Raw genomic sequence first — 56908 nt, 5'->3', positions numbered from 1 at the left:
GATTCAGGAAGAGTGCGTCTACAATCTCCATAGCGCTCTTCTGGATGTACTCATGTGCCCGATGGACAGGATTACGTGTTTGAAAACCAACTACCGTCTTCCAACCCTTCTCCTGAAAAATCTTCCGGGTATCTGCAGGATCATAATAGAATTCTTCGAATTTCGTAGGTTTTGGACGGTTCAACACTTGGATTGGACCTCCTACGTATGTTGCAGGACGCTCCAACAGTTTTTTAACACCCGGGTGCTCGGGATCATCTGTTTTGAATACACGCCGAGCTTCTTCACCCTGATCGGCTTGGTATATACTTTGGACTTCGAGCAGTCCATACGTGACTCCATCTTGATCACCAACAAGTTTCACACGTTCACCAATCTGGAGGGATGCGGCTTGTTTATCGTCAACAGCAAGTGTGATTGGTATACTCCAGACTGTTCCATCGGCGAGACGCATGCGAGACACCACCGAAAGGTAATCTTCCTCATTCAAGAAACCTTCGAGTGGTGAGAACGCACCTACACCAATTAGATCCAAATCTGATATTGTCCAGGTATTAATACGCAAAGAGGATAAGTTTTTACTTTCTTGCAACAATTGCTCCCGTTCTTCTCCTTGTACGATACGTTGAACCAACGTACCTCCATGAGGCAGAATCGATGTCATCTTGTCAGCTCCTTGTATATTTATTATTTATGAAGGCCACATTCCGTTTTATCATTACCAGACCAGCGTCCAGCACGAGGGTCCTCACCAGGCATAACCTGACGTGTGCAATGCTCACAACCAATACTTGGGTAGTTCTGATCATGAAGAGGGTTATATACAACGTTATTGTCACGAATATATTGCCATACATCCTCAGTCGTCCAGTGAGCAATCGGATTAAATTTCATCAGGCCAAATTTGGAATCATATTCAACCTTCTTTGAGTTTGCACGAGTTGGTGCTTGATCTCTACGGATACCTGTAATCCATGCATCATACTGAGAAAGAATACGTGTTAACGGTTCGACTTTGCGAATGTTACAGCACCCATTGGGATCAGACTTCCACAACTCTTCACCGTGTTGAGCTGCCTGCTCTTCCGGAGTAATCTTAGGTGACACGCGTACAAATTCAAGGTTGTAGTTCTCCTGCATCTTATCACGTGTTTCGTATGTTTCTTTAAAGTGAAAATCTGTATCCAGATAAAAAATATCTGTGGATGGGCTAATCTTCTGCAACATATCTACAAGTACAACATCTTCTGCACCAAAGCTACATGCAAAAGTGATATTTGGGAATGTTTCAATAGCATACCGAATAATATCCTCTGGACTGGCATGTTCCAGTTCCTCTGCCTTCGTCCGTGCCAATTCTTCTTTCTCCAACAAGTTCATCTGTGAATTTCCCCCATTCTGCAATTCAATACATCCTAAAGCCGACTAATCTAATATGAATTATGTTTAGTATAAATCTTTCATTGGGGATGTCAATGCCTGCCATATGGTAAAATAAATCAGTTTTTGATCATTTTTTATCGTCGCTCTCACACAATATTTTGGTTCAATTTATCCATTCCTCTGTTAATGAGATAAAAACAATGATGTTGGCCCAGGTCATTAGGAAGGTGAAAATACATATCTTAGCCTGGGAAACCTTTGCTGCCGTTGGGTTTGGACAGTTCTTGTCGCCAAGAAGAGTATCCAAAAATCACTGGTCGATTGAAAGTGAAGGACGAAAAGCAGAAGATTTAATGGGAGCAGCACTGCGAATTTTAGCGGTTGATATGTAAGGGACTTTTATCGTTTCCATAAGAAATACTGATAAGGTTTGCAATAAAGAATTAAGTGCAAAAACAGTAAGCAAAGTGCATTCAAGAAATCTTGAGTGAGTTCTAACAGATGATTTTATAAGGAGTTGTTATAGAATGTGTGGTGAGCGATGGGTAAGAGAATAAGAACAAATCCAATGAGCTAAAACGATTGGAGAGGTTCAGTAAGATGAGATGTATTAACGTACATATTATAGGAACGTAGTGAGGGACATTATGAGGGCACAGAAAAGGCAATGAAGGAAAATTCACAAGCATGAGGAGAGACATCAGAGATAAGAGAGCTATTGCACAAACTAAAATAATTATTGCGGAATAGTCATGAATATATAAAAAAGCCTTTGACCGAGGCCAAAGGCTTTTAATATTAACGTTTGGAGAACTGAGGTGCGCGACGAGCCGCTTTAAGACCGTATTTTTTACGCTCTTTCATACGTGGGTCACGAGTCAGGAATCCTGCTTTTTTCAGGGATGCACGGTATTCCGGATCTGCTTTGAGCAGAGCGCGGGAGATACCATGACGGATTGCGCCGGCTTGACCGGAGATTCCGCCACCATGAGCAATAACAAGAACGTCATAGTTGTTGAGCGTTTCTGTCAAGTTCAGTGGTTGTTTTACGATCAGTTTGAGTGTTTCCAAACCGAAGTATTCATTAATATCACGTTTATTGATGACAATGCGTCCTTCACCCGGTACAAGGCGAACACGTGCTACCGAATGTTTACGACGACCTGTCCCATAGTATTGTACTTGTGCCATGAAACTGTCCTCCTTTTAATTAACCGCGAAGTTCGTAAACTTCTGGTTTTTGTGCTGCATGTGGATGCTCAGTGCCTCTGTACGCTTTAAGTCTCAACTTCATTTTCTCGCCCATGCGAGTTTTAGGAAGCATACCGCGAACAGCCAATTCCAACATACGCTCAGGTTTGTTTTTAACCATCTCTTCAGCTGTAGTTACTTTCAAACCACCTGGGTGCATTGAGTGACGGTAGTATTTTTTACCTTGCATTTTCTTACCAGTCAATACGATTTTCTCAGCATTGATGATAACAACGAAATCGCCAGTGTCCACATGTGGAGTGAATTGTGGCTTGTGTTTGCCGCGAATCAAAGCTGCTGCTTCGCTCGCCAAACGTCCGAGGGTTTTGCCTTCAGCATCAATGATGTGCCATTGGCGCTCAACTTCGTTAGGCTTCGCCATGTACGTAGTACGCATGAAAAGTTCCTCCTTAAAATGTTCAAAATCATCATTTTCATTTATCTTCGTTCGTTAAGTTATAACTTTAGGTGTTGATGGATTGTAAATTTGATGTGAACCTCTTAATTGGGGCTGTGGGAAAGCCATTAAGAAAACACAACTTTTATATTACATGATAGGCGGTTAAATCGCAAGTGTTAATTAAGCTTTTCACTCACCAAATTTAATCTTTTTTGTATTCAAGATCCCAGAGCATTAAACCGCAGCTAACTGCAGTAGGTCCTGCAGCAGATCGATTACATGCAGCAATCATATTTGGTACATCAGAGGCTTTCCGTTTGCCCTCTCCGATCTCCAGCAGTGTCCCTACAATGATACGAACCATATGCTGCAAAAAGCCGTTACCACTCACATAAATGTGAATGACACCCTGATCGCGCGGATGGTCTCTGCACATTGATCGGTCCACTTCCATCCATGCTTCGTATACCGAACGGACATGATTCTCTTTCTGAGACTTGCGTGAAGCAAAAGAGGTAAAATCATACGTCCCTATGAAATGTCGTAAGCCCTCCTGCATTGCCATAATATCAAGCTTCGCATGATGATGATACTGCAGTCTTCTGTTGAATACATCCGGAAATTGATTCGCATTGACTGTATAACGATACGTTTTCTTTTTCGCTGCATAGCGAGAATGAAAATCAGCCGAAACTTCAATCGCATCAATAACGACAATATCGGATGGCAGTCTGGAGTTGAGCGCAATACACCAACGTTCAATCGGGATCTGGGACTCCGTAGGAAAATTGAAGATCTGTCTGCGAGCGTGAACACCTGCATCTGTTCGGCCTGAACCTGTAATTTTAACCTTCTCACCGGTTAAAGCACGAATCGCATCTTCAAGATGATCCTGAATGGTATTCCCACCCGGCTGTACTTGGAAGCCGTAATAGGCAGTGCCATCATAAGTTAACGTCATACATAAGTTCCGCATTAATACCACACCTTTGTTCCATACTATACATATCCCTATCCCGAACAGCAAAAGAAGCCCCTTACGGAGCTTCTATTACAGCACGAATTCCGAAATGAAGAGAAAAAAAGGGTTAATCCAGAATCGTTGATTCTGTCCCCTTTCCTCATCTCATCTGTTTTACGCGCGGTCTACCAGTTCCAAGTAAACCATTGGCGCTGCGTCACCACGACGAGGTCCCAGTTTCAAGATACGAGTGTATCCACCTGGACGCTCAGCGTAACGACCGGACAATTCGCTAAACAGTTTTTGGATTGCATCTTGCTCACCATCGATAGTTTCGCGGCGAACATAAGCTGCCACTTGGCGACGGGCATGAAGATCTCCCTTTTTCGCTTTAGTGATCAGTTTTTCAGCAATAGAGCGAACCTCTTTTGCTTTCGCTTCAGTTGTCTGAATGCGTTCGTATAAGAACAGGTCGGTTACCAGGTCACGGAACAAAGCTTTACGTGCGCTGGAATTACGGCCCAACTTTTGGTATGCCATTGTTTTCCCTCCTTCACTTCAAGCACTCGGCTGTCTATTCTTCTGTACGGAGTCCCAAACCAAGTTCCTCAAGCTTCTCTTGAACTTCTTCCAAAGACTTGCGTCCGAGGTTACGGACTTTCATCATGTCTTCTTCCGTTTTCGTAGTCAGCTCTTGCACGGTATTAATACCGGCACGTTTGAGGCAGTTGTAGGAACGAACAGAGAGATCCAGCTCTTCGATCGTCATTTCGAGTACTTTTTCTTTTTTATCTTCTTCTTTTTCGACCATGATCTCTGCATCTTTCGCTTCGTCTGTAAGACCCACGAAGAGCATCAAATGCTCAGTCAAAATTTTAGCGCCGAGGCTTACAGCCTCTTCAGGACGAATACTTCCATCAGTCCAAACTTCCAACGTGAGCTTGTCATAGTTGGTCACTTGACCGACACGCGTATTTTCCACAGCGTAGTTAACGCGACTGATCGGGGTGAAGATGGAATCGACTGGGATGACGCCGATCGGCTGGTCATCGCGTTTATTCCGATCTGCCTGGACGTAGCCGCGACCGCGATTGGCAAAAATACGCATGTGAAGTCTCGAACCTGGTCCGAGCGTAGCAATGTGCAAATCCGGGTTAAGGATTTCCACATCGGAGTCAGCACGGATATCTCCAGCCGTAATTGCTCCTTCGCCTTCAGCATCAATCTCGAGCACTTTCTCCTCATCCGAATGAATCTTAAGCGACAAAGCTTTCAGGTTAAGAATAACCTCCGTTACATCTTCCATTACGCCAGGAACTGTAGCAAATTCATGCAGAACGCCATCGATTTGAACCGAAGACACTGCCGCACCCGGCAGTGACGAGAGCAAGATTCGGCGAAGCGAGTTTCCAAGCGTCGTACCGTATCCGCGCTCAAGCGGTTCTACTACGAATTTCCCATAGGTGCCATCATCGTTGACGTCTACCGTCTCAATTTTCGGCTTTTCGATTTCAATCACTGCAATACCCCTCCTTCAAAACGTCGGTCCTCTATGAAACATTTACCTTCTCTTGCGAAAACATGTAGTAGTATGCCTAAACAACCATTATTAGCAGATTGTGCCGGAAATATACCACACGCAGGGGCAAATCTCATTAGACACGACGACGTTTTGGAGGACGGCATCCGTTATGCGGGACTGGAGTTACGTCTTTGATCAGGTTAACTTCAAGACCAGCAGCTTGCAAAGAGCGGATCGCTGCTTCACGGCCTGCGCCTGGTCCTTTAACCATAACCTCAACGGCTTTCATCCCATGTTCCATTGCAGCTTTGGCAGCAGTCTCAGCAGCCATTTGTGCAGCAAACGGAGTCGATTTACGGGAACCTCTGAATCCGAGGCCGCCGGAGCTTGCCCACGAAATTGCATTTCCGTGAGGATCCGTAATAGTAACGATAGTGTTATTGAAAGTGGAACGGATATGCGCCACGCCAGATTCAATATTCTTACGGTCACGACGTTTAGTACGTACGACTTTTTTCGGTTTAGCCATTTTCTCTTATCCCCCCTTATTATTTCTTCTTGTTCGCTACTGTACGACGAGGACCTTTACGAGTACGAGCATTCGTTTTCGTACGTTGTCCACGAACAGGCAGACCACGACGATGACGAACTCCACGGTAACAACCGATCTCCGTCAAACGTTTAATATTCAAAGAGATTTCTCGACGCAGGTCACCTTCTACTTTGACCTCTTTATCGATACTTTCACGCAATTTGCTGACTTCATCTTCCGTCAAATCACGAACACGAGTGTCCGGATTGATGCCTGTTGTGCTCAGAATTTTCTGGGAAGTCGTTTTACCGATTCCGAAAATATAAGTCAAGGCGATCTCAACGCGCTTATCACGTGGCAAATCCACACCAGCTATACGTGCCATTTTACGCTACACCCCCTTCTTTAACCTTGTTTTTGTTTGTGTTTCGGATTTTCACAGATAACCATAACATTCCCTTTGCGGCGAATGACTTTGCATTTTTCGCAAATCGGCTTGACCGAAGGTCTTACCTTCATGTGAATTACCTCCTCAAAGTTTTGCTAAGCAAAACCCTCTTCGTAAGCATTGACCTTGTTCTACTATTGTAAAACCGGCTTCGAAGCTTTCGCAAGTTTTGCCGGGCAAAACCCGCTACATAAGCTTCACAGTTCATTGCAACTGTCTACTACTATTTACGGTAAGTTATGCGACCTTTTGTTAAATCATAAGGCGACAACTGAACAACTACTTTGTCTCCAGTCAGGATACGGATAAAGTGCATCCGCAGTTTTCCGGAAACGTGAGCGAGAATTTGATGACCGTTCTCAAGCTCAACCTTGAATGTTGCATTCGGTAGCGGTTCGAGAACCGTACCTTCCACTTCAATGACATCTTCCTTAGCCATTAGTCAGTCTCCTTTCTCTTCAGCTTGAATGTTGGTGGATTCCAGAAATGAATGAACCGCGTAACGGAGCTTTCCATTTGTCACCCGACCACTCTCGTTTAAACTGTTCACAACCTCGCTGCTAATCATGGGCTGGAGTTCAAGATGAAGAAGATTCTTCTTCTTTGGTTGATCAAACTTACGTTTGTCTCCATCCGCAATATATACGAACTTACTGTCCGCTATAGCAACAATTACTGCGGCTTGGTCCGCATTGCGGCCTTTACGGATCTTCACAAGTTGACCGAGCTGCGGATTAGACTGACTGTTCATGCCTCATCACCTACGCATTCAGTTTCGTGAAAATTTCCATACCATCTGGTGTAACTGCTACGGTGTGTTCAAAGTGGGCACATAACTTTCCATCAACCGTGACGACAGTCCAGTTATCTTCCAACGTTTTCACATACCGTCTACCTACGTTAACCATCGGCTCTATGGCCAGCACCATGCCCGCTTTAAGCCGTGGTCCCCGATTGGGAAGACCATAGTTCGGAATCTGTGGTTCTTCGTGCAGATCTGCTCCTATGCCGTGACCGACATATTCACGAACTACGGAGAACCCTTCATCTTCAATATATTTCTGAATCGCATGAGATATTGTAAACAAGCGAACGTCCGGTTTTACCAGCGCCAGACCTGCGTATAACGAAGCCTCGGTAACGTCCAGAAGACGACGGGCTTCTTCGGAAATACGGCCGACCGGATAAGTCCAGGCGGAATCTCCATGATACCCCTGGTACTGCGCGCCAATGTCAAACGTAACGATATCGCCCTCGTTCAACTTGCGTTTGCCGGGAAATCCATGTACCAACTCTTCATTGACTGAAGCGCACACACTGGCAGGGAAACCGTTATAACCTTTGAAAGACGGCACAGCTCCTTGACTGCGGATATATTGATCGGCCATATGGTCAAGTTCTCCAGTCGTAATACCGGGAGCGATATGCTCTGCCAAGAGACGATGCGTTTCCGCAACAATTCTCCCTGCTTCCCTCATCAAGCCCAGTTCCGTTTCGGACTTACCAATGATCATCAATTAACCTCTCAGTAAGGACACGATTTCTTGAGAAACTTGATCGATATCCTGTTCTCCGTTCATTTGACGAAGAAGACCTTTAGTCTCATAGAACGTGAGGAGTGGTGCTGTTTTGTTGATATACTCGTCCAGTCGTGTACCTACACTCTCTTCATTATCATCAGAGCGTTGATACAACTCACCAGCGCATTTATCACAAATACCTTCCTGCTTAGGCGGATTGAATACCACATGATAAGTGGAACCACAGTTTTTACAAATTCGACGACCCGTCAAACGAGCCAGCAATTTGTTGCGATCCACTTTCAGGTTGATTACATGATCGAGACCTGAGTTCAATCGATCCAGAATGCCATCGAGCGCTTCTGCTTGCGAAAGGGTTCTTGGAAATCCGTCCAAGAGGAAACCTTCTCTGCAGTCAGGCTGCTGCAAACGTTCTTCAACGATGCCAATGGTTACATCATCTGGTACAAGCAATCCTTGATCCATATATTCCTTGGCTTTCATGCCAATGGGAGTTCCCTGTTTGATCGCGAGACGAAATGCATCGCCTGTTGAAATATGGGGAATACCGAACTCTTTCACGATGACGTCTGCTTGCGTTCCTTTTCCTGCCCCCGGAGGGCCCATGAATAGGATGTTCACGTTATGTCACTCCCTCCAAGACTACCCTACATCAACAAACAGCACAATAGGTGCCGGCAAGTAAATCTTCACTCGACCGGTACCTATTGCCTATTTATTGATAAAACCTTTGTAGTGGCGTTTGATCAATTGGCTTTCGATTTGCTTCATCGTATCCAGCGCAACACCGATAACGATCAGGAGGGATGTTCCTCCAATTTGCGCAGATTGAGGCAAACCAGAAAGTGCCCCTAAGAATACAGGCAGAACGGAAATGACTGCCAAGAAGATGGCTCCGGCCATTGTCAAACGAGTCATGACACGGGTCAGATATTTCTCGGTTGCTTTACCCGGGCGAATGCCTGGGATGTAACCGCCGTTCTTTTTCATATTATCAGCCATCTGCTGTGGATTCATCTGTACGAAAGTATAGAAGAATGTGAAACCGAAGATCATCACGACATACAGCAGCATACCCAGAGGTTTGTGTGTAGTCAGGTTCTGTCCGATCCACTGTGCCCAGAGGCGATCTGCCCAGAAGTTGGCGATGATCGTTGGGAACATCAACAGCGATGATGCAAAGATGACAGGGATAACACCTGCTGCATTAATTTTCAGCGGGATATGTGTATTCTGTCCACCGTACATTTTGTTACCTACGACACGTTTAGCGTACTGTACCGGAATTTTCCGAATCGCCTGCTGAATATAAATGACCCCTATGATGATCAACACAATAACAATTGCGATGATAACACCTTTAAGAATATTCATAAACAGTTGGTCAGGTTGAATGAAGTCAGATTCGATCGTTTGTTTGATAATGTTAGGTACCGTAGATAGGATACCGGCAAAGATCAAGATCGAAATTCCGTTTCCTATGCCCTTCTCGGTGATCTGCTCACCAAGCCACATCAGGAATGAAGTACCGGCCGTAAGTACAATCGCGATCAAGATATAATCTGCAAATGTAGCATTAGGCACCATCTCTGTATTGTACAAGCGGTTGAATCCGATCGACGTACCAAACGCTTGAATCAATGCCAGCCCGATGGTTAAATAACGGGTCAACTGTGCAGATTTCTTCTTACCTTGTTCACCTTGCTTTGCCCACTCCGCTAATTTAGGAATAACGTCCATGGAAAGCAACTGTACTATGATAGACGCAGTGATGTAAGGCACGATCCCGAGCGCAAATATCGAGAACTGGAAGAGCGCTCCACCCGAGAACGTATTGAGAAGTCCAAAAACTTCTTTACCCGCAGAATTTGTCGCTTCGAACACATCTTTGTTAACTCCCGGCACGGGGACAAAGGAGCCGATGCGGTAAATGATCAGTACAAAAAGGGTAAATAATACCCTTTTGCGCAGATCTTCAACCCGCCAGATATTCTTTAGGGTCTTGAACATTAAATCACCTCAGTTGTACCGCCGGCAGCTTCAATTTTCTCAATAGCAGATTGAGAAAACTTGTTAGCTTTAACAGTCAGCTTCACAGTGACATCACCGTTACCCAGGATTTTGATTCCGGATTTAGCGTTTTTAACTACGCCGTTCGTCATCAAGAATTCTGGAGTTACTTCAGTACCCGCAGCAAAACTGTTCAGGTCTTCAGTATTCACAACTGCATATTCTTTGCGAGTTGGGTTTACAAAACCACGTTTTGGCAAGCGACGATACAATGGATTTTGTCCACCTTCGAAGCCTGGACGTACTCCACCGCCAGAACGAGAATTTTGTCCTTTGTGACCGCGACCTGATGTTTTACCTGTACCACTACTTGGACCGCGACCAACACGTTTGCGTTCTTTGCGGGATCCAGGAGATGGTGAAAGCTCATGTAACTTCATCGTTCGTTGCACCTCCTTAAAGATTTGTGGGATTAACCCGTTATTAAGCTTCTACTTCTTTAACAGCAACCAAGTGGCTTACTTTGTTAATCATACCACGGATGGCAGGATTATCGTTTTGTACCACTTTGCTATTGATTTTGCGCAAACCCAATGTTTTCACAGTTGTTCTTTGCGTCTCCGGACGTCCGATCAAGCTGCGGACGAGGGTAATTTCTAATTTAGCCATGAGAATTCCCTCCTTAACCCAGAAGCTCTTCGACGGATTTTCCGCGCAGTTTAGCCACGTCTTCAGCACGCTTCAAACGGGACAAACCTTCCAAAGTCGCATTGACCATGTTCATGGAATTCGAAGAACCCAGAGATTTTGTCAAAATGTCACCTACACCAGCAAGTTCGAGAACCGCACGTACAGGACCACCAGCGATAACACCAGTACCTTCAGATGCTGGTTTCAACAGCACGCGTCCTGCGCCGAACTTACCTGTTACCAAGTGAGGAATCGATGTTCCTACGAGTGGAACGTGTACAAGGTTTTTCTTAGCGTCTTCAATACCTTTGCGAATTGCATCAGGTACTTCGCCCGCTTTACCGATACCAGCTCCAACCCAGCCGTTGCCGTCGCCGACTACAACCAGTGCGCTAAAGCTGAAACGGCGTCCGCCTTTTACTACTTTAGCTACGCGATTAATATTTACAACTCTTTCAGTCAGTTCCAAAGTATTCGGATCTACACGCAAGTCGTTAACCTCCTTTTGAAAAATATCTTAAAACTCAAGTCCTGCTTCACGAGCCGCTTCAGCCAATGCTGCGATACGACCATGGTACAGATAACCGCTACGGTCAAATACGATGTTGGAAACACCTTTATCTTTAGCACGTTTAGCAACGAGTTCGCCAACTTTACGAGCTGATTCAACGGATGCACCATTTTTGATGTCAGTGCTCAATTCTTTGTCTACAGTAGACGCAGAAGCGATTGTTACACCAGCAACATCATCGATGATTTGAGCATACATATGTTTACCAGAACGGAATACGTTCAAACGAGGACGTGCTGCCGTTCCTTGGATTTTCTTACGAACACGAAGGTGTCTTTTCAGACGAGCCTTATTTTTATCTGGTTTCGTAATCATCTCAAAGATTCACTCCTTTCAGGTTACCTCGCTGGCTTCAAAGCAGAAGCCACGGGGTATATTAGAAACACACGAAGCAAGCAAGCCGAAAGCCGCGCAAAGGCGGTAAGAGAAATCTTATTTCTTCTTACCGGCTTTACCTTCCTTACGGATGATACGCTCGCCTTCATATTTAATACCTTTACCTTTGTACGGCTCAGGTTCACGTACGGAACGGATTTTAGCAGCGTAAGCACCTACACGCTCTTTGTCAATTCCGCGAACGATGATTTTTGTATTCGAAGGTACTTCGAATTCAATTCCCGCTTCCGGTGTAATTTCAACCGGGTGAGAGTAACCAACGTTTAGAACGATTTTATCTCCGGATTTGCTTGCACGATATCCGACCCCAACCAATTCCAGAGATTTCGCGAATCCTTCAGTAACGCCGCTCACCATATTGTTTACAACGCTACGCGTTGTGCCGTGCAAAGAACGGTGAGTTTTGTTATCGGAAGGACGCACAACTGTGATTTCGTTATTTTCAACTGTAACCTTCATGTCTTTATGAAGCTCACGAGTCAAAGTTCCTTTTGGTCCTTTTACCGTAATAACGGTGTTGTCCAGGGTGATGTCTACACCACTTGGTACTGTGATTGGTTTGCGACCAATACGAGACATATGTTGCACCTCCTATCTTGTGACGTTATATTACCAAACGTAGCAAACGACTTCTCCGCCGGATTTCGATTGACGAGCTTCTTTGTCCGTCATGATACCTTTAGATGTCGAGATGATCGCGATTCCCAGGCCACCAAGTACACGAGGTACTTCGTTGCTTTTCGTGTAAACACGAAGACCAGGTTTACTGATTCTTTTCAGACCAGTGATAACGCGCTCGTTATTTTGACCGTATTTCAGGAAAACACGGATAATCCCTTGTTTGTTATCATCGATAACTTCAGCGTCACGGATGAAACCTTCACGCTTCAGGATATCGGCGATTTGTTTTTTCATTGTCGAAGCAGGCATTTCTACCGTTTCGTGACGAACAGTGTTCGCGTTACGAATACGAGTAAGCATATCTGCAATTGGATCAGACATAGTCATTGTGAGTTAACCTCCTTCCCGTTCAGGACTTTTTACCAGCTTGCTTTTTTCACGCCAGGGATCTGGCCTTTATAAGCTAATTCACGGAAACAAATTCTGCAAATTTTGAACTTTTGCAGGACCGAATGTGGACGTCCGCAACGCTCACAGCGTGTATATGCACGTACTTTAAACTTAGGTGTACGTTGTTGTTTAACTTTCATCGAAGTTTTTGCCACTTAGCCTGACACCTCCTAAATAATTTCGGAGAAAAGGGAGTCTTTCCAGACACCCGGAAACGTTATGCCAACATTACTTAACGAAAGGCATTCCCATTTGCGTGAGCAATTCGCGGGACTCTTCGTCTGTTTTCGCCGTTGTTACGATGACAATATCCATACCGCGGACTTTATCAACTTTATCATACTCGATCTCTGGGAAGATCAGTTGTTCTTTCAGACCCAGTGTGTAGTTACCACGTCCGTCGAAAGCTTTGCTCGATACACCGCGGAAGTCGCGGACACGAGGAAGCGTAACGTTGAACAGTTTATCGAGGAAGAAGTACATACGCTCGCCGCGCAATGTTACTTTAACACCGATAGGCATATTCTCACGCAGTTTGAATCCTGCGATAGATTTTTTAGCACGAGTGATTACAGGTTTTTGACCTGCGATCAGTTGCAAATCGCTTACTGCGGAATCCAACACTTTGGAGTTTTGGACAGCGTCGCCCACACCCATGTTGATAACGATTTTCTCGATTTTCGGCACTTGCATTACCGTTGTATAGTTAAACTTCTGCATCAAAGCAGGAGCGATTTCTTGCAGGTAACGTTCTTTCATTCTTGATGCCATGAATCATAGCCCTCCTTTCTCATTCGGTTCAATTAGTCGATAATTTCTCCGGAACGTTTAGCAACGCGCACTTTCTTTCCGTTATCCAAAACTTTGTAACCTACACGGGTTACTTTTCCGCTCTTCGGATCGATGTGCATTACGTTGGAAACGTGAATCGGAGCTTCCTTCTCGATAATGCCGCCTTGCGGATTTTGCTGGTTAGGCTTCTGGTGTTTTTTCACCATGTTAACACCTTCCACAAGGACGCGGTTCTCACGAGGATAAGCAGCGATGACACGGCCTTTTTTACCTTTGTCTTTACCGCTGATCACCATAACCGTATCTTCCTTCTTAACGTGAAGTTTATTGTTATGGGATTCCAGAACTTTTTTCACTCTTGGCATTTCGTACACCTCCTGTTTCTAACATCACGAGATTAAGCTTTAGATAACTTCTGGAGCCAAGGAAACGATTTTCATGAAGTCTTTATCGCGAAGTTCGCGAGCAACTGGTCCGAAAATACGTGTTCCACGTGGGCTTCTGTCGTCTTTTACAACAACCGCTGCATTTTCATCAAAACCGATGTAGGAACCGTCTTTACGACGTACAGAACGTTTCGTACGAACGACAACCGCTCTAACTACATCACCTTTTTTGACAACGCCGCCTGGTGTTGCTTGTTTAACAGAACAAACGATCAGATCACCGATTTGAGCTGTACGACGTCCCGTACCGCCGAGTACGCGGATACACATCAGTTCCTTCGCACCGGAGTTGTCAGCCACAGTCAAACGTGTAAATGGTTGAATCATTTAGTATTCCTCCTTTCAGCAGTGCTGCTGAGCATTAGATGATAACCGCTTTTTCTACGATTTCAGTAAGTCTCCAGCGTTTATCTTTCGAAAGCGGACGAGTCTCCATGATTTTCACCGTGTCACCGATTTTCGCAGTGTTTTCTTCGTCATGTGCTTTGAATTTTTTAGTAACCTTAATGCGTTTATGGTACAAGTTGTGTTTTTTGTAAGTTTCTACAGCAACAACAATTGTTTTGTCCATTTTATCGCTGACCACTTTACCAGTTTGCACTTTACGTGCGTTACGTTCTTCGCTCATTGTTGGCCTCCTTCCTGATTACGGACGGATTGTCCATCCTATCCCTAATTAACCGATTCCCAATTCTCTCTCACGGATAATGGTTTTAGCACGAGCTATTTCTTTCCGCACATCACGGATGCGAGTCGGGTTATCCAGCTGACCGGTAGCTAATTGAAAGCGGAGGTTAAAGAGTTCTTCTTTAAATCCGGCAATCTTTTGCTCGATTTCAGCAGAGGTTAGGTTGCGAAATTCACTAGCTTTCATTTGCTTCACCACCCAATTCTTCACGTTTCACGAACTTCGTTTTGATTGGCAGTTTGTGAGCGGCAAGACGCATTGCTTCGCGTGCAATTTCCTCCGGTACACCAGCAAGTTCAAACATGATCTTACCTGGTTTCACTACTGCAACCCATTTTTCTACGTTACCTTTACCGCTACCCATCCGAACCTCGAGAGGCTTTTGAGTGATTGGTTTGTCTGGGAAAATTTTGATCCAAACTTTACCACCACGTTTGATGTAACGAGTCATCGCAATACGAGCCGCTTCGATCTGACGGTTCGTAATCCAAGCCGGTTCCGTAGCTTGCAGACCGTATTCGCCAAAGTTCAGAGTCGTTCCGCCTTTAGCTTGGCCTTTCATATGTCCACGTTGTTGCTTACGGTGTTTTACACGTTTTGGTACCAACATGATTAGTTGCCTCCTTCCTTAGCAGCTTGTTTCTTAGCCGTAGGAAGAACCTCTCCACGATAGATCCATACTTTTACGCCGATACGTCCGTAAGTAGTATGAGCCTCTGCTGTACCATAGTCAATGTCAGCACGCAGTGTGTGCAGTGGAACAGTTCCTTCGCTGTAGCCTTCAGAACGTGCGATCTCAGCGCCGCCAAGACGTCCGCCTACTTGAGTTTTGATACCTTTAGCACCGGAGCGCATAGTTCTTTGAATTGCTTGTTTCAGAGCACGACGGAAAGAAACACGACGTTCCAATTGTTGTGCAATGCTTTCAGCTACAAGAACAGCATCCAAGTCTTGGTTCTTAATTTCAGAAATGTTGATGTGTACTTTTTTACCGCCAGCAATTTTCGTAATTTGATTACGAAGATTTTCAACTTCCGAACCACCCTTACCAATAACCATACCTGGTTTAGCAGTGTGAATCGTTACGTTTACGCGGTTAGCCGCTCTCTCAATTTCTACACGAGATAAAGCGGAGTCTTTCAATTTATTTTTCAGGAATTCACGAATTCTCACGTCTTCCATCAAAAGATCACCGAAGTCTTTGCCTGCATACCACTTAGATTCCCAGTCACGGATAATTCCGACACGGAGTCCGACTGGATTTACCTTTTGGCCCACACATTTCCCCTCCTTCTACTTCTCAGATACCACCAAAGTAATGTGGCTAGTACGTTTGTTAATACGACTTGCACGTCCCATTGCACGAGGGCGGAAACGTTTCATTGTCGGTCCTTGGTTCACGTAAGCTTGCGAGATAACCAAGTTGTTAACATCCAAAGAATAGTTATGTTCCGCATTCGCAATAGCGGAGTTAAGCAACTTCTCAACGATTGGAGAAGCGGATTTCGGAGTGTGACGGAGAATGGCAACCGCCTCACCTACTTGCTTGCCGCGAATCAAGTCAACAACGAGTTGAACTTTACGAGGAGCAATCCGGATAAACTTAGCATGTGCTTTTGCTTCCATTGTGTAACCTCCTCTCAAACATTAAAGATGTTCATTTATCTTCTTGTTTTCTTATCATCATCAGTATGGCCTTTGTACGTACGGGTTGGAGCGAACTCACCCAGTTTGTGTCCGACCATGTCCTCAGTTACATACACTGGCACGTGTTTACGACCATCGTAAACGCCAAATGTGTGTCCGATGAATTGTGGGAAAATTGTAGAACGACGGGACCAGGTTTTGATTACATTCTTCTTACCTGAAGCTTCCATCTCTTCTACCTTTTTGAGCATGTAGCCATCAATGAATGGCCCTTTTTTCAAACTGCGACCCATGTGGAGATCCTCCCTTCAAACGTAGCTATTATGCATCCGCAGATGCCTCACGAAGTTATGCACAGTGTGTATTACTTCGTGCGGCGGCGAATGATGTATTTATCAGAAGCTTTATTTTTCTTACGCGTTTTGTAACCAAGAGTAGGTTTACCCCATGGTGACATTGGCGATTTACGTCCGATTGGAGCACGACCTTCACCACCACCGTGTGGGTGATCGTTAGGGTTCATTACTACACCACGAACCTCAGGACGTTTACCCAACCAACGGCTACGACCGGCTTTACCGATTTTGATGAGCTCGTGGTCTTGGTTACCAACAGATCCGATTGTCGCGCGGCAAACTTTCAAAATACGACGAACTTCTCCGGAAGAGAGACGAACGGAAACGTATTTTTCTTCTTTACCAAGCAATTGAGCTTCTGTACCAGCAGCACGAACCAATTGTCCGCCTTTACCTGGTTTCAACTCGATGTTGTGGATAACGGTACCTACTGGAATGTTTTCGAGTGGCAGTGCGTTACCGATTTTGATATCTGATTCAGGTCCGGAGAATACTTGATCTCCAACTTTCAAACCTTTAGGAGCGATGATATAACGTTTTTCACCATCAGCATAGTGAATCAGAGCGATGTTGGATGTACGGTTCGGGTCATACTCAATCGTAGCAACGCGGCCCGGTATTCCATCTTTAGTACGTTTGAAGTCAATGATACGGTATTTACGTTTGTGTCCACCACCATGGTGACGAACTGTAATTTTACCTTGGTTGTTGCGGCCTGCTTGTTTGCTCAACGGGGCCAACAACGATTTCTCCGGCTGATTTGTGGTGATTTCCTCAAATGTAGAAACGGACATGTTCCGTCTTGCCGGGGATGTTGGTTTATACTTTTTGATTGGCACTGGGTTTCCCTCCTTACTTCAAAAATTCAATTATACAGTTTCAAAGAACTCAAGCGTTTTGCTGTCTTTTGTCAGCGTTACAAACGCTTTTTTCCATTCGCTAGTATATCCGGAATAACGTCCGTACCGTTTCGGCTTAGCTGGAACACGAAGCGTGTTCACGTTTTTCACTTTTACATTGAAAATAGCTTCTACTGCCTTTTTGATCTCGGTTTTGTTTGCACGGATATCGACTTCAAATACATATTTCAAGTCGTTCATCATGTCAGCAGTACGTTCCGTAATAATCGGACGTTTTACAATATCACGAGGATCCTTCATTACGCGAGCACCTCCTCTACCTTCTGAACTGCTTCTTTCGTAATGATCAATTTGTCGTGCGAAAGCACGTCAAGAACATTAATGCCGTCAGCAGCTACGAATTTCACGCCTGGAATATTCCGTGCGGAAAGAGCTACATTATCATCATAGCTAGGAGCTACGATCAAAGCTTTACGTCCCACTTTGAGGTTACTCAAGATGGCTGCGAATTCTTTAGTTTTAGGGGTGCTCAATGTGAGAGCGTCCAAAACGATAATGTCATTGTCAAGCACTTTGGATGAAAGGGCTGATTTGATCGCCAAGCGGCGAACTTTCTTAGGCAGTTTGTACGCATAGCTCCGTGGTGTTGGACCAAATACGATACCGCCGCCTTTCCATTGTGGTGAACGAATTGAACCTTGACGAGCGCGACCTGTACCTTTTTGTTTCCAAGGCTTACGTCCACCGCCACGTACTTCAGAACGTCCTTTTACTTTGTGGGTACCTTGACGAAGGGAAGCGCGTTGCATAAGAACTGCATCGTACAGAACGTGTTGGTTCGGCTCAATTCCGAAAACCGCATCGTTCAATTCAACTTCGCCTACTTGGCTACCATCTACATTGTAAACTGATACTTTTGGCATTTTGTGTTCCTCCTTTCTTCAGTGGTTATTTTTTCACCGTTTCTTTAACTTTAATGAGACTGTTTTTCGGTCCAGGAATGGAACCTTTCACGAGCAACACGTTACGCTCAGCGTCTACTTTAACTACTTCAAGACGTTGGATTGTAACAGTATCATGTCCCATGTGTCCTGGCAGGCGTTTGCCTTTAGGAACGCGGTTAGCTTGGATCGAACCCATTGAACCAGGGCCACGGTGGTAACGCGAACCGTGTGACATAGGTCCAGTGCTTTGTCCCCAACGTTTGATAACGCCGGCAAAACCTTTACCTTTAGATACACCCGTTACGTCAACGAATTCGCCTTCAGCGAAAATGTCAGCTTTCAGTTCTTGGCCAACTTCATATTCTGCGATGTTGATACCGCGAACTTCACGAACGTAGCGCTTAGGGGCAGTGTTCGCTTTTTTAGCGTGACCTGCTTCTGGCTTGTTAGCATTTTTCTCTTTCTTATCGGAGTAACCGATTTGAATTGCTTCGTAGCCATCGTTCTCAATGTCTTTCTTTTGCAAAACAACACAAGGGCCTGCTTCGATAACCGTTACTGGAACTACGTTACCTTCAGGAGTAAATACTTGAGTCATTCCGAGTTTTTTTCCTAAGATTGCTTTCATGTTGACACCTCTTTTCCTCTATACATGGTCTTTGTTGTAGCTATATTACAATTTAATTTCGATATCTACACCGGACGGCAGATCCAAGCGCATCAAGGCATCCACAGTTTGTGGAGTCGGGTTAACGATGTCGATCAAACGTTTATGTGTACGTTGCTCGAATTGTTCCCGAGAATCCTTGTACTTGTGCACCGCACGAAGAATAGTAATGATTTGTTTTTCAGTAGGAAGCGGAATCGGACCGGATACACCAGCACCCGAACGTTTTGCTGTTTCAACAATTTTCTCCGCGGATTGATCAAGAATTCTGTGGTCGTAAGCTTTCAAACGAATACGAATTTTTTGCTTTGCCATTTTAGTCCCTCCTTCTATCGCCCAATTTTTTATCGGACATACTCCGTGAAAATTTTCTAGCCACTCTCCCATGGCAAAGGGGCCGGGTGTGCCAGTAACCTCTCACATCATCGCAACGTCACAGAACAACATTCATTATTATATAGAAAAGATAGGCGTATTGCAAGCATATTTAAGAAAAACATTTAAACTTATCTTTTCTGATGAAATGACTTCGTTTATTGCAGTGTTATTCTTCAATATCCAGGCTGCCTTGCCAATCCTTCTAAACTCGTAAATGATGTTCATTTCGTATGACGCAGGTTCCGAAACTTTAAACATAATAAAAGAGTTCTCTATCCGATGTCGGATAAAGAACTCTTCCGAAGCTTCGTTACAATACAATGTTACTCGTTCCAGTACACTGTTGCATATGCTTTATTCAGCGTTAAGCCGAATTATTTTTGGATAGATGCTACGGAACCGGCACCTACTGTACGTCCGCCTTCACGAATGGAGAATTTAGTTCCTTCTTCAATCGCGATTGGGGAGATCAGGGAAACAGTAACAGTGATGTTATCACCAGGCATTACCATTTCAGTACCTTCAGGCAAGTTGATGATGCCTGTTACGTCAGTTGTACGGAAGTAGAACTGTGGACGGTAACCAGTGAAGAATGGTTTGTGACGTCCGCCCTCTTCTTTAGTCAGAACGTAGATTTGAGCTGTGAATTCTGTGTGAGGCTTAACAGAACCCGGTTTAGCCAAAACTTGGCCACGCTCGATGTTGTTACGGTCAACACCACGAAGAAGTGCTCCGATGTTGTCACCAGCTTGAGCGGAATCCAGCAATTTGCGGAACATCTCAACGCCTGTTACAACAGATTTTTTAGTTTCTTCAGTGATACCAACGATTTCGATCTCTTCGCCGACTTTAACAGTACCACGCTCTACACGGCCAGTAGCAACAGTACCACGACCAGTGATGGAGAATACGTCCTCGACAGGCATCAAGAAAGGCTTGTCAGTTTGACGCTCAGGCAGTGGGATGTAAGTGTCGATCTCTTTGAACATCTCAACGATTTTTTGAGCCCATTCGCCATCTGGGTTTGCCAGTGCTTCACGAGCGGATCCACGAGTGATTGGAGTATCGTCACCTGGGAACTCATATTCGTTAAGAAGGTCGCGAACTTCCATCTCAACCAATTCCAACAACTCTTCGTCTTCAACCATGTCACATTTGTTCAAGAATACAACAATGTAAGGTACGCCTACTTGACGGGAGAGCAAGATGTGCTCACGAGTTTGTGGCATTGGGCCGTCAGCTGCGGATACTACCAAGATAGCTCCGTCCATTTGTGCCGCGCCAGTGATCATGTTTTTAACATAGTCGGCGTGACCTGGGCAGTCTACGTGAGCGTAGTGACGAGTGTCAGTTTCGTACTCAACGTGTGCTGTGGAGATAGTGATACCGCGCTCGCGCTCTTCTGGCGCTTTGTCGATTTGGTCGAATGCTACAGCAGCACCACCGTAAGTTTTGGACAATACAGTTGTGATTGCAGCAGTCAGAGTTGTTTTACCGTGATCGACGTGACCGATAGTACCGATGTTAACGTGGGGTTTATTACGTTCGTATTTAGCCTTTGCCATTTGAACGTGGCCTCCTTAAAATTATAATTTTATGTTTTCACTGAATGAAGTGCTCCGAATTGAATTCTTATGCACTTGCATCCAGTGTGAGAAAACTACTCGGTGCCTTTTGTTTTGGCAACGATTTCTTCAGCGATGCTCTTAGGAACTTCTTCATAGTGAGAGAGTTCCATGGAGAATACGCCGCGTCCTTGAGTACCGGAACGAAGAGTTGTAGAGTAACCAAACATTTCAGACAGAGGTACCTTAGCACGGATGATTTGAGCTCCACTACGGGAATCCATACCTTCGATGCGGCCACGACGGGAGTTCAACATACCCATTACGTCACCCATGTACTCTTCTGGAACAGTTACTTCTACTTTCATGATAGGCTCAAGCAGAACTGGTTTACACTTGTCTTTAGCCGCTTTAAGCGCCATAGATCCGGCAATTTTAAATGCCATCTCATTGGAATCGACATCATGGTAAGATCCGTCTACGATTGTAGCCTTAACGTCAACAAGCGGGAAGCCTGCAATAACGCCGTTTTTCATTTGCTCTTCAATCCCTGACAGTGCAGGTTGAATGTATTCTCTTGGTACGGAACCACCGACAACCTTACTTTCGAACTGGCTGCCTGTACCCGGCTCGAGAGGTTCGAATTCAACCCATACGTGACCGTATTGACCACGACCACCGGATTGACGTACGAATTTACCTTCAACGCGCGCTGGAGCACGGAATGTTTCACGGTAAGCTACTTGTGGTTTACCCACAGTAGTTTCAACCTTGAACTCACGACGCATACGGTCGATGATGATATCAAGGTGAAGCTCACCCATACCTGCCAAGATTGTTTGACCTGTTTCTTCGTCAGTATGAGCACGAAGAGTTGGATCCTCTTCAGTCAACTTACCGAGAGCAACACCCATTTTATCTTGGTCAGCTTTGGTTTTAGGTTCAACGGCGATTTCGATAACCGGATCAGGGAAGTTCATTGACTCCAGGATAACCGGATTTTTCTCATCACATAGTGTATCACCTGTACCCGTATCTTTCAAACCTACGGCAGCTGCAATATCACCGGAGTAAACTTCAGTGATCTCTTGACGGCTGTTCGCATGCATTTGAAGGATACGACCGATACGCTCACGTTTGTTTTTAGTGGCATTCAATACATATGAACCGGATTGAAGAACACCGGAGTATACGCGGAAGAATGTCAATTTACCTACGTAAGGGTCAGTCATGATTTTGAATGCCAATGCGGAGAATGGCTCTTCATCAGAGGACTTACGAACTGCTTCAGTTCCATCTTCAAGATGACCAGTAATTGATGGTACATCTGTTGGAGCTGGCAAGTAGTCGATAACAGCATCCAACATCAGTTGAACACCTTTGTTACGGTATGAGGATCCACAGATAACTGGGAAGATCTTAACATCTACAACACCTTTACGGAGTACGGATTTGATCTCATCAATTGTGATCTCTTCGCCTTCCAGGTATTTCATTGTCAAATCTTCGTCCAGTTCAGCAACGCGCTCAATCAACTCGTTGCGAAGTTCTTCAACTTGATCTGCAAATTCTGCAGGAATGTCGGTTTCTTCGATATCTTGACCAAGATCATCTTTGTACATATGAGCTCTTTGTGCAACGATATCGATGATACCTTTGAAATCATTTTCAGCGCCGATTGGAAGTTGAATCGCAACAGCGTTCGCTTGAAGGCGATCACGCATGTCAGATACAACGTTCAGGAAGTCAGCACCGATGATATCCATTTTGTTTACATATGCGATACGAGGTACGCCGTACTTGTCAGCCTGTCTCCATACGGTTTCGGACTGAGGCTCAACGCCTTCTTTCGCACTGAATACACCAACTGCTCCGTCCAATACACGAAGGGAACGTTCAACTTCAACAGTGAAGTCAACGTGTCCCGGGGTATCAATAATATTAACGCGGTGGCCTTTCCAAGCAGCGGTAGTTGCAGCGGAAGTAATCGTAATTCCGCGCTCCTGTTCCTGTTCCATCCAGTCCATTGTCGCAGCGCCTTCGTGTACTTCACCGATTTTGTGCGTACGTCCTGTGTAGAACAAGATCCGCTCAGTTGTCGTGGTTTTACCCGCATCAATATGAGCCATGATCCCGATATTACGTGTATTTTTTAAGGAGAACTCTCTAGCCATGAAATGGGTCTCCCTTCAAAATAGAAGTTTTTTATTGTGAACTGAATCCTACCAACGGTAGTGAGCAAACGCTTTGTTCGCTTCAGCCATTTTGTGCGTATCTTCACGTTTTTTAACGGAAGCGCCTGTGTTGTTGGAAGCGTCGATGATCTCAGCCGCCAAACGCTCTTCCATTGTTTTCTCACCGCGGTTGCGGGAGTAGTTCACGAGCCAACGTAGTCCCAGAGCAGTACGTCTCTCTGGTTTTACCTCGATTGGTACTTGGTAGTTGGCACCGCCGACACGGCGAGCTTTAACTTCCAGGACTGGCATGATATTCTTGATTGCTGCTTCAAATACTTCCATCGGGTCATTACCCGTACGTTCTTGAATCAACTTGAACGCATTATACAGAATGCTTTGAGCAACACCGCGTTTTCCGTCGAGCATGATGCGATTGATCAAACGAGTAACCAACTTGCTGTTGTATACCGGATCTGGCAACACGTCTCTTTTCGTAACTGGACCTTTGCGTGGCATGGATATCCCCCTTTCTTTCTTGTTCAGCAGACCCTGTACCTTCCAGACCTAAGCCAGAAGGCTTTCAGGTTCTCTGCTTATAATGGTTTAGGCTTTTTTAGCTTTTGGACGTTTTGCACCGTATTTCGAACGAGCTTGCATACGGTTGTTTACGCCTGCAGTATCGAGAGCTCCACGAACGATGTGATAACGAACTCCTGCAAGGTCTTTAACTTTACCTCCGCGGATCAATACCACACTGTGCTCTTGAAGGTTATGTCCGATTCCCGGGATATAAGCAGTTACCTCGAGACGGTTCGTCAAACGAACACGAGCATACTTACGAAGTGCAGAGTTTGGTTTACGTGGAGTCATTGTACCTACACGAGTGCAGACACCACGTTTTTGTGGGGCACTGATGTTAGTAGATTCACGTTTCAAAGCGTTGAATCCTTTTTGCAAAGCTGGAGATTTTGACTTCTCAACTTTTGCTTGACGTCCTTTACGAACCAGTTGATTGATAGTTGGCATGTGATTGCCACCCCCTTCCTCAAATATTCATGTTTCTTTATAAACCTCTTTTCGCTAAGTCCACAGACCCAGGCGGTTCATAAAAAGACAAATGAAAAGTTTTTGCCTTGGAGAATCCCTAAAAGTTCTCGGACAAAAACGTTCCTTACACTATCATTTTACGACAGCAGCCATGGCTGCTCCCACTCCAATCCCGCAAGCTTTGCCGAGATTTTTCATTGTATCCACTTTCGTGTACCTCACATTGTGTTGTTCACACAAGGCAATGATTTTGGAAGTGAGCTGCGGATCACTATCTTCTGCGACATAGACTTCAGAAGCCATACCTGTCTGCACCATCCGCATGGTCTGTTTGGTACCTATTTTGACATGAGCATCTTGCAAGGCTTTTTCATTAGACATTGTGCATTCCTCCGAATAGAACCATGTACAATCAGCTGCCCACGCACCTTTGATATATTAGCATCTAGCGCAAGCATTGTCAATGCTAATACTAAAAGATTTTATAAAAGTTTACGCACATCAGGATTTGTCCGCCTGCACTATACAAGCGTCCGCCTCCTGACGTACAAAACTTTCATCCTCTCTAAATGAGGAGAAATCTATTTAATCAACCGAAACTGGCTCGAGTTCTTCTACTGAAGATTGGCCATCTTCTGGCTCAGCAAATTTGATGCTGCGGTAACGGTGCATACCTGTACCTGCAGGGATCAATTTACCGATGATTACATTTTCCTTCAGACCAAGCAACTGATCGACTTTACCTTTGATCGCTGCATCTGTCAGTACACGTGTAGTTTCTTGGAACGAAGCCGCTGAGAGGAACGAGTCTGTTTCCAGGGATGCTTTCGTAATACCGAGCAGGATTGGTTTAGCAACCGCTGGCTCTTTATCACTAAGAATCGCAATTTTGTTAGCTCTTTCGTACTCATGCGTATCTACGAACGACCCTGGCAACAGCGTTGTATCCCCTGCATCTACGATGCGGATTTTACGCAGCATTTGACGGATCATAACTTCAACGTGCTTGTCATTGATTTCTACGCCTTGGTTACGGTATACGCGCTGTACTTCCTGCAAAATGTAGTTTTGTACGCCACGTACGCCTTTAATGCGCAGCATTTCTTTCGGATCGATGGAACCGTCTGTCAACTCGTCACCCGCTTCAATTTCCATGCCTTCGCTTACGCGCACACGGGAACCGTAGGTAACAGAGTATACTTTGGACTCCGCTTCACCTTGAATTTCGATTTCACGACGATCTTTCGCTTCGCGAATCTCTTTAACCACACCATCAATCTCACTGATCGTTGCTTGACCCTTAGGATTACGAGCTTCAAACAACTCTTGGATACGCGGCAAACCTTGCGTAATATCGTCTCCGGCTACACCGCCGGTGTGGAACGTACGCATTGTAAGCTGTGTTCCTGGCTCACCAATGGATTGTGCTGCAATAATACCAACTGCTTCACCAATCTCCACGTGTTTACCTGTCGCAAGGTTACGACCATAACACTTCTTGCAGACACCGTGACTTGCACGGCAGCTGAGTACGGAGCGGATTTGCAATTTGGTGATTCCCGCTTTGATGATCGCTTCTGCTTTATCGGAGTCAATCAATTCATTGCGACCTGCAATGATTTCTTTTGTTTCCGGATGACGAACTGTCTCGAAGCAGTATCTGCCTTCAATACGGTCGTAGAGATCTTCGATAACCTCTTTACCATCCTGGATACGACTTACCGTAAAGCCTTTATCTGTACCACAATCATCATCACGCACGATTACGTCTTGGGCTACGTCTACGAGACGACGAGTCAGGTAACCTGAATCGGCTGTACGCAGGGCTGTATCCGCCAAACCTTTACGCGCTCCGTGAGTGGAGATAAAGTACTCGAGTACCGTCAGACCTTCACGGAAGTTCGATTTGATTGGGAGTTCGATAATACGACCGGATGGGTTGGCCATCAGACCACGCATACCGCCCAATTGGGTGATTTGCGATTTGTTACCCCGTGCTTTGGAGTCTACCATCATCATGATCGAGTTGTAACGATCCATGGACTTCATCAGAATCTCAGTGATGTCATCTTTGGATTTTGACCAGATATCAATGATACGGTCATAGCGCTCTTCATTCGTAATCAGACCACGACGGTACTGATTCGTAACGATTTGTGCTTTTTCCTCAGACTGTCTAAGAATTTCAAACTTCTCAGGCGGAACGATAACATCAGATACCGCAACCGTAATACCGGCACGTGTAGAGTATGTGAATCCAAGTTGTTTGATTTTATCCAAAATAACGGCTGTTTCCGTTGTGTGATAAATTTCAAAACAACGTGCAATGATGGAGCCGAGGTATTCTTTACCGACACCGCCAGCCAGAGGAGCATTCATAATAGCTTCTCTGAGATCAGCACCTTTTTCATATACAAATGAGTGATCTGCAGTACCTTGGTACAGGTTCGCACGAGTCGCATCATTGATATACGGGAAGCTTGCCGGGAAAATCTCATTGAAGATAATTTTACCGATGGTAGTCAGCAACATTCCTTCTTGTTGCTCTTCCGTGAAGCTTGTTTTACCAAGCGCCTTAACCGGAATAGCTACACGAGCGTGCAGACCAGCAGTACCACGTTGGTATGCCGATACAGCTTCGTTAACTGTACGCAGGATCATACCTGTGCCCTTTTCTTCCTTGTTGTCCATAGTGAGGTAATAAGAACCAAGCACCATATCCTGGGAAGGAGTAACAACCGGTTTACCGTCTTTCGGGTTCAAAATGTTTCCTGATGCAAGCATCAGAATACGTGCTTCCGCTTGAGCTTCAGCGGACAACGGAACGTGCACGGCCATTTGGTCACCGTCAAAGTCGGCATTGTATGCCGTACATACGAGTGGGTGAAGACGAATCGCTTTACCTTCAACGAGAATCGGTTCAAACGCTTGAATACCGAGTCTGTGAAGCGTAGGGGCACGGTTCAACAGAACCGGATGCTCCTTGATTACTTCTTCAAGAACATCCCATACTTCAGGACTTACACGCTCAACTTTACGTTTCGCGCTCTTGATGTTGTGGGCAAGCCCTTTATTTACAAGCTCTTTCATAACAAAAGGCTTGAACAATTCAAGTGCCATATCTTTCGGTAGGCCACACTGATACATTTTCAGGTAAGGTCCAACAACGATAACGGAACGACCAGAATAGTCAACCCGTTTACCGAGCAAGTTCTGACGGAAACGTCCTTGTTTACCTTTCAGCATGTGGCTGAGAGATTTCAATGGACGGTTACCAGGACCCGTTACCGGGCGTCCACGACGACCATTATCGATCAATGCGTCAACAGCTTCCTGCAACATCCGTTTTTCATTTTGCACGATAATATCTGGCGCGCCCAGATCAAGCAGACGTTTCAGACGGTTGTTCCGGTTGATTACACGGCGATACAAGTCATTCAGGTCAGACGTTGCAAAACGTCCACCATCCAACTGTACCATTGGACGAAGTTCCGGTGGGATAACAGGAAGTACATCCATGATCATCCACTCTGGTTTGTTGCCGGAGTTACGGAATGCTTCGATAACTTCCAGACGTTTGATTGCACGATTACGACGTTGTCCTTGCGCAGTCCGGAGCTCTTCTTTCAGGAACTCGAGCTCTTTGTCTATGTCAAGGTCTTGAAGCAATTTTTTAACCGCTTCTGCGCCCATGCCAGCCTGGAAACCATAGCCGTATTTTTCACGGTAGCTGCGGTATTCTTTCTCGGACAACAGCTGTTTTTTCTCCAGTGGAGTTTCTCCTGGATCAGTTACAACATATGATGCAAAATAAATAATCTCTTCAAGAGATCTTGGAGACATATCCAGAGCAAGACCCATACGGCTCGGAATACCTTTGAAGTACCAGATATGCGATACCGGAGCAGCGAGCTCAATATGGCCCATCCGTTCGCGGCGTACTTTCGCACGTGTTACTTCAACGCCACAACGATCACAGACAACGCCTTTATAACGGACGCGTTTGTATTTACCGCAATGACATTCCCAGTCTTTTGTAGGGCCAAAAATCTTTTCGCAGAACAGCCCTTCTTTTTCCGGTTTCAACGTACGATAGTTGATCGTTTCCGGTTTTTTCACTTCTCCGCGGGACCAAGAACGAATTTTCTCTGGGGAAGCAAGCCCGATCTTCATGTATTCGAAATTGTTGACGTCCAACAAGGAGCAACCCTCCTTAACCAATTCCTGTATTCTAGGTTACGACCACTCCGACCGAAGCCGGAGCAAGACGCGAGCCTGATGAAAAACGCCGGTCATCATGCGCTCGAAGCGGTTTATTCCGCTCCGACCTCTGTACCCTCAAGGTTGAGGCTGAGCTTATCGCTCGCAGCGTCATCTTCATCGTCCATTTCTCTCATTTCAATCTCTTGCTCATCTTCGCTCAAAATCTTAACGTCCATACCCAAGCTTTGCAGCTCTTTGATCAATACTTTGAATGATTCAGGAACGCCTGGTTCCGGAACATTCTCACCTTTGACAATGGATTCATACGTTTTAACCCGACCAACAACATCATCGGATTTAACAGTCAAGATTTCTTGCAGTGTATAAGCTGCACCGTAAGCCTCAAGCGCCCATACTTCCATCTCCCCGAAACGCTGTCCACCAAATTGAGCTTTACCACCCAATGGCTGTTGCGTAACAAGTGAGTAAGGACCCGTGGAACGGGCATGGATTTTATCATCAACCATATGTGCCAATTTGATCATGTGCATGACACCTACGGTAACTTCACGTTCAAACTCTTCACCTGTACGACCATCATACAGGACAGTTTTACCATTACGTTGCATACCTGCTTCTTCCATCGTATCGAAGACGTCATACTCCTTCGCTCCGTCGAATACAGGAGTTGCTACGTGAATACCCAGTTGCATCGCGGCCATACCCAAGTGAACCTCGAGCACTTGACCGATGTTCATCCGGGAAGGTACGCCCAGTGGGTTAAGAACGATCTGAACCGGTGTACCGTCTGGCAGGAAAGGCATATCTTCTTCCGGCAAGATGCGGGCCACGACCCCTTTGTTACCGTGACGTCCGGCCATTTTATCACCCTCGGAAATTTTCCGTTTTTGAGCGATATATACACGAACGAGTTGGTTAACACCTGGAGGCAGTTCATCACCGTTTTCACGGGTAAATACTTTCACGTCTACTACGATACCGTCAGTACCATGTGGTACACGCAAGGAAGTATCACGCACTTCACGTGCTTTCTCACCAAAGATCGCATGCAAGAGACGTTCTTCTGCTGTCAGCTCTGTTACACCCTTAGGTGTTACTTTACCAACCAGAATGTCGCCAGCACTAATCTCAGCACCGATGCGGATAATACCGCGCTCATCCAAGTTACGCAACGCTTCTTCCCCAACGTTAGGGATGTCACGTGTGATCTCTTCAGGTCCGAGCTTGGTATCACGCGCTTCTGACTCATACTCCTCGATATGGATGGATGTGTATACATCTTCCTTAACGAGTTTTTCACTGAGCAAGATCGCATCCTCGTAGTTGTAACCTTCCCAAGTCATGAAGGCAACAACAACGTTACGTCCCAGAGCCAATTCACCCATTTCCGTTGAAGGACCATCAGCGAGGATATCGCCAGCTTTGACAGCAGCACCTCTTTTGACAATCGGACGCTGGTTAATGCATGTTCCTTGGTTCGAACGCATAAATTTGTGTAATTTATATTTAACGATATCGCCTTTAACTTCCTGACCGTCCACTTCTTCAACACGACGGAGCCAAATCTCGTTCGCAGAAGAACGTTCAATAATTCCGTCATAATCGGAGACAATACATACACCAGAGTCTTTTGCAGCTTTGTGCTCCATACCTGTACCTACAAGTGGTGCTTTAGGAATCAAGAGTGGAACCGCCTGCCGCTGCATGTTAGATCCCATAAGTGCACGGTTGGAGTCATCGTTCTCAAGGAACGGGATAAGCGCTGTAGCGACGGATACAACCTGTTTAGGAGATACGTCCATGTAGTCAACTCGCTCACTCGGCATCGTAAGGATGTTATCCGACTGTTTGTTGTAACGTACAATGATCGCTTCTTCTTCAAATGTACCGTCTTCGTTCAACTTCGCATTCGCTTGCGCGATAACATAGTTGTCCTCTTCGTCCGCTGTCAGGTAATCAATCTGCTCGGTTACAATACCTGTCTTCGGATCAACCCAGCGATATGGAGCTTCAATGAAGCCATATTCATTCACACGGGCGAACGTAGACAAGGAGTTGATCAAACCGATGTTTGGTCCCTCTGGAGTCTCGATTGGACACATACGGCCATAGTGGGATGGATGGACGTCACGCACTTCCATACCTGCGCGCTCACGCGTCAAACCACCGGGTCCGAGTGCGGACAAACGACGTTTATGTGTCAACTCACCCAGCGGGTTCGTTTGATCCATAAACTGTGACAACTGAGAGCTACCAAAGAACTCTTTAATCGATGCAATAACAGGACGTATGTTAATCAAAGCCTGTGGTGTAATTACGTTAGCATCCTGAATGGACATTCTCTCACGAACTACACGCTCCATACGGGACAAACCGATACGGAACTGGTTCTGCAGGAGTTCACCCACCGAACGCAAACGACGGTTACCCAGATGATCGATATCATCCGTGCTACCAATTCCCTGCAGAAGGTTAAGGAAATAACTGATGGACGAAATGATATCCGCCGGTGTCACGTTTTTAACGGACTTGTCAATGTTTGCATTGGCAATCAGTTTGACCACTTTACCATCTTCAGTTGGTGAGAACACATCAATCGTTTGCATAGGGATATCATTGGCATCCAAAACGCCGTTACCCACGTGATACGTGCGGAATCCAACGCTCTTCTCCAGATACGGCATGATTTCATCCAACAAACGACGATCAACCATTTGACCTGCTTCAGCAATGATTTCACCTGTCTCAGCGTCAACAAGTGACTCAGCCAAGCGCTGGTTAAACAAACGGTTTTTGATGTGAAGTTTTTTATTCATTTTGTAACGACCTACATTAGCCAGGTCATAACGTTTTGGATCAAAGAAACGCGCTACGAGCAAGCTTTTCGCATTATCCAGCGTTGGAGGCTCGCCCGGACGAAGACGCTCATAGATCTCAATGAGTGCTTTCTCCGTGGAATCCGTGTTGTCTTTGTCCAGTGTATTGCGGATATATTCGTCATTACCGAGCAGATCCAGAATCTCAGCATCTGTGCCAAAACCAAGTGAACGCAAGAGAACCGTAACCGGTATTTTACGTGTACGGTCGATCCGGACGTAAACAACATCCTTCGCGTCCATCTCCAGTTCCAACCAAGCGCCGCGGTTAGGAATAACTGTAGCGGTATACGTTTTTTTGGCGTTTTTATCTACTTTGGTACTGAAGTAAACGCTAGGAGAGCGAACCAACTGGCTGACAATAACCCGTTCCGCACCATTAATAATAAATGTGCCCGTGTTGGTCATCAGCGGGAAATCTCCCATGAATACTTCCTGCTCTTTGACTTCGCCGGTTTCCTTATTAATGAGCCGGACTTTGACCCGAAGCGGTGCTGCATAAGTAACGTCACGCTCTTTCGCGTCGTCTACTGTATACTTCGGTTCACCGAGACTGTAATCGATAAATTCCAAAATCAAGTTACCTGTAAAATCCTGGATCGGCGAGATATCCTGGAACATTTCGCGCAACCCTTCCTCCAAAAACCAATCATAGGATTTTTGTTGGATTTCAATCAGGTTTGGAACTTCGAGTATCTCGTTAATTCGTGCATAACTGCGCCGAGTGCGTCGACCATATTGAACAAGATGTCCTGCCAACTTAAACTCACCCCTCAATGTCTACTCACTTTAAAAATTTCGTTGCGAACCTCTGTTTGTAACCTTATAATGGTACACATACAGAGCAAAGCAATGCATCCACAAATAAAGAAAAGCCCTTACTCGAAATGTCGTTCGAAAAAAGAGCAACTTTGATCGGCGGATGTCTTTCCAAATCATTCTTATCCCCAGTTTGCCCAAAATGTACATATTATACGCCAAACGTAGGCATAATAAGCCCGTTCGGCGTAAAAAAAGGTTGACATTTTTAGTTAGCTAAAGCCAAGTAGGGCATCTTAATACTGACATTTTACAATAATACCACGGCCTGAATTTCAAGTCAATAGTCCTATTGCAAAAAAAATGATCCCCTGCTTACTTTACAAACTCGGATTCAGCTTTTAGTAGAACCCTCTTCCGATTTCATCGCTTTGAAAATCCGATAGCCTTTATCCTTCGTCACTTCTTCCACTCTTCCAAACAAAGATTCCAATTTTGCTTTCGCTGACGGGGCCCCTTGTTTCTTCTGAATGACAATCCACAACGAACCGCCTACCTTCAGATGGCGATGTGCCTGTTCGAAAATAGTATGAACCGTCTCTTTCCCAGCCCGTATAGGCGGATTGGTTAGAATAACGTCAAAATCTTGCTTTTTTACTTCAGCCAGTAGATTACTTTGTAGTACCGTAACATTGTTAATTCCGTTCGCTTTTGCATTCTCCCTGGAAAGTTCCACGGCTCTCTCGTTGATATCGATCATGGTGACATGCCCATCCGGTACAAGTTTGGCTGCAGTAAGACCCATTGGCCCGTATCCACAGCCCACATCGAGAACATGAGCCCCTGATGGCAACTCTATCGCATCAATCAATACTCTGCTGCCATAATCGATTCCGTTTTTGGAAAACACACCGGCGTCCGTCACGAATCGCAGACTGAATCCGCGAAGAACCGCTTCAGTTGCTCTGCGATCATGCGCTACTTGCGGTTTGTCCGAATAATAATGATTGGACATGCCCTCACTCACTTTCCATTTACAATTACAGCAACAAACCCCTTGATATAAGTCAAGGGGTTTGTTGTTTTGTTCATCTAGCTTATAAAAGCTAAATTATTTAACTTCGATTGTAGCGCCAGCTTCTTCAAGCTTAGCTTTAACCGCTTCTGCTTCTTCTTTAGCAACTTTTTCTTTCAATGCTTTTGGAGCGTTGTCAACCAGTTCTTTTGCTTCTTTCAGGCCGAGACCTGTGATTTCGCGAACTGCTTTGATAACGTTGATTTTGGAAGCACCAGCGTTAGTCAAGATTACGTCGAACTCGGATTGCTCAGCTTCAGCAGAAGCTACTGCACCCGCAGCAGCTACTGGAGCTGCAGCAGTTACGCCGAATTCTTCTTCGATTGCTTTAACAAGATCGTTCAATTCCAGTACAGTCATGCCTTTGATTGCTTCCAAGATTTGCTCTTTACTCATGAGTGAACCTCCATATATAATATTATTTTTTTTAATTCATTTGCCGCCTAAGCAGCATTCAGATCAAGTCGCTTACGCGCCTTGTTCTTCTTTTTCTGCAACTGCTTTAACCGCAAGCGCGAAGTTGCGCACTGGCGCTTGAAGCACGCTGAGGAGCATGGAGAGGAGTCCATCGCGGGATGGCAGTTCTGCCAATGCCTTAACTTCTTCTACTCCGATTACGCGACCTTCTACGACTGCACCTTTCAATTCCAGTGCATCGTTCTTTTTCGCGAAGTCGTTCAGAATTTTAGCTGGAGCCACAACGTCATCTACGCTGAATGCAATTGCAGTAGGACCTGTAAGAACACTATCGAGTTCTGTCAGTTCTGCTGCTGCAGCTGCACGGCGAAGCAACGAGTTTTTCAGCACTTGGAATTCGATCCCTGCTTCACGAAGTTGCTTACGCAACTCAGTTACTTGGGCAACGTTCAATCCGCGATAGTCAACAACAACAGTTGTAACGCTCTCGCGCAATTTTGCTGTTACTGCATCAACGGACTCTTGTTTTGCTTGAATCACTTTTGCGTTTGCCAATCTGTACACCTCCTGATCAAATTTATCCCATTAAGAAAAGCCTCCGTAGAATCACGAAGGCTTGATATATACTCATCATCGATTTGCATCGTTCTAAGTTCTATAATCACACCTCGGCAGGAAATTAAGCCAAATGGCACCTACTGTCTACGGCAAGCATATTCAAATGTCAACGGTCAGTCACTCGGACTCACAACTTTTATATCTTATCAAAAACAGGACAAGCCTGTCAAGAGATATTATCTAAAAGCTGCTGCGTTCACGCGTGCGCCAGGGCCCATCGTGGAAGAAAGACTAACATTCTTCAGATAAACACCTTTTGCTGCCGCTGGTTTAGCACGATTCAGAGCTTCCATGAGAGCTTTGAAGTTCTCATTAAGTTGCTCAGAAGAGAAAGAAGCTTTACCAATCGGTGCATGAATTTGACCTGCACGATCCAGACGATATTCGATTTTACCGGCTTTAATTTCTTGAACAGCCTTAGTTACATCGAAAGTTACCGTTCCGGCTTTAGGGTTAGGCATCAGACCTTTACCGCCGAGCAGTCGGCCCAATTTACCTACTTCACTCATCATATCCGGTGTCGCTACGCAGACGTCGAATTCGAACCAGCCTTGTTGGATTTTGTTGATCATGTCTGCATCACCAACATAGTCCGCGCCAGCCGCTTCCGCTTCTTTCGCTTTGTCACCTTTTGCAAATACTAATACGCGTTGTGTTTTACCTGTGCCGTGTGGCAAGACAACAACACCACGTACAGCCTGGTCTTGCTTACGAGGGTCTACACCCAAACGAACTGCTGCTTCGATTGTTTCATCGAATTTTGCAGTAGCTGCCTTTTTCACAAGCTCTACAGCTTCTGAAGGCTCGTAAGTTGCTTCGCTGTCAATCAGCTTAGCAGCTTCCAGGTATTTTTTACCGTGTTTAGCCATGTTTTATTCCTCCTTTGTGGTGTTAGCGGATATACCTCCCACATCAACCGGTCGCGAATCGACCGGTTTTACGAAGCCATGTTTCTTATGAAAATTAGTCTTCGATGGTGATACCCATGCTGCGGGCAGTACCTTCGACCATACGCATAGCGGACTCAACGTCTGCTGCATTCAGGTCAGGCATTTTTGTTTCTGCGATTTGACGTACCGCATCACGTTTAACAGTAGCAACTTTTTTCTTGTTCGGTTCGCCGGATCCTTTTTCAACTTTAGCTGCCACTTTCAACAGAACTGCTGCTGGTGGAGTTTTAGTGATGAAAGTAAAGGAACGGTCCTCGAATACAGAAATTTCAACTGGAATAATCAATCCCGCTTGATCAGCTGTACGAGCGTTGAATTCTTTACAGAATGCCATGATGTTGACACCTGCTTGACCCAAAGCTGGACCTACTGGTGGTGCTGGGTTTGCTTTACCTGCTGGAATCTGCAGTTTTACCATTTTAATAACTTTTTTCGCCATGATTGACACCTCCTTGCAAAATAGTGGTTAACGGGTTTTTCAACCCTCCCACAAGAAACTTGAAGAGACTATATCTTCTCCACTTGCGTGTATTCCAACTCAAGCGGTGTTTCCCGTCCAAACATGTTCACGTGCACTTTCAACTTGCTTTTGTCTACCAAAATTTCTTCCACGGAGCCTACGAAATTCGCAAAAGGGCCGACTTTAATACGTACGGATTCCTTAATATCGAACTCAATTTTCGGCTTAGGTTCAACCATACCCATGTGCTTCAGAATTTGTTCCACTTCTTCAGGCAACAATGCAGTTGGTTTGGACCCAGAACCTGTCGAACCGACAAATCCTGTAACACCTGGTGTGTTGCGAACAACATACCAAGAATCATCCGTCTGTACCATTTCCACCAAGACATAACCGGGGTAAACTTTACGCATAACGGTTTTTTTCTTACCGTCCTTGTTTACCACTTCTTCTTCCATAGGAACAAGAACGCGGAATATCTTGTCTTCCATGCCCATAGACTCTACGCGTTTTTCCAAATTGGCTTTGACCTTGTTCTCATACCCTGAATAGGTATGAACGACGTACCATCTTTTTTCCATATCAAGCCACCGGAACCCTTCTTAAATAATCGCTTCGATCACAAAGGAGATGCCAATGTCAATGACCCAAAAAAACAGCGTCATAACCACAACAGTACCAAGTACGATCAATGTGTAGTTGGTCAGCTCTTTACGATTAGGCCAGCGAACTTTTTTAAGTTCAGCCCAGCTTTCTGAGAAAAAGGAAATCAGAGATTTGAAACTTCGTTTCACGCCGACACCTCCAAAAACTATCTGGTTTCGCGATGAGAAGTCTGCTCGTTACAAAACTTGCAAAATTTCTTCATCTCCATGCGGTCGGGGTGATTACGCTTGTTTTTTGTCGTAGTGTAATTTCTTTGTTTGCAGTTAGTACAAGCCAAAGTAATAATTACCCGCATGATGTACACCTCCCGAAGACTTCCACATTCAAGCAGAGTCTCTAAATTGATCCTGAAAAAAAGCCATAAATTTAGGCCTACCTAAAACACTTTATCACAAGGGTATAACCATGTCAATGAAAGAATAGCCTTTCATTCATTGGGTATTACTTCCGTACAACGTACATTCGTTTCTCATCTCTGTTTTTCTCTTCTCCTGCATGGACCGAGCGATTACTAGTATGAACATTCTTAGATTTTATAAACTTGAGACACTAAAAAAAGACTCAAACACCGAGCCTTTTCCGTCAACGACAACATGTGTTTAATTATCTCGAACTTCCAGGTACTTTTCAAGTTTGCGCTTGACGCGCTGAAGTGCATTATCAATGGACTTCACATGTCTGTCCAAATCTACTGCAATCTCTTGATAAGATCTCCCGTCCAGATACAACATCAATACTTTACGTTCCAGATCACTCAGAATCTCGGACATTTTATCTTCCAGGCCCACAAACTCTTCCTGATTGATGATAAGTTCTTCCGGATCACTGACCTGGGTTCCACAAATCACATCGAGTAACGTACGATCAGACTCTTCGTCATAAATAGGCTTGTCCAGAGATACATAAGAATTAAGCGGAATATGCTTCTGACGTGTTGCTGTCTTAATCGCCGTGATGATCTGTCTTGTAATACACAGTTCGGCAAAAGCCTTGAACGAAGCCAGCTTGTCCCCTTTGAAATCTCGAATGGATTTGTAGAGGCCAATCATTCCTTCTTGAATAATATCTTCCCGGTCTGCCCCAATCAGAAAATAAGATCTTGCCTTGGCGCGTACAAAGTTACGATATTTGTTAATTAGAAACTCTAACGCTTCGCTTTCGCCTTCACGGAAAGCTTCGACAATGTCTTCGTCACTTTGGTAATCATACTTGGATAACATGATATCTTTGAGGTCGACACTCACAGACAATCCCTCCGGCTGCAACGCAAGGTACCCCGTTACTCTACTCTATGAAATATAGGATCAGTATATATGATGGTACCTCACACCGTCAACCACGCTCTGCCTAAAAAAGAACATCAATAACATAAATGTCAAGAGTTTCAATATTCTAAATTTTGTAAAAGCATGCTGTTATTCCCGGCGCCATCGCTCAAACTCTTTCAATACATCGGGACTTAACTTGCCCCTGAGTGTGTTACGCGTGGTCTTCGCCTGATCTTCTTCCAGTCGTTTTTTTAATTCTTTTTCGTTCTGCTCAACTTCAATTAGCAACTCCCTCGCAGATACACGTAGCGCTCCCTGTCCAAATATAACATGTTGCTCTACCATATCGCTCGTAGCCACATAGATTTGGCGTCTTCGCATGCTTAGTTCCCGAACGAGTCTCTCAATGCATTCGTCTGCCGTCTCTTTTTCCTTTGTAAAATAGATCTGCACTTTGCTCTGAGTAAAGGATTTACCGAGTCCAGGCACGAGGTAGGCGTCAAACACAACAATGACTCGACGGCCGGAGAAAGCCTGGTAGTCTGCAAGACGAAAGAGAAGCCTGTTACGTGCCTCTTCGAGCCCACTTTCCGCCAGTTTGGTTAATTCCGGCCAGTCACCAATCATGTTGTACCCGTCTACAAGAAGCACATCACGGGAATCAGCCATACCTTCTATTCCTGCGCTTGACGCGAGCGGAGCACTTCATACATGACAACCCCAGCTGCCACGGAAGCATTCAGGGAATTAATCTGACCTTGCATTGGTAATTTGATCAGCACATCGCATTTCTCACGAATAAGTCGTCCCATTCCCTTGTTCTCATTTCCGATTACCAATGCCACAGGGCCAGTAAAGACTCCATTACCAAAGACACCTTCATGAGCCGTGACATCTGTCCCTACAACCCATACACCTTCCTCTTTGAGGCGATCGATGGTCTGGCCAAGATTACTGACACGAGCCACTGGCACGTACTCCACAGCGCCTGCTGATGTTTTGGATACGGTCACGGTTACCGCTGCCGAGCGACGTTTGGGTACAATGACACCATGCGCACCCGTGCAATCTGCTGTCCGTAAAATTGACCCCAGGTTATGAGGATCTTCAATCTCATCCAGCAGAATCAGGAAAGGATGCTCATTCTTCGCTTTTGCTGCGGCAAGAATGTCTTCTACCTCCACATAAGCGTAAGGTGCCGCTTGAGCAACTACCCCCTGATGCTGAATGCCTGGTACCGTTTGATCCAGCTTACGCTTGTCCACGTGTTGAATGACAATACCTAGTTTTTTAGCCTCCGAGATAATAGGTTGAGTCAAATGTTTCTGTGCTGTATCGGCAATCCATATTTTATTAATGGTTCGGCCTGAACGCAGCGCCTCCGTCACGGAGTGTTTACCGGCGATCCATTCTTCTTCCATCGTTGTTCGATCCTCTCTGTAATGCGTTGTTTTGTTGAAATTTCTATTTTTTTGTCGGCGATGGCGATTGTTGTTCCGCGTGCTCAATGCCAAGCCCGATCAGTTCAATCATGCGATCATGATGACCACTGCTATAGAGGTAACCAATGAGACATTCAAAAGCCGTGGCATGTCTGTACTCCAACACATCTGCATTTTTGGGTACACTACCCGACTTGGCATTCCGCCCTTGCCGGACGATATCCCGTTCTTCCTCTGTCAGTTCAGCCTCAATCGTTGTAAGTATGCGGCTCTGCGCCTTCGCTGATACCAACCCGGTTGCACTACGGTGCAAATGATTGGGACGCATGTTGGCTTTCGACAACAGATATTGACGAACAGCTACCTCATATACCGCATCACCAATATAGGCCAGTGCAATAGGTGGAATCAACCTCGCAGGTCTGGAAGGAGGATACGGGAACCATCCTCCCTCTGTGACCTGCTCCTGTTGTTTTGGTGTATTTGGATGTCCTTCGCTCATTTGCGCCGCCATCTCATGCCCTGCGCCGTATCTTCAAGCAGAATGCCACGTGCAGACAATTCATCGCGAATTTCATCCGCTCTTGCCCAGTTTTTCGACTTGCGCGCTTCTACACGCTCTTCAATCAGACGTTCTACTTCCTCATCCAGAAGTTCTGGCTCTGCGTCAGTATAAATGCGCAGTACAGCATTCAATTCACTGAACAACTCGAGGAGTGCGCGAATGTCTGCCGCATTAACTACTTCTTGCTGCAACAGTTGGTTGGCTTCCCCTGCCCACTCAAACATAGCAGTAATCGCATCAGGAGTATTGAAATCATCCTGCATCTTCTCGTGATACTGCTGACGAATTTGGTCGAGTCTTGCCGCAAACTCTGCTGTGATATCCTGATCAACAGTTACTGCATTTAGACGATGGTTCAGGTTACCTACAGCATTCGCAATCCGGTCCACACTGTTCTGTGCCTGCTCCATCGTATCATCCGTGAAGTTCAATGGGTTGCGATAGTGGGTAGACAACATGAAATAACGAATCGCTTCGCGCTTATATTGATTCCGCAAGTCTTTAACAAGAACACCATTACCGAGTGATTTTGACATCTTCTCGTTATCAATTCGGATGAATCCATTATGCATCCAGTAGTTCGCAAGTGGTTTACCCGTTAATACCTCGGATTGGGCGCATTCGCACTCATGGTGCGGGAACTGCAAATCCTGTCCACCCCCGTGAATGTCCAGTGTATCCCCAAGGTACTCCCGAGCCATGGCGGAGCATTCAATATGCCAGCCTGGTCGACCATCGCCCCAAGGACTGGACCAATAGATCTCACCTGGTTTGGCAGCCTTCCAGAGCACAAAATCTTCGGGATGCTCTTTGCGCTCGTCTACACCCACACGGATTCCGAACTGCAGCTCCTGCAGGTTTTGTTTTGAAAGTTTGCCATATTCGCTGAATTTGCCTGTACGATAATAGACGTCACCGCCATTTTCATACGCAAATCCTTTTTCAACGAGCTCACAGATAAAATCAATGATCAGCGGCATGTTTTCCGTTACTCTCGGATTGCTGCTTGCCTTGGGAATACCCAATCCCTCAAGGTCTTCATAATAGGCAGCAATAAATTTCTCAGCCACGTGAGGAACGTCTGTTCCAAGTTGTTCTGCTTTGCGAATCAGCTTATCGTCCACATCCGTGAAGTTCACCACATAGTTCACATCATGTCCTGTCTGTTCCAGGTATCCACGAACTGTGTCGAAAAAGATAACCGGGCGTGCATTCCCGATATGAATGTAGTCATATACCGTTGGTCCGCAAACATACATTTTCACTTTCCCTGGCTCTTGGGGAACAAATTCCTCTTTGGTACGACTCATCGTATTATAAATCTGAAGCGTCATGGTCACTTATCCTTTCATCCTATACTGCCTTTATTTATTGTATCACGTATCACGCACAGTCTCATTTTCACGGGCATTCTGCAGTGTACGTACTTCTTTCTGCAATCGTTCGAGTTCTTTTTGCATACTGCGCAAGGAGTCAACGACCGGATCGGGCAATTGCTGACTGAGGCGATCTACCCGTCGGCCATCCTGTTTAACAATTCTGCCCGGTATACCTACCACGGTACTATTGGAAGGGACCTCCTTAAGCACAACGGAGTTCGCACCAATGTTACATTGATCCCCCACGCTAAATGAACCCAGCACCTTGGCTCCGGATGAGATAACCACATTATTACCAATGGTCGGATGTCTCTTTCCTTTTTCTTTCCCTGTTCCGCCCAGAGTAACCCCCTGATAGATAACGACATCATCGCCAATCTCACATGTTTCTCCAATAACAACGCCCATTCCGTGGTCAATAAACAACCGCTTTCCGATCGTAGCTCCAGGATGTATCTCGATTCCTGTCATAAAACGGCTAACCTGCGAAATGAACCGGGCAACCGAGAACCATCTTCGCTTGTATAAAAAATGAGCGATCCGGTGTGCCCATATCGCATGCAGCCCTGAGTAGGTGAATACCACCTCAAACCAACCTCGGGCCGCCGGATCGTTTTCAAACACCGCCTGGATATCTGATCTGATCTTCTTGAACATGCTCGTTCCCCTCTTGTTCAGGTTCCCGTCCTCCGGCTTACCGGACGGCGCGTTCCTTGGTAGTGTACTGCACACTCGCCTAAACAAAAAAACGCCCCTGCAGCATTTAGCTGCAGAGGCGTTTATCGCGGTCCCACTCTGCTCGGTCCATTCTTAAATAGAATGAGCCCTCAAGCGGTTTGGTAACGGAAACCAATCGTCACAACCTATCCTAACGTTTTCCCTTGTCATGATCGACAAAGGCGGGGCTGGATTCGGCTGTGCAGCTCACGGGCGCATTTCGACTGATGGACAGTGGATGGTTCACAGCCACCGCATCCAAAGAAATCTCTCTTTGCTGCGGGACCATCCTCTCTGAATCTGTCCGGGTCAGTCTACTCCTCCCGGTCTTTGCTGTTCTATTAGATAAATCATATCAATTATTCGTTGTGTTGTTATTATAGCGAAAAGGCCTCAGACTGACAACAGCCTCCTACGTAATCCATACTTCATAGACTGTGTTCAGATTCCATATTAACGGAATGTCTTCGACTAAGATTATTTTACTTGTGCAAGCAAACGTTCGATCACCGTATCCCGACCCAGAAGCACGATCGTTTGATTCAGATCCCGTCCATGCGTCTGTCCAGTCAAGGCTACACGAATTGGCATAAAGAGCTGTTTGCCCTTAAAGCCGGTTTCTTTCTGTACTTCCTTGATCAATGCAGCCATTTTGCTTGGTGTGAACTCTTCACTTGCCTGCACTTTATCCGCAAATGCCTTCAGCACGGTTGGTACTTGCTCCTCCGCAAGCACAGCTTCTCCTTCACTTTCAAGCTCCAGATTGGAACGGAAGAATACTTCCGACAATTCGACAATATCAGAGGCAGAATTCATCTGCTCCTGGTACAGGTGTACCAGAGTATAAGCCCATTCTTTTTGTTCAGCAGACAGCTCGGAAGAAATACGTCCAGCCTTTTGCAGATGCGGAATGGCCATTTCGGCAATACGTTCCGGGTCAGCATGTTTGATATAGTGGTTGTTCAAGTGAGCCAGCTTGTGGGTATCAAATACCGCCGGGCTCTTGGACAGACGTTTCGTATCAAAAATGGAGATCAGTTGCTCTTGCGAGAAGATCTCTTCTTCCCCTTCCGGCGACCAGCCAAGCAGGGAAATAAAGTTAAACATCGCTTCAGGCAAATAGCCGAGCTGATCATACTGCTCAATAAACTGAATAACGGATTCATCCCGTTTACTCAGTTTTTTGTGATTTTCATTCACGATCAGCGTCATATGACCGAATTGCGGCGGCTCCCAGCCAAGCGCTTCATAGATCATCAGTTGACGCGGCGTGTTCGAGATGTGATCTTCCCCGCGCAAGACGTGGGAGATCTTCATCAAGTGATCATCCACAGCAACAGCATAGTTGTACGTGGGAATGCCGTCTTTTTTCACAATGACGAAGTCACCGGATTCCTTGCTGTTGAACGAGATTGTGCCTTTAACCATATCATCAAACGTATATGTGCGCTCTTCCGGCACACGGAAACGAATACTCGCTACGCGGCCTTCTGCTTCAAATGCACTAATTTGCTCTGAAGTCAGGTCACGGTGTTTGCCAGAATAACGCGGTGTTTCTCCACGTGCTGACTGTTCCTCGCGCTCTTGCTCCAATTCTTCTTCCGTGCAGAAGCAACGGTAAGCCAGACCTTTATCCAGCAATTCCTGCGTATATTTACGATAGAGGTCCAGACGTTCCGTTTGACGGTATGGTCCGTATTCTCCGCCCACGTCAATACTTTCGTCCCACTCAATTCCGAGCCATTTCAGGTATTTCAGTTGGCTTTCTTCACCACCGGCAATATTCCGTTTTACGTCTGTATCTTCAATACGAATAATGAATTTACCGTTATTATGTTTGGCATATAGATAGTTAAACAACGCCGTACGGGCATTCCCGATATGCAGATGTCCCGTTGGGCTCGGCGCGTAACGCACACGAATTTCCGTGCTCATATGATCCCCTCCGTCACTAATTGATTGATGATATCACACACGTACAAGGCAAACAACGGATTGAGCGGCAATGCCCTCTCCCCGTCCCGGGAACCCCAGTTGCTCTGTCGTTGTTGCTTTCACGTTCACCTGCGTTACATCCGCTTCCAGTGCCTTGGCAATAACCTCAGCCATCTGTGGGATGTAAGGAGCCATCTTTGGCTTCTGGGCAATAATCGTTGAATCGATATTCCCGAGCTTATACCCGCGATCCTTAACAAGCTGCCATACATGCTCCAGTAATTTCAGGCTGTCGGCATCTTTGAATTCCGGATCGGTATCCGGGAAGTGCTTGCCAATATCCCCAAGTGCCAGCGCACCCAAAATGGCATCACTAATAGCGTGCAACAGCACGTCTGCGTCCGAGTGACCCAGCAGTCCTTTTTCATAAGGAATCGTTACTCCGCCAATAATACACGGGCGTCCCTCTACCAGCTGATGTACATCAAATCCCTGTCCTACACGTATCATCGCTTCTTCTCTCCCCCCAGCAAAAACGCAGCGTATTGCAAATCTTCCGGCGTTGTTAATTTGATATTGGTATAATTGCCTTCCACAACCTTGACCGACATTCCCTGACGTTCAGCCAGCATGGCATCATCTGTCCCCAGAAATCCGTCCTGCTCGGCTGATTCGTAGGCGGAGAGCAGGGAAGAAAGACGAAAAGCCTGCGGGGTTTGAATGCTCCACAGACTGCTGCGGTCTGGCGTCGCCGTAACGACTCCTTCCGCATTCACTTGTTTAATCGTATCCTTCACAGGAACCGCCAGTACAGCTGCTCCACCACCAGATGTGGCAGCCGCCATGCATCCCTTGACCTGCTCAGGGTTCACAAAAGGACGTACCCCGTCGTGAACGAGAACCCAATCCGTCCCAAGTGCCTCAAGGCCTTTATGGACAGAATGTTGTCTCTCTTTCCCTCCGGGGATAACACGGACACGTGAATCCAGTTGGTATTCTTTTACCCAATCCTGGCAGCGTTCAACATCTGCAGCTCCTGTGACCAGCACCATCTCGCGGATCTCGTCCAGCGCAGCAAATACCTCAAGCGTATGTATGAAAACGGGCTTGTCCTGCAGCAACAGAAACTGTTTGCTCTCGGTCGTCCCCATCCGGGTTCCGCGACCTGCTGCCACAATGACAACGCCCCACCCTTTATCCATGCCGCAATCCCTGCCTTGTCTGTCAGTTTATCGTCCAAAGATATGCAATATCATTCAACGATACACTACCCATCATAACGCTTTATTGGGCTTTTTCCAACAGTTTAGGCTTGGCAAAAATCATTCGTCCCGCAGAAGTCTGCAACACACTGGTCACGAGCACTTCCATCATCATGCCGATATACTCGCGTCCGCCCTCCACAACGATCATTGTGCCATCATCCAGATAGGCTACACCTTGACCATGCTCCTTGCCATCCTTGATGATCTGCACCATGATCTCCTCACCTGGCAGAACAACCGGCTTAACCGCATTGGCGAGATCATTAATGTTCAACACAGATACACCCTGGAGTTCGCACACTTTGTTCAGGTTAAAGTCATTGGTGACCACTTTGCCCTGAAGTACTTTAGCCAGTTTAACCAGTTTGCTGTCCACCTCGGAGATTTCCTCGAAATCCCCCTCGTAGATCAGGACTTTTACATCAAGTTCCTTCTGGATTTTGTTCAAAATATCCAGTCCACGCCGTCCTCTGTTCCGCTTGAGCAGATCCGATGAATCCGCAATATGCTGTAACTCCTCCAGAACAAATTCCGGAATTACGATCGTGCCTTCAATAAATCCGGTTTTGCATATATCAGCAATACGCCCATCGATAATAACACTGGTATCCAGAATTTTATGTTCTTCCATCCGTCTATCCTCGTCCACCTCGGGATGACCCCATCGTCCAGACATCCAGAAGGCCCCCAGATCGTCTTTCTTCGCCATGGCAAGGGCATAACCGGAATAAGCACTAATCACCGTCAGCGCCACTTGCAGCACTTCTCCTGCCGTCCCCATCCATCTCACAACAGGGTAGAGCAACAAGGCCACCAGCAACCCAGCAACGGTACCTGCGGCACCTGCAGCCAATTCGTTCATAGGTACTTTTGCCAATGAATTGATCCCACTATGCAGCCTGTCTGCCATCAATGTTCCACCAATATTACATACAGCCATAAACATTACAGCTCCCAGCAGCGTCGATATACCAGCTCCCAGTAATCCTGCGGACTGAATCCACTCCGCCATCCATGGGACCGATTTTCCTGCCAGATGATATGCCGTGTAGCCGAACCATGCACCGCACAATCCTGTAAAAGTTAAAATGCCTTTTTTCCACATTAGTCCCTGCACCTCCTTCAATGTATCTTGATCTTTATATCCAGTATGATCCAATTCCTGAATTGCTAATCCCTTCCGGAAGAACTTTTTGGAAATGTTGCAATCGTCAGTTGAAAGTAGGTAAATTATTGGCATATAATGAATTCAATTCATATCCCGAGGTGAGTGGCAAAATGAGTACGCTAAGTTTACAGGCTTTCCAGGATCAAGTTTCTGAACTGTTGCTGCGTCATCGCAGCCTGATTGATGTACTGTCCAAAACGGGACAAGCCGGAGCGTCTGTTAACCGTGCCGTGTCCAAAGCCATTACCGAATGCGGCTGCATCGAGCTGCACGCCACCAAGCAGAAATATGCCCCGGAGAGCGATATCGCTCAAACCAAGGGCCTGCTGGAAACGCATGTGGAAGGTGAGTTGTGTGAGAACTGCAGAGAGGTCATCAGCTCTGAGCTAGGGCGGAACCTGTTCTACATGTCGGCTCTCTGCAATCTGCTGGACATTAACATGGAAGAGGTCGTAAATCACGAATCACAGAAGTGTTCAACGTTAGGGATGTTTAATCTGTCGTAAGAAGATATGTATGTGTTCGCAAGGGTTCCTTTTACTGTAAATAGATCTGAATAAACAAAAAGCACGCATTCTCCAGTTCAGGAGAGTACGTGCTTTCTTTGTATAGTGTCTGTCTCCGAGGCGACTTAACGATCGGAAGGACGGGAAGATTTCTCATCCTTGCGCTTTTTCGCCCGACTACGCGAGGCCGCTGTTCGCACATTATGCTTCATTCCATACAAGGCGTATAACACCAGCGGAATAAAGATCAATTTGGATAACTGCTCCGGGAAAATAACGGCTACAGCTATGGCAAATAACACAACCCAAGGTGCAATCCATATTGCCTTGCGTGGCAAACCGACCTTTTTGAAATTGGGATATTTAAGCGAACTCACCATCAGATACGATAACAGCAATGTAGCAATCATCATGCTAACCGGGCCAATATCCTTATTGAACAAGGACAGTGTGGCCAGTACCCCACCGGCTGCCGGTATCGGCAGACCTGTGAAGTATCCAGGAATACCCGGACGAACGTTAAACCGTGCAAGACGAATGGCTCCACAGATCGGAAAAGCTGCTGTTGCAATCCAGGCGAGGATCGGCATTGAATCTTGAAACGACACCATAAATATGATCAGGGCTGGTGCTGCACCAAAGGAAACCATATCAGACAAGGAATCAAGTTCCTTGCCGAATTCACTTTGGGCATTAAGTGCCCGTGCCACTCGGCCATCCAGACCATCCAGCAGCATCGCTACAATGACCATAATGGCAGCCAAACTGTAATTTCCATCAATCGCAAGCAAAATTGCCATCATTCCAAGAAACAGATTACCCAGGGTAAAGAGATTCGGAATGAATCTGGTTAGCATCGTTGTTTCACCTCATCCATTTCAAGCCTTTATATAGGCAAACCCTTACATCTGTCTGTCGATAAACATCTGCTCCTGCAAACGTTTGAGGCCTTCCTTAATGGTCCGGGCACGAACTTCACCAATACCATCCACTTCGTCCAGTTCTTCAATTGTAGCCATAATAACATGAGGCAATTGTTCGAATTGATCCACCAGGTTATGGATAATAACATTGGGCAGGCGGGGGATCTTATTTAATACCCGGAATCCACGAGGGGCAACCGAATCCTCAGAAGTAGCGGCTGATGAAGGATAGCCGAGAAGACGGACAATATGATGTGCATCCAGCAACTCATCGTCCGACAATCTTTTCAGTCCCACGATAATTTCACGGATTTTGTCATCACTGTCGTCACGGGCATAGTCCTTATACAATAACCAGGCTTCTTCTTCCGTTGTACCCACGAGTTCTTCCATTTGCATGGAAATGAGTCGTCCCTCATTCCCGAGTTCATGAATATATCGTTTGATTTCCGTTTTGATCCGCATCACCATTTCGGTACGCTGAATCACATTAACCACTTCAGGAATCGTCACCAATTCCTCAAATTCAGAAGCACTCAGATTCGTAAGAGACTGTGTTAATACCGCTTTGTATTTCTCCAGGGTTTGAATCGCTTGATTTGCTTTGGTCAAAATAACCCCGATTTCCTTGAGGGAATAACGAAGTGTCCCCTGATACAAGGTAATGATATTCCGGCGCTGTGATATGGATACGACCAATTTACCCGTTTGCTTTGCTACACGCTCTGCCGTCCGGTGACGAATCCCCGTCTCTGATGAAGAGATCGAAGAGTCCGGGATTAATTGGGTATTGGCGTAAAGAATACGCTTCAAATCCTCGCTAAGTATAATGGCTCCATCCATCTTGGCGAGTTCGTACAGGTAGTTCGGGGAGAAATCACAGTTAATCGAGAATCCCCCGTCCACCACTTCCATGACTTCAGGGCTGTATCCTACAACAAGCAGTGCGCCCGTCTTGGCGCGCAGCACATTTTCCAGACCTTCGCGGAAAGGTGTACCTGGTGCGATCAGCCTTAACAACTCATTCATATTATCCAGTTGGCTCGAATCTTTCATCTTGTTATGCCCCCTAATCTAAAGCAACCGCTAGTGCATCTGCCACGGTATTCACACCGATCAGTTGTATCCCGCGAGGATGTTTCCAGCCCTTTAAGCTTTTTTCTGGTAAAATGACACGCTTGAAGCCCAGCTTCGCGGCTTCCTTCACTCGTTGTTCGGCCCGTGATACGGCTCGAACCTCACCTGTCAGACCAATCTCGCCAAAGATGACGTCATCCGGCTTGGTCGGTACATCCCTCAAACTGGATGCAATGCTGACAGCAACCGCCAAATCTACCGCGGGCTCATCCAACCGTACTCCACCAGCCACGTTCAGATACGCATCCTGGGTCTGTAAAAACATGCCCATCCGTTTCTCCAGCACTGCAATGATCAGATTTAATCGATGCAGATCTACCCCTGTTGCCATACGGCGGGGAGAAGGGAAATGGGTGGTTGAGATCAACGCCTGTAATTCCACGAGCAGAGGACGTGTCCCCTCCATACTGGCAACTACCGTTGAACCTGCTACACCCAGTGGGCGTTCTGACAAAAAGAGTTCAGACGGATTGCCCACCTCACGAAGTCCATCCTCGCCCATTTCAAAAATGCCAATCTCATTGGTGGAACCAAAACGGTTCTTCACCGCACGCAGCAGGCGATACGTATGATGCCGTTCGCCTTCAAAATAAAGCACGCAATCCACCATATGTTCTAACATACGTGGACCGGCAATGGCACCTTCTTTGGTAACATGCCCCACAAGAACCGTTGCAATGCCTCTGCCTTTGGCAATTCGCATGAACCTTGACGTACATTCCCTTACCTGTGCTACACTACCCGGCGCACTGGTAACTTCGGGAAGATACACCGTCTGAATGGAGTCGATGACAAGAAAATGCGGCTGGATCTGATCCACCGCTTCCTCTACACGTTCCATATTGGTTTCACACAGTACATACAACTCGGCAGAGAGTGCCCCGAGGCGGTCTGCCCGCAATTTGGTTTGCTTGACTGATTCCTCACCGGAAACATATAACACACGCAAACCCGAATGCGTTAAAGCATGAGACGTCTGCAACATCAACGTTGATTTACCAATACCCGGATCTCCACCCACCAGAACGAGCGAACCCGGAACGATTCCACCACCCAATACCCGGTTCAACTCTCCGATTCCAGTCTGTACACGCGGTTCCTGACCGCTATCTATATCTATGATAGGAAGCGGTTTATCTTTACTGTCAAACAGAGGAGAATTTCTCCCTTGTGTTTTGACCACCGTCTCTGTTTCTTCCACCATTGAATTCCATGACTGACAACCCGGACACTTACCGTACCACTTGGGGGCTTCATAGCCGCATTCCGTACATTGAAACTTGGTTTTAACTTTGGCCACTTCAGCACTCCTATAATATAGTTTTATAACAGCATTTTGCATTATTCGACGAATTTCACCCAAACTCCCTGACGTGCAGGGTTACTAAAAGTTTACCATTGTTTGAGATTTTTCGTAAAGGATTATCGCAAACTTTACACATGTTCCTGACATAATCATGTCCGTCTTCTGTCCAAAGTGCAAAAAATCCTCCCCGGCCGAAGCCGAGAAGGATTAAAGTTTATTACAAGCTGAAGTTCAACTCCAAAGCTTGCTGTATATTATTTGGTTTCGATTTCCTCATTTGAAGGAACAACCACGTCTTTTTTCGTAACAGACAGTGCACCGTTCTCTTCGTCGATGAGCAATGAATCCCCTTTGGTTACGTTACCTGTGAGCAACTCTTCAGACAATTTGTCCTCGATATGCTTCTGGATTGCCCGACGAAGCGGACGTGCACCGTAAGCTGGATCAAAGCCGGCTTTGGCAAGGAAGTCCTTGGCATTGTCGGTGAGTTCGAAGTCAACTTCGTATTCACGCAGCCGTTTGCGAAGTTCCTCGCTCATGAGGGTAACAATCTCTGCAATGTGTTTCTGTTCCAGAGAGTGGAATACGATAATTTCATCAATCCGGTTAAGGAACTCTGGACGGAAGCTTTTCTTCAGCTCATCCATAACTTTACCCTTCATGTTATCATAATCCGCGCCTGCATCCACAACCGCTGTGAAACCAAGTGTAGAGTTACGTTTGATCGCTTCGGCACCCACGTTGGATGTCAGGATAATCAGCGTATTCCGGAAGTCAACAACGCGACCTTTGGAATCCGTCAGACGACCATCTTCAAGCACTTGCAGCAAGATATTGAATACTTCTGGATGTGCTTTCTCGATCTCATCAAGCAGGACTACGGAGTATGGTTTGCGACGAACTTTCTCTGTCAGCTGACCACCTTCTTCGTATCCAACATATCCTGGAGGCGCTCCGACGAGTCGGGAAGTCGAATGTTTCTCACCATACTCGGACATATCAATCCGGATTACTGCATTTTCATCACCAAACATTGCTTCAGCCAGAGCACGAGCAAGTTCTGTTTTACCTACCCCAGTAGGACCGAGGAAGATGAATGAACCCATCGGACGTTTTGGATCTTTCAATCCAGCACGAGCACGACGAACCGCACGGCTGACCGATTTCACAGCCTCATCCTGGCCAATGACACGTTCATGCAGAATCGATTCCAGATTCATCAGGCGTTGTGTCTCTTCTTCTTTCAGCTTGTTCACCGGAATTCCTGTCCAGTTGGCTACCACTTGTGCGATATCCTCAGGTGTTACTTCGGAATCCGTGCGACCTTGTTTTTCTTTCCATTGATTCTTCGTTACATCCAGCTCTTCACGGATTTTTTGTTCCGTATCACGTAGCGCTGCGGCTTTTTCGAACTCCTGACTTTGAACTGCTGCGTCTTTTTCCTTACGGATATCTTCCAGACGGCTTTCCAGTTGTTTCAGGTTTGGTGGGATCGTGTAAGAGTTCAATCTTACTTTGGAACCCGCTTCATCAATCAGGTCAATCGCTTTATCTGGCAGGAAACGGTCTGTAATGTAACGGTCAGACAGTTTAACCGCCTGCACAATTGCTTCGTCCGTAATTTTCACGCGGTGATGCGCCTCATAACGGTCACGCAAGCCATGCAAGATTTGAATCGCTTCTTCCGGAGAAGGCTGATCTACAGTAATCGGTTGGAAACGACGCTCAAGCGCTGCATCCTTCTCGATGTATTTGCGATATTCATCCAGTGTTGTCGCACCGATACATTGCAATTCTCCACGAGCCAGAGCCGGTTTCAAAATGTTAGAAGCATCGATGGCACCTTCAGCTCCGCCTGCGCCAATCAAGGTATGCAATTCGTCGATAAACAGGACAATGTTACCTGCTTGGCGAATCTCATCCATGATTTTTTTCAGACGATCTTCGAACTCACCACGATATTTGGTTCCAGCGACTACAGAACCCATATCCAAGGTCATTACACGTTTGTCACGCAATGTTTCCGGAATCTCATTTGCAATGATTTTTTGTGCAAGGCCTTCAGCAATCGCTGTTTTACCTACACCTGGCTCACCGATCAATACCGGGTTGTTCTTGGTACGACGGCTGAGCACCTGGATGACACGTTCAATTTCTTTACTACGTCCAATGACTGGGTCCAGGTTGTTCTCTCTCGCATAAGCCGTGAGGTCACGTGCCAGACTGTCCAGCGTTGGTGTGCTTACATTGGCAGGTGTGCCATTATGACTGGATACAGCTTCACTGCTGCCAAGCAATTGCAGCACTTGTTGACGTGCTTTGTTCAGGCTAATTCCCAGGTTATTGAGCACACGTGCTGCAACACCCTCGCCTTCACGAATCAATCCGAGCAGGATATGCTCTGTGCCTACATAGGTGTGGCCCAATTTACGAGCTTCATCCATAGACAGTTCAATTACTTTTTTCGCACGTGGCGTATATGCAATGTTGGTAGGTTGCTCTTGGCCACGGCCAATCAGCGTTTCTACTTCATCCTGAATTTTTTCCAATCCGAGTCCCAGGCCGATCAGTGCTTTGGCTGCGATGCCTTCGCCTTCACGAATGAGGCCGAGCAAAATATGCTCAGTACCGATGTTATTATGACCGAGACGGACAGCTTCTTCCTGCGCGAGTGCGAGCACCTTTTGGGCCCGTTCCGTAAATCTTCCAAACATCATATCTCCTGCACCTCCATGGTTTTGGATAAAAAGAGGGTCATGTAATGAAATAACCTTCGTATTCTTCATATCATTTTTGTTTGCAGCCGTGCTGCGAATAAAGTCATTCGGCATTCGTACATGCCTTATTATATAAAAGCCGCAATGCGGCATGAAACCATAATTCAATACAATATCAGGCTAAACTAGGGCTGCTTCGCTGCATTGATCGTATCACGAATCAACTGAGCACGGTATATGTCACGCTCATCTGTGCGCATATCTTCCCCGAATGTTTTCTGCAAAAATCCCGGCTGTGTCATCACATTCAACTCATTCATTACCGTGATGGACAGTCCATCCAACAAGCCGAGATCCACGCCAAGGCGTACATCCGATAAGCGCTGTGCAGCTTCCTTGGAATCAACAATAGCTGCATGAGACAATATGCCGTAAGAACGCATGACACGATCCGTAATCCGAAGTCTGGAGTCGGTAATTAGCCGTTCTCTGGCAGTACGTTCATGACCAATCATCTGTAATACAACACCATGCAAGTTCTCGATGACTTCCTGTTCGGTCTGTCCCAATGTAATCTGGTTCGAGATCTGGAACAGGTTACCCATCGCCTCGCTACCTTCACCGTATATTCCTCTTACCGTCAATCCCACTTGGGAAACTGCGGTTAGAATACGGCCTATCTGCTGTGTCATCACTAGGGCAGGCAAGTGCATCATAACCGATGCTCTGACACCTGTACCTACATTGGTAGGACAGCTGGTTAAGTATCCTCTGCGATCATCAAAAGCATAGTCCACATGCGCTTCAAAAGCATCATCTATTGCGGAAGCTTTCTCCCAGGCTTCTTTCACCTGGAACCCCGGATAGAGGCACTGGATACGAAGATGATCCTCTTCATTAATCATAATACTGACCGACTCATCCTCACTGAGAATAACTGCACCATTCCTGGATTCATTCGCAAGACTTGGACTAATGAGATGTTTCTCCACCAGCACCCGTTTGTCGAGTTCGTCAATATCGATCAGATCCAAAGTATGAAAATCCCCAAAGGCATGAACGTCATCGTATTGAAGTACTTCGCTCAGCTTATTCAGCACCTCTTCCGATTGCTCATTGGAAGCCAGCATCGGAAATGGAACATGCTGAAGGTTGCGTGCAATCCGGACACGGCTACTAATGACAATTTCGGAATCAGCCGCATCACTGCGCATCCAGTCGCTGAGCGCCTTCTCTGTAAAGCGCAGATTAGGCATTACGCATCCCTCCTACTCATGACAAACTTTACTCCTGAGCTATCCCTTTTTCAAGTCCTCTGATCTGGTCACGGATCTGAGCCGCCTCTTCAAATTCCTCTTGCGCGATGCTCTCCTGGAGCTCACGCTTCAGATCAGCGATTTGCCGTTTCACCTTGATGCGACCACCAGCTCGTGCAGGCACTTTACCTACATGGGACGTATTACCATGAACCCGCTTGAACAAAGGATCCAGACGGCTGTCAAAATATTTATAACATGAACTGCAGCCGAACCGGCCTATCTTACTAAATTGTGCGTACGTCATACCACACTCTTCACACTGAAGTGCTTTTGCAGGTGGTGTTCCTGCCGATCCACTTTTGCTGGCTGGATCAAAATCAAGCAATCCGGACAACAAGTTGTGAATGGAAAACCCACCTGCTGTCCCAGGGATCATTTCCCCTTTTTCACGGGCACATGACTCACAAATATGGAATTCCGTCTTCTCTCCATTTACGATCTTCGTAAAATGAAGTGTCGCCGGACGTTTATTGCATTCTTGGCACAGCATATTGATGTACCTCCTTTGACCCCGATAGTTTTCATTTACCGAGCAAAGATATTAACATCGCCTTCAACATTCTGGCACGAATTTGATCCCGGTAAGGAAGTTTGACTAATATAACCTCTCTAGATACAGCAGCTCGCATCAACCCGGCTTCCCGCTTGCTCAAGAAGCGTGCTTCTTCCAATTGATAGATCAGACCTTCGGCAGCTGTCTGCCCGATCTCTTCACCAATACTATGGTGCAAATGATTATGCAGAGCTGATTGGGCCGGTAATTCAATGCGCTGTATGCGAACATAACCACCACCGCCGCGTTTACTCTCTACCAGGTATCCCTTCTCGAGTGTAAAACGTGTGCTGATGACATAATTGATCTGGGAAGGTACACATGAGAATTGATCTGCCAGATCATTACGCTGAATTTCAACCATTCCTTCGGGACTTTCATGCAAAATACTCTTCAGATATCGTTCGATAATATCAGAGATATTACGCATCCAATCATCCTCCACTGTCTGAAACGTTAAGTCAATAAGGACCCACACGCCCCCACAGAGTACACCTTCTCTACCCATTTAACCAATCAGGAAAACAACGAATCTTGCTTCCACAGGTATCAACAGGAGAGCGAAGGAAGCACGAAGGTCCTTTAATATTCCCTTGATCCTCCGATGAAATGAATCCCGTATATTGGCGATCATGCATCAGATTGATGAAAGAAAGCTACTTAAGTATTAAACCTTTAGTTGACTTTGACTTTCTTTGACTTTATAACCATTATAGCATATTTTGTGGTTTTGCCAAGTGGGGTCACTATTCATTTTTTACGATTTTACACGAAATATTCCCCAGACACAAAAAAACCTCCCCAAAATTGCTGGAGAAGTCCATTTGTCTTTCGATCACGCCGTATTTCTATATAAGCTAATCAAGTTAAATGGAGCAGTGGCAATAGTCATCAGAAGAAATCGAGCAAATAGGTTTCCCGTTCAGGAATCGCTTGTTCCAAAGCCTTGATTGCTGCTTCTGGTCCGTGAATTCTTCCGATCCGTGCCATTTCCGTTGGTCTGCGATAACCCATCAGCACTGCGGTAAGGGATTGAATATCCACCTTAATGGTCTGATCATCAGTAATTGGTTCCGATGTTTTCCATATGGACGCCGTTCCGTTCATTGCCACATTTAATTGCCATACCCCTTCATTCCATGGAGCGTGGGCATCTTCTACCTGAAGTACAATCTGCACCGGTGAGTCCTGGCTTGCAAATGGATACTGGGATATAAACTGCTCTACACTAACGATACGCGCCATAAAATAAGGTACAATCTCCTGTTGAATCCGTGGATTATCCAATTGGAAAGCAAGCGTATCACTGGCAGGCGCCTGCAACGTAACTTCCTGGATCATGGAATCATGATTAGCAATGAAGGTCCACAGCCCTTGCCTAGCCTCTTCATTCAGATAAATGATCTCTTTAATGGTAAACTTATTTTCCTTAACCTCATATAAAAGATAACCTTGTGCTGCATCAGCTTCATCGTAATATACAGCCTTCTGGCTGCTTCCATTAACAAGAACTGAATTCTCCCACCTTGCATCATCCCGAACCAGCGTTCCGTTATAGCGCTCAGCATAAGCACTGTATACTTCCTTTAATATGCTGAGGCCCGGATCTCCACGCCGAATTGTTCCAGGTGTCGCTTTTTTCAGAGGCAAATGAGCTGTAGGTACTTTATACCGTTTAAATTCAACATACGTCTCCCATCCATACTTTCGATAGAAACCAAAAGAGAATGGATGTAAGAATGATATACTTTGTTTGTTACGATTCATTTCTTCCAACGCATGCTTCAGTAGACCCGCTACCCAGCCTTTGCGTCTATACTCTGGCCAGGTGGCTACACCCGCAATACCGCCCATCTCGAACGCTCTGCCATGAATATAGGTTTGAAAAGGAATGATGTGAAGTTTGGCTCCTAGCTGCCCGTCCTCATATACACCCCATATATCTTGTGACGAGAACTGACTCCGCCGCTTTTCTTTTTGTTCATCATTCATTACCATCTGAAAAGCATATTCGGAGAGTGCCATCGCTGGTTCAAAATCATCTACCGTCAATTTCTGAATTTCCATGTCTTCCTACACCCCATTCACTAGAGTTATTATCAATCCAAATCATGGCCTGATATGTGATATATGTACCCCTTAGAGTGTGTCAGAGGATTCTTACAAAGTCAAATAAGAGATGCTTTCGCATCCCCTTAAATAAACAAATAAAAACCACCACCGAATAACATCGGCAGTGGTTCTTCGCTTGGCGGCGTCCTACTCTCCCAGGACCCTGCGGTCCAAGTACCATCGGCGCTAGAGGGCTTAACGGTCGTGT

71 protein-coding genes, 1 rRNA gene and 1 other annotated feature (1 of these 73 cut by a window edge) are annotated in these 56908 nt (G+C 45.9%); of the genes, 2 read left to right on the top strand and 70 right to left on the bottom strand.

Translation table 11 applies throughout. The features are described 5' to 3' along the window. Positions 1-664 carry the 5' portion of a sulfate adenylyltransferase gene (gene sat / locus FE296_RS02410; RefSeq protein ID WP_124118835.1) on the bottom strand. 506 nt of this gene lie to the left of the window's left edge, so the window shows 664 of its 1170 coding nt (coding positions 1-664); it begins with the start codon at positions 662-664; its stop codon lies off the left edge, out of view. A gap of 23 nt (positions 665-687) precedes the next feature. After that, positions 688-1380, bottom strand: coding sequence for a phosphoadenylyl-sulfate reductase (locus FE296_RS02405; RefSeq protein WP_124118836.1), 693 nt, complete (start codon positions 1378-1380; stop codon positions 688-690). Between the two features lie 203 nt (positions 1381-1583). Here FE296_RS02405 and FE296_RS02400 point away from each other — a divergent pair, with 203 nt between their 5' ends. Beyond that, on the top strand, positions 1584-1775 hold the full coding sequence (locus FE296_RS02400) for a hypothetical protein (RefSeq protein WP_150364144.1): 192 nt from the start codon (positions 1584-1586) through the stop codon (positions 1773-1775). A 406-nt stretch (positions 1776-2181) separates the two neighbouring features. Here FE296_RS02400 and rpsI read toward each other — a convergent pair whose 3' ends face one another. From rpsI to FE296_RS02105, 59 genes are all read right to left on the bottom strand, one after another. After that, complete coding sequence (gene rpsI / locus FE296_RS02395) at positions 2182-2574, bottom strand: 30S ribosomal protein S9 (protein ID WP_017692105.1); 393 nt, start codon at positions 2572-2574, stop codon at positions 2182-2184. A 19-nt stretch (positions 2575-2593) separates the two neighbouring features. Further along, on the bottom strand, positions 2594-3031 hold the full coding sequence (rplM, locus tag FE296_RS02390; RefSeq protein WP_024633564.1) for a 50S ribosomal protein L13: 438 nt from the start codon (positions 3029-3031) through the stop codon (positions 2594-2596). A 205-nt stretch (positions 3032-3236) separates the two neighbouring features. Further along, positions 3237-4010: a tRNA pseudouridine(38-40) synthase TruA gene (gene truA, locus FE296_RS02385; RefSeq protein ID WP_076216861.1), complete on the bottom strand. Its 774-nt coding sequence runs from the start codon at positions 4008-4010 to the stop codon at positions 3237-3239. 159 nt (positions 4011-4169) lie between these two features. Beyond that, positions 4170-4535, bottom strand: coding sequence for a 50S ribosomal protein L17 (gene rplQ, locus FE296_RS02380; protein WP_017692102.1), 366 nt, complete (start codon positions 4533-4535; stop codon positions 4170-4172). Between the two features lie 34 nt (positions 4536-4569). Continuing rightward, positions 4570-5514: a DNA-directed RNA polymerase subunit alpha gene (locus FE296_RS02375; protein ID WP_017692101.1), complete on the bottom strand. Its 945-nt coding sequence runs from the start codon at positions 5512-5514 to the stop codon at positions 4570-4572. 136 nt (positions 5515-5650) lie between these two features. Next, positions 5651-6046: a 30S ribosomal protein S11 gene (gene rpsK / locus FE296_RS02370; RefSeq protein ID WP_017692100.1), complete on the bottom strand. Its 396-nt coding sequence runs from the start codon at positions 6044-6046 to the stop codon at positions 5651-5653. A gap of 19 nt (positions 6047-6065) precedes the next feature. Further along, positions 6066-6434 carry a 30S ribosomal protein S13 gene (rpsM, locus tag FE296_RS02365; protein WP_062329455.1) on the bottom strand — a complete coding sequence of 123 codons (369 nt, stop codon included), beginning with the start codon at positions 6432-6434 and terminating at the stop codon, positions 6066-6068. 20 nt (positions 6435-6454) lie between these two features. Next, the gene (gene rpmJ / locus FE296_RS02360; RefSeq protein ID WP_003333770.1) at positions 6455-6568 is read right to left on the bottom strand and encodes a 50S ribosomal protein L36; all 114 of its coding nucleotides are present in this window, start codon (positions 6566-6568) and stop codon (positions 6455-6457) included. Between the two features lie 152 nt (positions 6569-6720). Next, the gene (gene infA, locus FE296_RS02355; RefSeq protein WP_017692098.1) at positions 6721-6936 is read right to left on the bottom strand and encodes a translation initiation factor IF-1; all 216 of its coding nucleotides are present in this window, start codon (positions 6934-6936) and stop codon (positions 6721-6723) included. A gap of 3 nt (positions 6937-6939) precedes the next feature. Next, complete coding sequence (locus FE296_RS02350) at positions 6940-7248, bottom strand: KOW domain-containing RNA-binding protein (protein ID WP_091039171.1); 309 nt, start codon at positions 7246-7248, stop codon at positions 6940-6942. 10 nt (positions 7249-7258) lie between these two features. Further along, on the bottom strand, positions 7259-8011 hold the full coding sequence (gene map / locus FE296_RS02345) for a type I methionyl aminopeptidase (protein WP_124118837.1): 753 nt from the start codon (positions 8009-8011) through the stop codon (positions 7259-7261). Positions 8012-8014: 3 nt separating this feature from the next. Next, positions 8015-8659: an adenylate kinase gene (locus FE296_RS02340; protein WP_036607188.1), complete on the bottom strand. Its 645-nt coding sequence runs from the start codon at positions 8657-8659 to the stop codon at positions 8015-8017. Between the two features lie 90 nt (positions 8660-8749). Continuing rightward, the gene (secY, locus tag FE296_RS02335) at positions 8750-10048 is read right to left on the bottom strand and encodes a preprotein translocase subunit SecY (RefSeq protein ID WP_047841120.1); all 1299 of its coding nucleotides are present in this window, start codon (positions 10046-10048) and stop codon (positions 8750-8752) included. Further along, entirely contained in the window at positions 10048-10488 is a 441-nt protein-coding gene (gene rplO, locus FE296_RS02330) for a 50S ribosomal protein L15 (protein WP_091020538.1), read from the bottom strand. The genes secY and rplO overlap by 1 nt, the downstream gene beginning before the upstream one ends. A gap of 43 nt (positions 10489-10531) precedes the next feature. Next, entirely contained in the window at positions 10532-10717 is a 186-nt protein-coding gene (gene rpmD / locus FE296_RS02325; protein ID WP_017692092.1) for a 50S ribosomal protein L30, read from the bottom strand. A gap of 13 nt (positions 10718-10730) precedes the next feature. Then, positions 10731-11228 (bottom strand): 30S ribosomal protein S5, encoded by a 498-nt coding sequence (gene rpsE / locus FE296_RS02320; protein ID WP_017692091.1) that lies wholly within the window; start codon positions 11226-11228, stop codon positions 10731-10733. Positions 11229-11255: 27 nt separating this feature from the next. Next, positions 11256-11624 carry a 50S ribosomal protein L18 gene (gene rplR, locus FE296_RS02315; RefSeq protein WP_017692090.1) on the bottom strand — a complete coding sequence of 123 codons (369 nt, stop codon included), beginning with the start codon at positions 11622-11624 and terminating at the stop codon, positions 11256-11258. Positions 11625-11741: 117 nt separating this feature from the next. Beyond that, positions 11742-12284, bottom strand: a complete 543-nt coding sequence (rplF, locus tag FE296_RS02310) for a 50S ribosomal protein L6 (RefSeq protein ID WP_017692089.1) — start codon at positions 12282-12284, stop codon at positions 11742-11744. Between the two features lie 30 nt (positions 12285-12314). Beyond that, on the bottom strand, positions 12315-12713 hold the full coding sequence (rpsH, locus tag FE296_RS02305) for a 30S ribosomal protein S8 (RefSeq protein WP_017692088.1): 399 nt from the start codon (positions 12711-12713) through the stop codon (positions 12315-12317). Between the two features lie 32 nt (positions 12714-12745). Next, positions 12746-12931 carry a type Z 30S ribosomal protein S14 gene (locus FE296_RS02300; RefSeq protein WP_013312154.1) on the bottom strand — a complete coding sequence of 62 codons (186 nt, stop codon included), beginning with the start codon at positions 12929-12931 and terminating at the stop codon, positions 12746-12748. Between the two features lie 73 nt (positions 12932-13004). Continuing rightward, a complete protein-coding gene (gene rplE / locus FE296_RS02295) occupies positions 13005-13547 on the bottom strand; it encodes a 50S ribosomal protein L5 (RefSeq protein ID WP_062836185.1) in 543 nt (180 codons plus the stop codon). A gap of 32 nt (positions 13548-13579) precedes the next feature. Continuing rightward, complete coding sequence (gene rplX / locus FE296_RS02290) at positions 13580-13933, bottom strand: 50S ribosomal protein L24 (RefSeq protein ID WP_017692086.1); 354 nt, start codon at positions 13931-13933, stop codon at positions 13580-13582. Between the two features lie 39 nt (positions 13934-13972). Beyond that, positions 13973-14341, bottom strand: coding sequence for a 50S ribosomal protein L14 (rplN, locus tag FE296_RS02285; RefSeq protein ID WP_017692085.1), 369 nt, complete (start codon positions 14339-14341; stop codon positions 13973-13975). 34 nt (positions 14342-14375) lie between these two features. Next, the gene (rpsQ, locus tag FE296_RS02280; protein ID WP_017692084.1) at positions 14376-14642 is read right to left on the bottom strand and encodes a 30S ribosomal protein S17; all 267 of its coding nucleotides are present in this window, start codon (positions 14640-14642) and stop codon (positions 14376-14378) included. A 48-nt stretch (positions 14643-14690) separates the two neighbouring features. Beyond that, on the bottom strand, positions 14691-14888 hold the full coding sequence (gene rpmC / locus FE296_RS02275) for a 50S ribosomal protein L29 (protein ID WP_017692083.1): 198 nt from the start codon (positions 14886-14888) through the stop codon (positions 14691-14693). Beyond that, positions 14878-15312, bottom strand: coding sequence for a 50S ribosomal protein L16 (gene rplP / locus FE296_RS02270; RefSeq protein WP_017692082.1), 435 nt, complete (start codon positions 15310-15312; stop codon positions 14878-14880). Before rplP ends, rpmC begins: the two co-directional genes overlap by 11 nt. Positions 15313-15314: 2 nt before the next feature. Then, positions 15315-15980 (bottom strand): 30S ribosomal protein S3, encoded by a 666-nt coding sequence (rpsC, locus tag FE296_RS02265; RefSeq protein ID WP_076216858.1) that lies wholly within the window; start codon positions 15978-15980, stop codon positions 15315-15317. Between the two features lie 15 nt (positions 15981-15995). After that, positions 15996-16328: a 50S ribosomal protein L22 gene (gene rplV / locus FE296_RS02260; protein ID WP_024633583.1), complete on the bottom strand. Its 333-nt coding sequence runs from the start codon at positions 16326-16328 to the stop codon at positions 15996-15998. Between the two features lie 35 nt (positions 16329-16363). Beyond that, positions 16364-16642, bottom strand: a complete 279-nt coding sequence (gene rpsS / locus FE296_RS02255) for a 30S ribosomal protein S19 (RefSeq protein ID WP_062836183.1) — start codon at positions 16640-16642, stop codon at positions 16364-16366. A gap of 71 nt (positions 16643-16713) precedes the next feature. Then, positions 16714-17544: a 50S ribosomal protein L2 gene (rplB, locus tag FE296_RS02250; RefSeq protein ID WP_017692078.1), complete on the bottom strand. Its 831-nt coding sequence runs from the start codon at positions 17542-17544 to the stop codon at positions 16714-16716. A 30-nt stretch (positions 17545-17574) separates the two neighbouring features. Then, entirely contained in the window at positions 17575-17865 is a 291-nt protein-coding gene (rplW, locus tag FE296_RS02245) for a 50S ribosomal protein L23 (protein ID WP_017692077.1), read from the bottom strand. Then, on the bottom strand, positions 17865-18488 hold the full coding sequence (gene rplD, locus FE296_RS02240) for a 50S ribosomal protein L4 (protein ID WP_017692076.1): 624 nt from the start codon (positions 18486-18488) through the stop codon (positions 17865-17867). Before rplD ends, rplW begins: the two co-directional genes overlap by 1 nt. Positions 18489-18513: 25 nt before the next feature. After that, positions 18514-19137, bottom strand: coding sequence for a 50S ribosomal protein L3 (gene rplC / locus FE296_RS02235; RefSeq protein WP_053779208.1), 624 nt, complete (start codon positions 19135-19137; stop codon positions 18514-18516). Between the two features lie 45 nt (positions 19138-19182). Continuing rightward, a complete protein-coding gene (rpsJ, locus tag FE296_RS02230; protein ID WP_017692074.1) occupies positions 19183-19491 on the bottom strand; it encodes a 30S ribosomal protein S10 in 309 nt (102 codons plus the stop codon). A 437-nt stretch (positions 19492-19928) separates the two neighbouring features. After that, entirely contained in the window at positions 19929-21119 is a 1191-nt protein-coding gene (tuf, locus tag FE296_RS02225; protein ID WP_062836181.1) for an elongation factor Tu, read from the bottom strand. 95 nt (positions 21120-21214) lie between these two features. Beyond that, complete coding sequence (gene fusA, locus FE296_RS02220; protein ID WP_124118838.1) at positions 21215-23293, bottom strand: elongation factor G; 2079 nt, start codon at positions 23291-23293, stop codon at positions 21215-21217. A gap of 48 nt (positions 23294-23341) precedes the next feature. Then, positions 23342-23812 carry a 30S ribosomal protein S7 gene (rpsG, locus tag FE296_RS02215; RefSeq protein ID WP_018753997.1) on the bottom strand — a complete coding sequence of 157 codons (471 nt, stop codon included), beginning with the start codon at positions 23810-23812 and terminating at the stop codon, positions 23342-23344. An 87-nt stretch (positions 23813-23899) separates the two neighbouring features. Continuing rightward, positions 23900-24322, bottom strand: coding sequence for a 30S ribosomal protein S12 (gene rpsL / locus FE296_RS02210; RefSeq protein ID WP_017692070.1), 423 nt, complete (start codon positions 24320-24322; stop codon positions 23900-23902). 153 nt (positions 24323-24475) lie between these two features. Next, complete coding sequence (locus tag FE296_RS02205) at positions 24476-24724, bottom strand: ribosomal L7Ae/L30e/S12e/Gadd45 family protein (protein WP_124118839.1); 249 nt, start codon at positions 24722-24724, stop codon at positions 24476-24478. A gap of 204 nt (positions 24725-24928) precedes the next feature. Continuing rightward, positions 24929-28543 carry a DNA-directed RNA polymerase subunit beta' gene (gene rpoC, locus FE296_RS02200; protein ID WP_091039166.1) on the bottom strand — a complete coding sequence of 1205 codons (3615 nt, stop codon included), beginning with the start codon at positions 28541-28543 and terminating at the stop codon, positions 24929-24931. A gap of 113 nt (positions 28544-28656) precedes the next feature. Continuing rightward, positions 28657-32202: a DNA-directed RNA polymerase subunit beta gene (gene rpoB, locus FE296_RS02195; protein ID WP_091039164.1), complete on the bottom strand. Its 3546-nt coding sequence runs from the start codon at positions 32200-32202 to the stop codon at positions 28657-28659. Between the two features lie 394 nt (positions 32203-32596). Beyond that, positions 32597-33217 (bottom strand): class I SAM-dependent methyltransferase, encoded by a 621-nt coding sequence (locus tag FE296_RS02190; protein ID WP_124118844.1) that lies wholly within the window; start codon positions 33215-33217, stop codon positions 32597-32599. Positions 33218-33313: 96 nt separating this feature from the next. After that, complete coding sequence (gene rplL / locus FE296_RS02185; protein ID WP_062836176.1) at positions 33314-33673, bottom strand: 50S ribosomal protein L7/L12; 360 nt, start codon at positions 33671-33673, stop codon at positions 33314-33316. A 72-nt stretch (positions 33674-33745) separates the two neighbouring features. Then, on the bottom strand, positions 33746-34249 hold the full coding sequence (gene rplJ, locus FE296_RS02180) for a 50S ribosomal protein L10 (protein WP_017692064.1): 504 nt from the start codon (positions 34247-34249) through the stop codon (positions 33746-33748). A gap of 24 nt (positions 34250-34273) precedes the next feature. Beyond that, positions 34274-34420 (bottom strand) — a sequence feature (ribosomal protein L10 leader region). A gap of 68 nt (positions 34421-34488) precedes the next feature. After that, positions 34489-35181 carry a 50S ribosomal protein L1 gene (rplA, locus tag FE296_RS02175; RefSeq protein ID WP_017692063.1) on the bottom strand — a complete coding sequence of 231 codons (693 nt, stop codon included), beginning with the start codon at positions 35179-35181 and terminating at the stop codon, positions 34489-34491. A gap of 94 nt (positions 35182-35275) precedes the next feature. Then, a complete protein-coding gene (rplK, locus tag FE296_RS02170; protein WP_017692062.1) occupies positions 35276-35701 on the bottom strand; it encodes a 50S ribosomal protein L11 in 426 nt (141 codons plus the stop codon). 68 nt (positions 35702-35769) lie between these two features. Continuing rightward, positions 35770-36303: a transcription termination/antitermination protein NusG gene (nusG, locus tag FE296_RS02165; protein ID WP_024633599.1), complete on the bottom strand. Its 534-nt coding sequence runs from the start codon at positions 36301-36303 to the stop codon at positions 35770-35772. A 21-nt stretch (positions 36304-36324) separates the two neighbouring features. After that, positions 36325-36516 (bottom strand): preprotein translocase subunit SecE, encoded by a 192-nt coding sequence (secE, locus tag FE296_RS02160; protein WP_017692060.1) that lies wholly within the window; start codon positions 36514-36516, stop codon positions 36325-36327. Positions 36517-36533: 17 nt separating this feature from the next. Next, positions 36534-36683 (bottom strand): 50S ribosomal protein L33, encoded by a 150-nt coding sequence (gene rpmG / locus FE296_RS02155; RefSeq protein WP_072735843.1) that lies wholly within the window; start codon positions 36681-36683, stop codon positions 36534-36536. A gap of 304 nt (positions 36684-36987) precedes the next feature. Further along, complete coding sequence (sigH, locus tag FE296_RS02150) at positions 36988-37632, bottom strand: RNA polymerase sporulation sigma factor SigH (RefSeq protein WP_017692059.1); 645 nt, start codon at positions 37630-37632, stop codon at positions 36988-36990. A 171-nt stretch (positions 37633-37803) separates the two neighbouring features. Then, the gene (locus tag FE296_RS02145) at positions 37804-38325 is read right to left on the bottom strand and encodes an NYN domain-containing protein (RefSeq protein WP_150364143.1); all 522 of its coding nucleotides are present in this window, start codon (positions 38323-38325) and stop codon (positions 37804-37806) included. Positions 38326-38330: 5 nt separating this feature from the next. Beyond that, positions 38331-39077, bottom strand: a complete 747-nt coding sequence (gene rlmB / locus FE296_RS02140; protein WP_017692057.1) for a 23S rRNA (guanosine(2251)-2'-O)-methyltransferase RlmB — start codon at positions 39075-39077, stop codon at positions 38331-38333. A 43-nt stretch (positions 39078-39120) separates the two neighbouring features. Further along, positions 39121-39600 (bottom strand): Mini-ribonuclease 3, encoded by a 480-nt coding sequence (locus FE296_RS02135; protein ID WP_036607160.1) that lies wholly within the window; start codon positions 39598-39600, stop codon positions 39121-39123. Further along, complete coding sequence (gene cysS, locus FE296_RS02130; protein ID WP_150364147.1) at positions 39597-40997, bottom strand: cysteine--tRNA ligase; 1401 nt, start codon at positions 40995-40997, stop codon at positions 39597-39599. Before cysS ends, FE296_RS02135 begins: the two co-directional genes overlap by 4 nt. Positions 40998-41039: 42 nt before the next feature. Continuing rightward, complete coding sequence (gene cysE, locus FE296_RS02125; RefSeq protein ID WP_124118840.1) at positions 41040-41699, bottom strand: serine O-acetyltransferase; 660 nt, start codon at positions 41697-41699, stop codon at positions 41040-41042. A 537-nt stretch (positions 41700-42236) separates the two neighbouring features. Continuing rightward, entirely contained in the window at positions 42237-43694 is a 1458-nt protein-coding gene (gltX, locus tag FE296_RS02120; protein ID WP_150364142.1) for a glutamate--tRNA ligase, read from the bottom strand. Between the two features lie 33 nt (positions 43695-43727). After that, on the bottom strand, positions 43728-44204 hold the full coding sequence (gene ispF / locus FE296_RS02115) for a 2-C-methyl-D-erythritol 2,4-cyclodiphosphate synthase (RefSeq protein ID WP_017692052.1): 477 nt from the start codon (positions 44202-44204) through the stop codon (positions 43728-43730). Continuing rightward, entirely contained in the window at positions 44201-44896 is a 696-nt protein-coding gene (gene ispD, locus FE296_RS02110) for a 2-C-methyl-D-erythritol 4-phosphate cytidylyltransferase (protein WP_150364141.1), read from the bottom strand. The genes ispF and ispD overlap by 4 nt, the downstream gene beginning before the upstream one ends. Positions 44897-44978: 82 nt before the next feature. Further along, complete coding sequence (locus tag FE296_RS02105) at positions 44979-46064, bottom strand: PIN/TRAM domain-containing protein (protein ID WP_091039184.1); 1086 nt, start codon at positions 46062-46064, stop codon at positions 44979-44981. Positions 46065-46237: 173 nt separating this feature from the next. On the opposite strand from FE296_RS02105, the gene FE296_RS02100 reads away from it, so the two are divergent. Then, the gene (locus tag FE296_RS02100; RefSeq protein WP_017692049.1) at positions 46238-46633 is read left to right on the top strand and encodes a nucleoside triphosphate pyrophosphohydrolase family protein; all 396 of its coding nucleotides are present in this window, start codon (positions 46238-46240) and stop codon (positions 46631-46633) included. 125 nt (positions 46634-46758) lie between these two features. Here the strand turns inward: FE296_RS02100 and pssA are convergent, their stop codons facing one another. The 9 genes from pssA to rrf all read right to left on the bottom strand — a co-directional run. Next, positions 46759-47490, bottom strand: coding sequence for a CDP-diacylglycerol--serine O-phosphatidyltransferase (gene pssA, locus FE296_RS02095; protein WP_017692048.1), 732 nt, complete (start codon positions 47488-47490; stop codon positions 46759-46761). A 45-nt stretch (positions 47491-47535) separates the two neighbouring features. After that, positions 47536-48612, bottom strand: a complete 1077-nt coding sequence (disA, locus tag FE296_RS02090) for a DNA integrity scanning diadenylate cyclase DisA (protein ID WP_062836168.1) — start codon at positions 48610-48612, stop codon at positions 47536-47538. 13 nt (positions 48613-48625) lie between these two features. Further along, positions 48626-49993 (bottom strand): DNA repair protein RadA, encoded by a 1368-nt coding sequence (gene radA / locus FE296_RS02085; protein ID WP_036671578.1) that lies wholly within the window; start codon positions 49991-49993, stop codon positions 48626-48628. 260 nt (positions 49994-50253) lie between these two features. Beyond that, positions 50254-52716: an ATP-dependent Clp protease ATP-binding subunit gene (locus FE296_RS02080; protein WP_062836200.1), complete on the bottom strand. Its 2463-nt coding sequence runs from the start codon at positions 52714-52716 to the stop codon at positions 50254-50256. Positions 52717-52901: 185 nt separating this feature from the next. Then, entirely contained in the window at positions 52902-53972 is a 1071-nt protein-coding gene (mcsB, locus tag FE296_RS02075; protein ID WP_124118842.1) for a protein-arginine kinase McsB, read from the bottom strand. A 28-nt stretch (positions 53973-54000) separates the two neighbouring features. Next, positions 54001-54525, bottom strand: coding sequence for a protein-arginine kinase activator protein McsA (gene mcsA / locus FE296_RS02070; RefSeq protein ID WP_105602475.1), 525 nt, complete (start codon positions 54523-54525; stop codon positions 54001-54003). Positions 54526-54556: 31 nt separating this feature from the next. Continuing rightward, positions 54557-55018 (bottom strand): CtsR family transcriptional regulator, encoded by a 462-nt coding sequence (locus FE296_RS02065; RefSeq protein WP_036607135.1) that lies wholly within the window; start codon positions 55016-55018, stop codon positions 54557-54559. A 461-nt stretch (positions 55019-55479) separates the two neighbouring features. Further along, complete coding sequence (locus FE296_RS02060) at positions 55480-56655, bottom strand: GNAT family N-acetyltransferase (protein ID WP_124118843.1); 1176 nt, start codon at positions 56653-56655, stop codon at positions 55480-55482. Positions 56656-56834: 179 nt separating this feature from the next. Then, a 5S ribosomal RNA gene (gene rrf / locus FE296_RS34195) occupies positions 56835-56908 on the bottom strand; the annotation flags it as partial.

The organism is Paenibacillus sp. UASWS1643, from assembly GCF_008693195.1.
Classification (GTDB): Bacteria; Bacillota; Bacilli; order Paenibacillales; family Paenibacillaceae; genus Paenibacillus; species Paenibacillus amylolyticus_B.
The sequence above is the reverse complement of the archived record's forward strand: the minus strand, read 5'-3'. Positions and strand labels throughout refer to the sequence as shown.

Excerpts from the sequence above, each read along its gene's own strand:
- FE296_RS02405 (WP_124118836.1), bottom strand. The coding sequence starts at position 1,380 with ATGAACTTGTTGGAGAAAGAAGAATTGGCACGGACGAAGGCAGAGGAA.
- FE296_RS02400 (WP_150364144.1), top strand. The coding sequence starts at position 1,584 with ATGATGTTGGCCCAGGTCATTAGGAAGGTGAAAATACATATCTTAGCC.
- rpsI (WP_017692105.1), bottom strand. The coding sequence starts at position 2,574 with ATGGCACAAGTACAATACTATGGGACAGGTCGTCGTAAACATTCGGTA.
- rplM (WP_024633564.1), bottom strand. The coding sequence starts at position 3,031 with ATGCGTACTACGTACATGGCGAAGCCTAACGAAGTTGAGCGCCAATGG.
- truA (WP_076216861.1), bottom strand. The coding sequence starts at position 4,010 with ATGCGGAACTTATGTATGACGTTAACTTATGATGGCACTGCCTATTAC.
- rplQ (WP_017692102.1), bottom strand. The coding sequence starts at position 4,535 with ATGGCATACCAAAAGTTGGGCCGTAATTCCAGCGCACGTAAAGCTTTG.
- rpsK (WP_017692100.1), bottom strand. The coding sequence starts at position 6,046 with ATGGCTAAACCGAAAAAAGTCGTACGTACTAAACGTCGTGACCGTAAG.
- rpsM (WP_062329455.1), bottom strand. The coding sequence starts at position 6,434 with ATGGCACGTATAGCTGGTGTGGATTTGCCACGTGATAAGCGCGTTGAG.
- rpmJ (WP_003333770.1), bottom strand. The coding sequence starts at position 6,568 with ATGAAGGTAAGACCTTCGGTCAAGCCGATTTGCGAAAAATGCAAAGTC.
- infA (WP_017692098.1), bottom strand. The coding sequence starts at position 6,936 with ATGGCTAAGGAAGATGTCATTGAAGTGGAAGGTACGGTTCTCGAACCG.
- FE296_RS02350 (WP_091039171.1), bottom strand. The coding sequence starts at position 7,248 with ATGAACAGTCAGTCTAATCCGCAGCTCGGTCAACTTGTGAAGATCCGT.
- map (WP_124118837.1), bottom strand. The coding sequence starts at position 8,011 with ATGATCATTGGTAAGTCCGAAACGGAACTGGGCTTGATGAGGGAAGCA.
- secY (WP_047841120.1), bottom strand. The coding sequence starts at position 10,048 with ATGTTCAAGACCCTAAAGAATATCTGGCGGGTTGAAGATCTGCGCAAA.
- rplO (WP_091020538.1), bottom strand. The coding sequence starts at position 10,488 with ATGAAGTTACATGAGCTTTCACCATCTCCTGGATCCCGCAAAGAACGC.
- rpmD (WP_017692092.1), bottom strand. The coding sequence starts at position 10,717 with ATGGCTAAATTAGAAATTACCCTCGTCCGCAGCTTGATCGGACGTCCG.
- rplR (WP_017692090.1), bottom strand. The coding sequence starts at position 11,624 with ATGATTACGAAACCAGATAAAAATAAGGCTCGTCTGAAAAGACACCTT.
- rplF (WP_017692089.1), bottom strand. The coding sequence starts at position 12,284 with ATGTCTCGTATTGGTCGCAAACCAATCACAGTACCAAGTGGTGTAGAC.
- rpsH (WP_017692088.1), bottom strand. The coding sequence starts at position 12,713 with ATGACTATGTCTGATCCAATTGCAGATATGCTTACTCGTATTCGTAAC.
- rplE (WP_062836185.1), bottom strand. The coding sequence starts at position 13,547 with ATGGCATCAAGAATGAAAGAACGTTACCTGCAAGAAATCGCTCCTGCT.
- rplX (WP_017692086.1), bottom strand. The coding sequence starts at position 13,933 with ATGCCAAGAGTGAAAAAAGTTCTGGAATCCCATAACAATAAACTTCAC.
- rplN (WP_017692085.1), bottom strand. The coding sequence starts at position 14,341 with ATGATTCAACCATTTACACGTTTGACTGTGGCTGACAACTCCGGTGCG.
- rpsQ (WP_017692084.1), bottom strand. The coding sequence starts at position 14,642 with ATGAGCGAAGAACGTAACGCACGTAAAGTGCAAACTGGTAAAGTGGTC.
- rpmC (WP_017692083.1), bottom strand. The coding sequence starts at position 14,888 with ATGAAAGCTAGTGAATTTCGCAACCTAACCTCTGCTGAAATCGAGCAA.
- rplP (WP_017692082.1), bottom strand. The coding sequence starts at position 15,312 with ATGTTGGTACCAAAACGTGTAAAACACCGTAAGCAACAACGTGGACAT.
- rplV (WP_024633583.1), bottom strand. The coding sequence starts at position 16,328 with ATGGAAGCAAAAGCACATGCTAAGTTTATCCGGATTGCTCCTCGTAAA.
- rpsS (WP_062836183.1), bottom strand. The coding sequence starts at position 16,642 with ATGGGTCGCAGTTTGAAAAAAGGGCCATTCATTGATGGCTACATGCTC.
- rplW (WP_017692077.1), bottom strand. The coding sequence starts at position 17,865 with ATGAAGGATCCTCGTGATATTGTAAAACGTCCGATTATTACGGAACGT.
- rplD (WP_017692076.1), bottom strand. The coding sequence starts at position 18,488 with ATGCCAAAAGTATCAGTTTACAATGTAGATGGTAGCCAAGTAGGCGAA.
- rplC (WP_053779208.1), bottom strand. The coding sequence starts at position 19,137 with ATGAAAGCAATCTTAGGAAAAAAACTCGGAATGACTCAAGTATTTACT.
- rpsJ (WP_017692074.1), bottom strand. The coding sequence starts at position 19,491 with ATGGCAAAGCAAAAAATTCGTATTCGTTTGAAAGCTTACGACCACAGA.
- tuf (WP_062836181.1), bottom strand. The coding sequence starts at position 21,119 with ATGGCAAAGGCTAAATACGAACGTAATAAACCCCACGTTAACATCGGT.
- fusA (WP_124118838.1), bottom strand. The coding sequence starts at position 23,293 with ATGGCTAGAGAGTTCTCCTTAAAAAATACACGTAATATCGGGATCATG.
- rpsG (WP_018753997.1), bottom strand. The coding sequence starts at position 23,812 with ATGCCACGCAAAGGTCCAGTTACGAAAAGAGACGTGTTGCCAGATCCG.
- rpsL (WP_017692070.1), bottom strand. The coding sequence starts at position 24,322 with ATGCCAACTATCAATCAACTGGTTCGTAAAGGACGTCAAGCAAAAGTT.
- FE296_RS02205 (WP_124118839.1), bottom strand. The coding sequence starts at position 24,724 with ATGTCTAATGAAAAAGCCTTGCAAGATGCTCATGTCAAAATAGGTACC.
- FE296_RS02190 (WP_124118844.1), bottom strand. The coding sequence starts at position 33,217 with ATGTCCAATCATTATTATTCGGACAAACCGCAAGTAGCGCATGATCGC.
- rplL (WP_062836176.1), bottom strand. The coding sequence starts at position 33,673 with ATGAGTAAAGAGCAAATCTTGGAAGCAATCAAAGGCATGACTGTACTG.
- rplA (WP_017692063.1), bottom strand. The coding sequence starts at position 35,181 with ATGGCTAAACACGGTAAAAAATACCTGGAAGCTGCTAAGCTGATTGAC.
- rplK (WP_017692062.1), bottom strand. The coding sequence starts at position 35,701 with ATGGCGAAAAAAGTTATTAAAATGGTAAAACTGCAGATTCCAGCAGGT.
- nusG (WP_024633599.1), bottom strand. The coding sequence starts at position 36,303 with ATGGAAAAAAGATGGTACGTCGTTCATACCTATTCAGGGTATGAGAAC.
- rpmG (WP_072735843.1), bottom strand. The coding sequence starts at position 36,683 with ATGCGGGTAATTATTACTTTGGCTTGTACTAACTGCAAACAAAGAAAT.
- FE296_RS02145 (WP_150364143.1), bottom strand. The coding sequence starts at position 38,325 with ATGGCTGATTCCCGTGATGTGCTTCTTGTAGACGGGTACAACATGATT.
- rlmB (WP_017692057.1), bottom strand. The coding sequence starts at position 39,077 with ATGGAAGAAGAATGGATCGCCGGTAAACACTCCGTGACGGAGGCGCTG.
- FE296_RS02135 (WP_036607160.1), bottom strand. The coding sequence starts at position 39,600 with ATGAGCGAAGGACATCCAAATACACCAAAACAACAGGAGCAGGTCACA.
- cysS (WP_150364147.1), bottom strand. The coding sequence starts at position 40,997 with ATGACGCTTCAGATTTATAATACGATGAGTCGTACCAAAGAGGAATTT.
- cysE (WP_124118840.1), bottom strand. The coding sequence starts at position 41,699 with ATGTTCAAGAAGATCAGATCAGATATCCAGGCGGTGTTTGAAAACGAT.
- gltX (WP_150364142.1), bottom strand. The coding sequence starts at position 43,694 with ATGAGCACGGAAATTCGTGTGCGTTACGCGCCGAGCCCAACGGGACAT.
- ispF (WP_017692052.1), bottom strand. The coding sequence starts at position 44,204 with ATGATACGTGTAGGACAGGGATTTGATGTACATCAGCTGGTAGAGGGA.
- ispD (WP_150364141.1), bottom strand. The coding sequence starts at position 44,896 with ATGGATAAAGGGTGGGGCGTTGTCATTGTGGCAGCAGGTCGCGGAACC.
- FE296_RS02105 (WP_091039184.1), bottom strand. The coding sequence starts at position 46,064 with ATGTGGAAAAAAGGCATTTTAACTTTTACAGGATTGTGCGGTGCATGG.
- FE296_RS02100 (WP_017692049.1), top strand. The coding sequence starts at position 46,238 with ATGAGTACGCTAAGTTTACAGGCTTTCCAGGATCAAGTTTCTGAACTG.
- pssA (WP_017692048.1), bottom strand. The coding sequence starts at position 47,490 with ATGCTAACCAGATTCATTCCGAATCTCTTTACCCTGGGTAATCTGTTT.
- disA (WP_062836168.1), bottom strand. The coding sequence starts at position 48,612 with ATGAAAGATTCGAGCCAACTGGATAATATGAATGAGTTGTTAAGGCTG.
- FE296_RS02080 (WP_062836200.1), bottom strand. The coding sequence starts at position 52,716 with ATGATGTTTGGAAGATTTACGGAACGGGCCCAAAAGGTGCTCGCACTC.
- mcsB (WP_124118842.1), bottom strand. The coding sequence starts at position 53,972 with ATGCCTAATCTGCGCTTTACAGAGAAGGCGCTCAGCGACTGGATGCGC.
- mcsA (WP_105602475.1), bottom strand. The coding sequence starts at position 54,525 with ATGCTGTGCCAAGAATGCAATAAACGTCCGGCGACACTTCATTTTACG.
- FE296_RS02065 (WP_036607135.1), bottom strand. The coding sequence starts at position 55,018 with ATGCGTAATATCTCTGATATTATCGAACGATATCTGAAGAGTATTTTG.
- FE296_RS02060 (WP_124118843.1), bottom strand. The coding sequence starts at position 56,655 with ATGGAAATTCAGAAATTGACGGTAGATGATTTTGAACCAGCGATGGCA.